The sequence below is a fragment of the Alicyclobacillus fructus genome (assembly GCF_017329605.1).
Taxonomy (GTDB): Bacteria; Bacillota; Bacilli; order Alicyclobacillales; family Alicyclobacillaceae; genus Alicyclobacillus; species Alicyclobacillus fructus.
This window is the reverse complement of record NZ_JAFMTY010000008.1, coordinates 1-57,671: the sequence shown is the minus strand read 5'-3', so window position 1 is coordinate 57,671 and position 57,671 is coordinate 1. Positions and strand designations below refer to the sequence as shown.

The window sequence follows — 57,671 nt, the reverse complement described above, 5'->3', positions numbered from 1 at the left end:
CACCAGCATAAGAACCGACATCACTCGCCCGAGTTTTTCCTCGGGAATGGTACTTTGCAGGAAGGCGAGGAACGGGATATTGACAATGCTCATGAGAATGCCCACCAGGCCGAGGGCCGCCATGCCTGCGGCAGGCGCCTGCCAGTATCCGACGGTGGCCATGCCAAGGCCCATGAGCGCCCCGCACATGCCGATCCAGATGAGCTTGCCCTGAAATCCCTTGAGGAGCGCGACGATCACGCCTCCGACGATCGAGCCGATGCCGAGCGCCGACTGGTACTCACCGAGCACGGCGCCGCTCCATCCCCGGCTGCGGATCATCACAGGCACGCCAATGCTCAAGGGGCCGATGCAGAACAGATTGACGACGAGGCTGAGGCACATGACGATGAGGAGAAGGCGTATGCTCGCCACGAACCGGAGGCCGTCCGCAATATCCTTCAGCACTGCGGATACGCCCTCAACCTGCGCGTCGAGGCCCGCATGCACGCGGAGGCGAAGCCAGAAGATGGTCACCGCGGCAACAGCAAACACAAAAGCGACGACAATGAACATCAGCCGATAGTCGCGCTGCGCCAGGAGGACGGCCGCAAGAATCGGCCCAACGACCGTACTCGCCTGCTGCACGGTCTGCACGATGCTGGATGCTTGAGCCACGTGTTCCTCGGACACGGCCGTCTGCACGATGGACGACGTGGCGGGATAATAAAACGAGTCGATCACGCCGAATAAAACCGCCATCAGGTCGATGGCCCAGAGCGGGGCTCGCGGACCGACAAGGGCGATGCGAGCGGCGAAGGCCACCAGCACCGCGGCCCGAGCGGCGAGGGAAAGGCCCATGATCCATTTGCGGCTGACCCGATCCGCGATAGCGCCGCCGACCAACATGAAGATGACGCGCGGAACGGAAGCAAGGGTCATGGTGGTGCCCAGCGCGAGCTGCGATCCGGTGATGGTCAGCGTGTACCAGCTCAGGATCGTGAAATAGGCGTTATCGCCGCCGACGGAAAACAGAGATCCCAACACCAAAATCCACAGGTTTCGCTCGCGCAGCAGGCGCCTGTCGAAATGCAGCAATCTCTTCGCACCACCTTGACCGCTGGATCGCTCTCCCTTCTCTAAATATACACATCCGCCCCGATGCATCCAACCACTTTTTGGTCATGCACGATGGGCACGCTGACCGTGATGCATCGCCTGCGGCTCTGGGCGGAGATGTACGGCTCGGATATGGACGGGTGGCCCGCGAGCGCCGCGCGGAACCAGGGCCTTTGCGACGCGTTCACGAGGCCCGCTGGTGGATCCGAAAAGAGGAACGATCCATCCGCGCGATTTGCCCAAATGGCATCCAATCCGCGCCTGCGCTTGACCTCAAGCAACTTCTGCTTCAGCGCCTCGCCTTCGGTCTCCAAATCGCGCGTATCGTCGCTGATGGATTGGAGCTCGCGCTTCAAGTCGTCCAGGTCGTCCTGAACGGGCGCCGCGGTTGAATTGGGCAGGAATGCTCCGAACTCTGCGATCTCGGCCGACAGTTCCTCAGCGGTGGCCTGCAGGTGGGACGAAATCTCCTTCAGTCGCTCGACCTGCTCGCGGCTGGCGGCGTTTTCGGCCATCAGGGCGACGAGATCGTCCGCGGCTTCGCGCATTGAAGCCTGTGCCTGCCTGACGCCGCGCTCCGCGTCGGTCAGGTGCCCGAAGGCATGCGTAGCCTCCGCGTGCGTCGTCCCGGCATCCGACGCCATATCCGCGATCTCGGTGCGCATCGTGGAGAAGAATTGTTCGAGGTCGCCCAGGGCGGCGTCTCCGAGCCGAGAGACGGCCCCGGCTTCCGTCCCGATGGCGGCGAGCGCGTCCACCTGGGCGCGGATCTCGGCAAAGTGGCTCGAGCTGTGGCGAAGCGCTTGCTTGGCCTGGTCCGCGAGCCGGCGAATCTCGTCCGCGATTACGGCAAAGCCTCGGCCGTGATCGCCCGCGTGCGCGGCCTCGATGGTCGCGTTGAGCGCGATGAGCGACGTCTGTTCGCTGATCTCGCGGATGGCTTCGTGTACGGCGCGAATGTGATCCACGCTAGTGAGCATATCGGACACGCGCCGGTTGTTTTCCTCGATCACGGCCGACAGTTGGCGAATGGTTCGCAAGGCTTGCGTGACGCGATCCACCAACTCCGGCACGCGCGACTCCAGCCTTTGGGCGCGGCCCAATATGCGCTGCATGGAGGTTTGGGCTCCGGTGAAGGTCTGGAGTGCGGAGCGCACATGAGACGCGGAGGCATCGAGTTCCGCGACGGCGAGCGTCGCCCGTTCGCATGTGCGCGTTTCCGTCCACTCGGTCCGCTCCGCGAGCGAGGCGAGCTCGCGAAGGGCATGGGAGACGGCGGCGGTGGTGGCGTCCAGTCGGTCGGCCGTCACGCGGATGGCCGCAAGCAGTTCCTGGACGAGCGGGAGAGGGGCACCCGTGTCGCCCTCCACCTCTCGATGTCGGCGCATCAGCGTCCACAAGGCGACCATCCCCTGCCTGTACGTTATGTTGGATTCCATTATGCGGCCAACGACGGAGAAGTATCAAGTATTTATGTTAGATAAAATGACAAATCGACCAGCGCGGCCTGTGCCGGGCTGGTCGATGAGCCGTCGATCAGCCGTCAAACGGGAAGCTGAATGCCCAGTTGGCGCAAAAGGTCGCGATCGACTTCCATCCGCGCCGTCTTTAGGGGGTCGACCACCTGACAGATGCGAAGCCGACCGGCCGCGCTGAGCAGCATGCATGCGTCAGCCAGGCTGACGTGGCCGGCCTTCGCGATCCACGTCGCCGCGCGCGTCGTCGCCGCCTCGGCCGCCTCGTCGAGCGTGGGCGCGGATGCGATGATACTCACATCGCGCGCGGACACGACCATCGGCGCCGGACAGTCCGCGCCTCGCACCGTTTGCAGGCGGACGGTGACCCGGCCCGCGATCTCGACGCCGGACACGCCCACTTCGCCGTCGCCCATCGCCGCGTGAAGATCGCCGAGCGCGAACAGCGCGCCCGGCGCGGAGACCGGGAGCAGCAGGACGGCGCCGGTGGTGATGCGCGTACAATCCATGTTGCCGCCGTGATCGCCCGGCGTTCCGCAGGGCACGGGGGCGGACGCCGGAGCCACGCCGATGACGCCGATCATCGGCCGCAGAGCTGTGCGCACGCCACCGGGCAGGACGACCTGGTCGTGGTCGATCTCGACGAAGCGGATGGCGTTTTGGGCAAGATGCGCGCCGAGCACGCCGAGGCCCGGCCCGGTGGTCATGATGCCGCGCTTGGCGAGCTCGATGTCCAGGATGTGCACCGCGAGGAGATCGCCCGGCATGGCCCCTTCCACGTAGATGGGGCCGGTGGCTGGGTTGATGCGGTTCCAGTCGAGGGTGCCGAAATCCTGATCCTCGCGCTGGATTTGGTTCTCGAAGCAATCACACGTCTCGACGCGCACGGTGGCGCCGTCCGGAACGGCGAGTGCGGGAGGGTGAGCTGGCGAGAGCGAATACACGATGTGGTTCGATTCAAGCGTGTACACCGCGGTGGACATCAACACGGCCTCCTTCAGGACGAAGAGTCTTTTGCGAAAGCTTCACTCATGAGTTTGACATTCGGGTGTGCATCCCTGCGACGTTCTGCAAATGCGAGCCATACTAACGCCGAAGGAGGGATGAACATGTCCAACAGCAGGCACGAGTCGAAGCCGCTGCACAACGACGCGAACAAAACGCTGCCGACAGAGGAGCGCGAGGAGCGGATTCCGGGCGAGAAGCTGCGGGTGAAGCTCGGCAAGAAGAAATGAGCGCTGGCGCGCGAGGGTGACGACAGGCCGCCCCGCGCGCCTCGCCGTCTCGAGGATCCGCCGTGCGGCCGGGCAGGGATTGACTCGCTGGCTGGCGAAATGATGCATGACCCAACCGTGTCTCTCAAAGCATGGCAGAGCGAAGGATGAGCGGGCGTGATCGCGAGGAAGCGAATTGCAGTTCTCGCCGTGGCCATGTATTTGGCCCTTGTGGGCTTTGTGGCTGCCTTTGTGTACCGCTGGAACGCGCCGAAGCCCGTGGAACGGGATCGCGTCGTCCGCGTCGCGAGCCCTGCGCGTCCCGCTCCGCGCCTGGACGCGCCCGTCTTTGGCGCGCCGCTGTACAAGCCGCAGTCGCCGCCATCGGGCATCCGCCTCTCGGTCATCCACGAGCCGAACTTCACGGCGTACGTGCTCTGGGTGCGCGATCCGCGCCGTGTCGAGATCGTCGAGACCCGTTTTCCGGGCGAAGTGGGTGAGACGGTCGAGCAGTTTGTGAACGACTGGCACGCCGTCGCCGGCGTGAACGGCGGGTCGTTCACGGATACCAACTGGCAGGGGACCGGGGGGCTCGTCCAAGGCATTGTCATCAGCAACGGGCGCGTGCTGAGGCGCGCGAGCGGGCCGGAGAGTATCATCGGCTTGACCGCGTCGGGGCGGCTCATCTCCGGGACGTACACGCTCGCCCAGTTGCAGGCAATGCACGTCACGCAAGCGCTCATGTTCGGGCCGACGCTTGTCGACCATGGCGTGGATCAGATCCAGGGCGCGGGGGACTGGGGGTATGCGCCGCGGACGGCCATCGGTCAGACGGCGGATGGCACCGTCATCCTGATGGTGACGGACGGCCGGGAACTCACGGGGCCCGCCGACATCGGCGCGAGCCTCGGCGATATCGCGCGGCTCATGATCTCACTCGGCGCGGTCACCGCGGCGAATCTGGACGGCGGCTCGTCCGCGACGCTTGTGTACGACGGCCGCCTGATCAATCAGCCCACGGACATTCTGGGCGAGCGGTATATTGGGACGGCCGTGATCGTCAAATAGCGCGAAAGAGGTAGGCGTGTGAAGCTCAAACGGCTTGGCATCTGCGGGATATTCATCTTCGGCACGGCGGCTGTGCTGTGGGGAGCGCAGGCGGCGGCGCGCGCACAGCATCCGCCGATTCAATGGCGAACCGTGGTGGTCCGGGAGCCGGCACCCGAACCGGTCGCGCGCGTCTCCCTACGAGGGAGCGGCATCGAGTGGACGCGTGTGCGGGCGTGGGCGCCGAGTCCGTCCCGCCTTGCGGCCTTTGCACTCGAGCCGAGCGGGGAGATCCGCGTTTTCGACCTGCGGACGGGGCGGGCGATCGCCGACTTGTCCTTTTCCTCGGGCGTTTCGGCCGCGGCATGGGCGAGCGACAGGCTGCTTCTCATCCTGACCGGCGGCGGCGTGCTCGAGACGTACGACGTGTGGAACCATGTGCCGAGATACGTGGCATCGCTCGATCCGCCCGCCGGCATGACCTGTCGTGCCTTGGCCTGGAGCGGCTACACGAACGATCTCTACGTCATCTTTTCCGGATCGCAGGGGAACGAGGTGTACTACTTCGACACCAACGAACACATGTACGCGGAGTCGTTGGGTACCTTGTCCATCCGCCAAGCGTACGACGGGGCGACCAATCTCACGTTGTACGTCGTCGACGCGCATCAGGAGCTCTGGACCTACCGCGGCGGGCTGCTTCATCTTGCAGCATCCCGGGTAGCCCTCATTCGCGGGGCTGGCAACACGGTCTATTGCGCGGCGCTCAATGCCGCGGGCGAGGCGGTCGCCGTCCGCGCGTTTGACGGCCATTCGTGGTCGACGATATGCAGACTGCCCGCGCCCGTTCCCGCTTCACGTCTGGTGGTCGATCACGCCGGCCGCGTCTACGAGGTGAGCCGCTTGGAACTGGAGGACGATGCGGGCCGAATCGCGCGGGCGCCGCGAGGAACGAGTTTCGTGCCTTCACAGAGCGCGGACGCGGTGATTGCCGCCGACGGAAGCGCATACGGCGTGGTGCTCGATTGAGGTTCTCGATGTGAAGCCCATGTGGATATCGTATAATGTTGGTCGACTGCCGAGGCGGGCTTCCGCGCAGCTTCGGACATGACAGAGCAGGGAAGTGGCAGTGTGGAACAGCGACAACCGATGGAAGAAAGGCCGAAGCGCAATTGGTTTTCGGGCCTGTTTTTGCCGATTCTCATCGGCGTGGCCATTGCGATGGCGCTTCGGCTGTGGGTGGTGAGCCCCGCTCGGGTGCCGTCCGCTTCAATGTACCCCACCATCCCTGCGACGAGCTCCCGGAACTTCGCGTACGTGATTGTCAACAAGTTGGCCACGGAGCTTGGTCCCATTCATCGCGGGGAAGTCGTCGTGTTTCATTGGCCGGACAATCCGAGCGAGCTGTTTGTGAAGCGCGTGATTGGCCTGCCGGGGGACACGGTGACCGTGACGTCCAATGCCGTGTACATCAACGGCAAGAAGTTGATTGAGAACAATCCGGATATTTCAAAGTACAACGGAACGGTCGTCGGAACCTGGAAGGTGCCGTCCGGGTGCTACTTCATGCTGGGCGACAACCGGCCCATCTCCGACGACAGCAGGCTCTGGGTGCATAAGTTCGTGCCGCGCTCCATGATTGTCGGCGAAGCGCAATTTGTGGTCTATCCGTTCAACAAGATGAGCGTCATCTCTCAACACGTGTGAGAGGAGTGGGCGACGTGCAATACGTGCGTCTGGGAAAAACCGGGCTCGAAGTCTCCCGCATCTGCCTCGGATGTATGAGCTATGGCGATCCGCAGCGAGGCACGCATCCCTGGGTGCTGCGCGAAGAGGAGGCCCGGCCGTTTATCCGCAAGGCCTTGGATCTCGGCATCAACTTTTTTGACACGGCGAACGTGTACTCGCTGGGCGCCAGCGAGGAGATCCTCGGCCGTGCGCTTCGCGATTTTGTCAGGCGCGATGAGGTCGTGATCGCCACGAAGGTACACGGCAGGATGCGGCCGGGTCCGAACGGCGGCGGACTTTCGCGCAAGCATATCCTCGAAGAGATCGACAACAGCCTGCGTCGGCTGGGGACGGACTACGTGGATCTGTACCAGATCCACCGGTTTGATCCGAATACGCCGATCGAGGAGACGATGGAGGCCCTTCACGACGTCGTCAAAGCCGGAAAGGCGCGGTACATAGGCGCGTCGTCCATGTACGCGTGGCAGTTCCTGAAGCTGCAACATGCGGCCGAACTGCACGGCTGGACGAAGTTTGTGTCGATGCAGAATTACTACAATCTGCTGTATCGCGAGGAAGAGCGGGAGATGATGCCGCTCTGCCAGGCGGACGGCATTGGCGTCATCCCATGGAGCCCGCTCGCCCGCGGCCGTTTGACCCGGGACTGGGATACGCGCACCGCGAGATCGGAGACCGATGAGTTCGGCAGGAAGCTGTACGCGCTGACCGAGGAGAGCGATCGCCGGATTGTCGAGCGCGTGAAGGCGGTGGCGGAGCGGCGCGGCGTTCCGATGGCGCAGGTCGCGCTCGCGTGGGTGCTGTCGAAGCCGTACGTCACGGCGCCCATCATCGGGGCGACGAAGCTTCATCACCTGGAGGACGCGGTCGCGGCGCTGGAGCTTCGGTTGACGCCGGACGAGATCGCCGAACTGGAGGAGAACTACGTGCCCCATCCGGTCTTGGGTCATCAGTGATACAGCGGGTTTGACATTTCGGACGAAACGGGGCGCGATACACATGGCGGTGGAAGTGGAAAGGCAGGAGGCTGTCCGCGAAGAGGGCCGGGCCTATGCGAACCGTCGAACGTTCGCCATCATCTCGCACCCTGACGCGGGGAAGACGACGTTGACGGAGAAGTTGCTGTTGTTCGGCGGGGCCATCCGCGAGGCGGGCGCCGTGAAGGGGCGGAAGGCGCGGCGGCATGCGACGAGCGACTGGATGGAGATTGAGAAACAGCGCGGCATCTCGGTGACCTCGACGGTTCTGCAGTTCGACTACATGGGCTGTCGCCTGAACCTGCTCGATACGCCGGGCCATGAGGACTTCAGCGAGGACACATACCGGACGCTGGCCGCCGCGGACAGTGCGGTCATGCTCATCGACGCGGCGAAAGGCGTCGAGCCCCAGACCATCAAGCTGTTTGAGGTATGCCGCATGCGCGGCATCCCCATCTTCACGTTCATCAACAAGCTCGATCGCCACGGCAAAGACCCCTTCGAGCTGATGGAGGAGATCGAGCGCGTGCTCGGCATCCGCTCTTGTCCGGTGACGTGGCCCATCGGGATGGGGCCCGACTTTCAGGGCATCTATCACCGCATGGAAGGGCGGTTCGAGCGGTTCACGAGCCGGACGGAGGAGATGACGTCCGTCGACGTGCCGGATTTGGACGATCCGGCCCTCGCCGAAATCCTCGGCGAACCGCTTTGGCAAAAGCTCAAGGAAGACATCGAGCTGCTCGACGTCGCGGGCGATGCGTTCGACGCCGATCTCGTGCGCCAGGGCAAGCTCACGCCCATGTACTTCGGCAGCGCCATTGCCAACTTCGGCGTGGCCGCGTTCCTGCAGTCGTTCATCCAGTTCGCGCCCGCGCCAGGGCCGCGCGAGACGAGCGCAGGCACCCTTCACCCGGGCGATCCCGTCTTCACCGGATTCGTCTTCAAGATCCAGGCCAACATGAACCCTGCGCACCGCGATCGCATCGCGTTTGTCCGCATCTGCTCCGGCAAGTTCGAGCGCGGCATGACCGTGACCCACGTGCGAACCGGAAAGCGCATCGCGCTGACGCAGCCGCAGCAGTTCTTCGGCCAAGAGCGCGAGACGGTGGACGAGGCCTATGCGGGCGACATCATCGGCATTCACGATCCGGGCATCTTTCGCATCGGCGATACGCTCGCCGAGCGCGGCGCTATCGAATTTCCGCCTTTGCCGTCGTTTTCGCCCGAACATTTCGCGCGGGTGTCCGTGCCGAATGCGATGAAGTACAAGCAATTTCACAAGGGCATTGCCGAGCTTTCGGAAGAGGGCGCCGTGCAGGTCTTTCGCCAGGCCAACCGTACGGAGGACCTGATTCTCGGGGCGGTGGGTCAGCTTCAATTCGACGTGTTCGTCTACCGCATGAAGCACGAGTACGGCGTCGACGTCGAGCTGGTGCGGTTGCCGTACCAGTTCGCCCGGTGGCTGGACTCGGAGCAACCTGTGGAAAGCCTGCAGTTCGACCGCTACGCGACGCTCGTCGTGCGCGATCGCGACGGACGCACCGTGCTCTTGTTCCAGACCGAATTCGCCATGCAGTGGTTGCTCGACAAAAATCCCAACGTGCGCCTGCACAAGACGTCATTCGAGCTTGACGCGGCGCAGGGTCGCTCGAAGGAGTGAGGCGTGTGCCGACGGCGAGCGTCTCGCTCCCGTGATGCGTGGGAGGACGCCTCTTCCTTAGGAATCTATCCCTCAGACTTACCATGCGCGGCGGAGCGGAGAGGTTTGCGGCGGCGAGCCCCTCCGCTTCGCCTTTCTAGTGGATATTTCCTATGGATTCTGATAAGATGGAGAAAGAGGTAGGGAGAAGACCGGTGCGCGGTTCGGCCCTGCCGACAGAGTGGAGTGGGCAATGCAGGAAGCGCGCGGTGGCGTTGCCGTGCGCGCTGGTGGCGGAGCATTGCAAGCGACGGGAGGTGGGATTGGCGTTGCGAGAAACACGCGTCGGCATTACAATATTAGCAGCCGACTTCAACGAGTGCTAACAGGGTGTTGCCCTCTCGCACACCATGACGTTCCACCGCGGTGTGTCCGTGATCTGCTCTCCCTGCGCTTCCTCAACGTATATCAGCCGCAGGTACTCGCGCACAGTGACATTGTCGGAACGAGTCGCGAAATGGAGCCAGACAGCACACAGGAGGTGGTGCGTGCATGACGTTGGAAATCGGATATGTCAGCACTTATGTCCCCCGGAAATGTGGACTTGCCACATACACCCATCATTTGCGCCAGAGCGTTCGCCGGGCGGCGGGATCGTCCGCGGCCGACCAAGTGATTGCGATGTTGGCCCCGGACGAGGACTTGAAGAACTACAATCGCTCGTACTGGTTCCTGCGCCGCGATGAGCGCCGGGATTACGCGCGCATCGCGCGGCGGGTGAACGACAGCCGCATAGGCGTCGTATCCCTGCAGCACGAATTCGGCATCTTTGGCGGCGAAGCAGGGGCGTATATCCTCGACTTCATCGACGCACTCAACAAACCACTTGTGACGACGTTTCACACCGTCTTTCAAAAGCCCATGTCGCCGTATCGCGAAGTGCAGAAGGAAATCGCCGAGCGAAGCGATCGCATCATCGTGATGAATCGCCAGGCGATTGAGTATCTCGTGGACGCGTTTGGCATCTCGCCGTCGAAAATCCACTATCTCCCACATGGTACGCCAATGCGCTCGGTCACGCCGCGCTCCGATTTGCGGAAGCGGTTTGGCTGGCAGGACCGGGCCGTCATCGTCACCTTCGGGCTCCTCGGCCCGAGCAAGGGCATTGAGTTCATGCTCGACGCGATGCCGGATATCGTCCGCGAGGTTCCGAACGCGCTGTACGTGATCGCCGGTCAGACGCACCCCGAAATTGTCAAGCGCGAGGGCGAGGCGTACCGCGAGTCGCTCATGAAGCGCATCCGGGATCTCCATTTGGACGATCACGTCGTGATGCTGAACCAGTACATGTCGGAGTCGGACATCGTCGATCTCATCACGGCGGCCGATCTGTACGTCACGCCGTACCCGAACATGGAACAGATCACGAGCGGGACGCTGGCCTACGCGGTCGGCATGGGACAGGTTGTGCTGACGACGCCGTACGCGTACGCGCGCGACCTTCTGAAGGACGTGCCGGAACTGCTCGTGCCCTACGGCGACACGCGCGCGCTGGCGGATCGGGCCGTTGAAATCCTGACGAACGACGAGGTGCGCGCGAAATTCGCCGAGCGGATTTCGGCAGTTGGCGAAGACATGACGTGGCCGCGCGTGGGCGAGCGCCATTGGCAGTTGTTCCAGGATGTCGCGCTGCGGGCTCGTCATCGCGCATCGGGGGTGAAGGGGTTTGCGGTCATCGCACACTGATCGCCTGCCGGTTTCGCTGGACCACCTGCGCCGGATGACGGACGACACCGGGCTCATCGAGCATGCGATAGGCCGCATTCCTCGCCGCCAGGAGGGCTATTCCACCGACGACAACGCGCGGGCGCTCTGGCTTGCGTACGAGTGGCTCCGCTACGCTCGCGAGCGGGGGCTGGAGGAGGACGCGGCCGATCTCGCGCGGCTCATCGACATCTACTTCGCGTTCTTGGCTTGGGTTCAGAAGCCCGACGGCTGGTTCCACAACAACGTCTCCTACGACCGGCGTTTTGAGCTTGAAGTTCCGTCGGACGATTGCCAGGGGCGGTCGGTGTACGCGCTGGCGGTGGGCATGTGCGAGGAGCGCGATCCGGCCCGGTTGACGGCCTACGCGGAAGTTCTGCGGCGAGGTCTGGAGGCGGCCTTCAGCCTCACGCACGTGCGCGGGGTCGCCCATGTCGTCGCCGCGGCCGCGAGGCTCCTGCGCTGCGCCGACGAACCCGGCGTCGCGGACGACGCCGTCCCCGAGTTCTGGTCGTTCGTGCGCCAGCGCCTGCCGGGCGTCGTGGAGCGGGGCGCGCGCGATTTGGTGTCTCGCTATGAGGCGCACGCGCGGGAAGATTGGCCTTGGTTTGAGGACCGCATGACCTATGACAACGCGGTGATGCCGTGGGCGCTCTTCGAGGCCTACGCGCTGTTGGGCGAGACGCGCTGGAGGGAAGTGGCGGAAGCTTCTCTCGAGGGTCTCCTCGCTCGCATGCGGGCGCCTGAAGGGTGGCTTCGACCCATCGGCAATCGCGGCTTTGCGTCGCCCGGCTACACCGCCGTGTGGGATCAGCAGCCGCTGGAGATTGCGCAACTCGCCATCGCGTGCGAATCGGCGTGGCGCGCCACGCGCGATGAATCGTACCGCCGGCTGGTGGCGCAATGTCAACGCTGGTTCTACGGCGAGAACGACAAAGGCGTCCCCATGGCCGATCCGGCCGACGGCTCCTGTTGCGACGGCCTGACGCCGCAAGGCCCGAATGTCAACCGCGGCGCCGAATCCACGTGGTCGTATCTCATCACCGAGGTTCACGTGGAACGGGCGTTTGCCGGCGACGCAGAGGCCGCGCAGTCGCTCGGCGCTTGGGTGGGCGTTTGGCGCGCGTCCGTCGCCGCAGGAGGTCACAAATGGGCATTGGGCGGCGTCCATCGCTGAGGGTTCGCCGGCCCGCCTCACGAAGGGGCGAGGCCGGCGTTTCCGTTTTCTTTCATCCGTTGATACCAACCCAGAAAGGCATTCTCGATGGCGGCGCGCATCTTCGGCTCGGAGAACTCCCCCTGATACAGCTTTTCTTCGTCCCGCCAATCCGCCCACAGGCCATTCTGATCCGGCGCCTGTGTCCAAAAGCCGTCCTTCGCCCGGATGTCAAACACTCCGTTCTGGTATTTGGCCATCACTTGAAAGCGCGGACTGTAGAAATGCGAGTTCAGAAAGGCCACGACGAGTTCCACGGACTCCGTGGTCACAACCTTGGCGTCGAGCGCAGAATCTCCTTCGTGAATGGATTTTGCGATCTCGTTGAACAGCCGGACGGCCTCTTCCTTGCACTCCGTTTCGCTCAGGACGACATGCGTCTTGACGTTCATCGCGTCTCCATGCTCGCGGATGTGCGTCATCTCCCGCTGGAACGTGTCCATGGAATCGCATCCCCTCCGCACGCTCTGAACACAGCGTCTCCTGCGTGCGGCAATTCATGCGCCTCCTCGCAGCCGCCGTTGGTGTACAATGAAGGCGTTGTCATCCGCTTGGAACCAAGCTCATCCACTTTGTCGCGATAGGAGGCACCGGAACATGCGCGTGGTCATCACGGGAGGCAGCGGCCTGTTGGGCCCATGGGTCATTCGCGAATTCGTTCATGCGGGGTACGACGTGCTGAACGTCGATACGCGCCCGCCCGCCGAGGAGTTGTGTCCTACCATCGTCGCGGATCTTACAGATCTGGGCGATTGTTATCAGGTGCTTCAGGGCGCCGACGCGCTCGTGCACCTTGCTGCGCTGCCGCGCGTCGGGATTCGGACGGACGCGGCGACCTTCGAACTGAACACCGTGTCCACGTACAACGTGCTTGAAGCGGCCGGATCGCTCGGGATTCGGAAGGCCGTGATCACGTCGAGCGAATCTTCCTATGGCCTCGTGTTCGCCAAACATCCGTTTGCGCCGAAATACGTGCCGGTGGACGAAGATCACCCGCAGCTGCCGCAGGACGCCTACGGCCTGTCGAAAGTGGTGAACGAACTGACCGCGGAGACGATGCACCGCCGCTATGGCATGCAGATCGCCGCATTCCGGCTGGGGAACGTGATCACGCCCGCCATGTACAGAAACTTTCCGGACTTCATCAAAAAACCGGAGGTTCGCAAGAACATCCTCTGGTCCTACATCGACGCGCGCGACGCCGCGGTGGCCTACCGATTGGCCGTGGAGAAGGACGGACTGGGTTGCGTGAAGCTGAACATCGCCGCGGACTGGACGAGTATGGACATGACAAACGGGGAGCTTCTCGCGGCGTGCTACCCCGAGGTCACCGATGTCCGCGTCGATCCGAACGGCTACGAGACGCTGCTCGCCAACCGCAGGGCCAAGGAGACGCTCGGCTGGCAGCCGATTTACCACTGGCGGGATGAAGTCGCCAAGCTCTGAGTTTGGTGTGGGGGCCGCTCGTTCCAGGCGGCGCCGGCAAACGGGTTCGCCAGCAGAAAGGAGCCTGCGGCGAACGGGAAAGGACGATCTTCGATGCCCATCATCGTTCACGCGGATGAGCGCCTGTTTCACCTGATGACGCCGGGATCGAGCTACGCGTTTCGCGTCCGCGAAGACGGCCTTCTGGAACACCTGTACTGGGGGGCTCGGATGGAGGACGCGCTGGATCTGTTGCGCGTCGCGCGCGCAGCGCGGCGGCTCGATCCGAGGCCGGATCACCTGCGCGCCACCGACGTCGGTTCACTTCGCCTCGAGTATCCGTCGTACGGCACGGGCGACCACCGCGATCCCGCCTACGACGTGTTGCAACCCTCGGGCAGCCACGCGTCCCAACTCGTGTACGCCTCTCACCGGATCCAGCCGGGGAAGCCCCGCCTTCCTGGCCTGCCCGCGTTTTACGTCGAATCCGATTTCGAAGCGGATACGCTCGAGATCACGCTGGTCGATCCGGTCCTTTCGCTCCAGGTGGTTCTCTCTTACACCGTCTACCGGGACTTCGATCTTCTGTGCCGGCACGCGCGCTTCGAGAACGCTGGCACCGGCACACTCGTTCTGCGCCGGGCGCTGAGCGCCTCGGTCGATCTCGACCTGCGCGAGGCGGACTTCATCCAACTGTCCGGCGCGTGGATCCGCGAGCGGTTCATTGAGCGGGTGCCGCTCGGGCCGGGCAGGCACGAGATCATGAGCCGCGCGGGCATCAGCGGGCACAAGCACAGCCCGTTCTTTGCGCTGGCGGCGCCGAACGCGACCGAAGACCGCGGCGAGGTGCGCGCCTTCGCCCTCGTATACAGCGGCAACTTCGTCGGCGCCTGTGAGATGGAGCCCATGCGACAAAACGTGCGCGCGCAGATCGGCATCCATCCCGCGGACTTTTCCTGGAGGCTCGGACCGGGGGAAACGTTCGTCACGCCGGAGGCCGCACTCGTGTACTCGGACGAGGGATGGGGCGGCATGTCGCGCACGTTTCATCGGGCCATCCGCCGGCGGTTGTGCCAGGGGCCCTATCGCGATCGCGTCCGCCCTGTGCTCATCAACAATTGGGAGGCCACGTATTTCGACTTTCACGAGGACGATCTCGTCGAGATCGCTCGGCAGGCCCGCGATCTCGGCGTGGAGTTGTTTGTCCTCGACGACGGTTGGTTCGGCCAGCGCGACGACGACAGCACGTCGCTCGGCGACTGGCGGCCGCACCCGCGCAAGCTGCCGCACGGGCTTCGGCACCTCGCCGACCAGATTCACGGGCTTGGCATGCAGTTTGGCATCTGGATGGAACCGGAGATGGTCTCGCCGAAGAGCAAACTGTATGAGGAGCATCCGGACTGGTGTCTGCACGTGCCGGATCGGCCGAGATCGGAGCGAAGGCACCAACTCATGCTCGATCTCACGCGCGAAGACGTGCGCGCCTTTGTGGTCGATGCGGTGTCGCGCGTCATTGAGGAAGGAGCCGTCGATTACGTCAAATGGGACATGAACCGGCCGATGACGGAGGTCGGATCGGCCGCGCTGCCGCCCGAGCGCCAGCGTGAGACCGCGCATCGCTACGTGCTCGGCCTGTACGAGATACTGGAGACGCTCACCAGCCGGTTTCCGCACGTGCTGTTCGAAAACTGCGCGTCGGGCGGCGGCAGGTTCGATCTCGGCATGCTTCACTACATGCCGCAGACCTGGACGAGCGACAACACGGATGCCGTCGCAAGGCTCAAAATTCAACACGGCACGAGCCTCGTCTTTCCGCCCGTCACGATGGGCGCCCACGTGTCGGCGGTGCCGAACCACCAGATGGGGCGCGTGACGCCGTTCGCGCTTCGCGCGGGCGTCGCCATGTGCGGCAACTTCGGGTTTGAGCTCGATGTGCGCCGTTTTTCGGACGAGGAGCGGCGCGAAGCGCGTCAGGCGGTGGAGAGGTACAAGGCGGTGCGTGAACTTGTGCAGTTCGGCGACTTCTACCGCCTCCTGTCTCCCTTTGAGGGCCACGAAGCGGCCTGGATGTTCGTCGCGGCGGATCGGAGCGAGGCGCTCGTCGCCTACTTCTGCACGTATCCGGACCCCATGGAGCCGCCCAGGCGCCTCGCGCTGCGCGGCCTAGCGCCCGACGGTCGGTATGTCGCGGAGCCCTTTGCGGAATGCTTCCGCGGCGACACGCTCATGCGTTCGGGGCTCGTCATCCCGCGCCAGACGGGAGACGGGCAGGCCGTGTTCATTCATCTCAAGCAAATCCGCGAGGAAGGTGATGGCCCGTGATTCGGGTGGGTGTCATTGGCTGTGGCGTGATCAGCGAGGTTTACCTCAACAATCTGCGGGCGTTCGGGATTCCGGTAGCCGCGGTGGCGGATCTCGATCCAGAGCGGGCCGCTTCGCGCGGCGCGCAGTTTCAGGTCCCCGCCCTGCCGACCGACGAACTGCTCGCGGACCCCGAAATCGATCTCGTCCTCAATCTCACGGTGCCGAAGGCGCACGCCGAGATCGCCCGTGAGGCGCTTGTGCGGGGCAAACATGTGCACACGGAAAAACCGCTCGCGCTCACGGCTGCGGAAGCGAAGGAACTGGTCCATCTCGCGAATGCCAGCGGACTCCGCCTCGGCTCTGCGCCGGACACCTTCCTCGGAAGCCACCTTCAGACCGCGCGCAAGGTCCTCGACGACGGCTGGATTGGGGAGCCCATTGGCGCGACGGCGTTCATGATGAGCCACGGTCCAGAGCGGTGGCATCCCCAGCCGGACTTTTTCTATCAGGCGGGGGGAGGGCCGCTCTTCGACATGGGACCGTACTATCTCACGGCGCTCGTCCATCTCTTGGGGCCCGTGCGCCGAGTCGCGGGCTCCGCGCAGACGACCTTTTCCACACGCGTGATCGGCTCGCCAAATCGATTCGGGGAGTGCATCCCGGTGGAGGTCCCGACCCACGTCCAGGGCCTGCTCGAGTTCGATGGCGGCGCCACGGGCGTCCTCATCACGTCGTTTGACGTGTGGCACTCCGAACTGCCGCGCATCGAGATCTACGGCACTGAGGGGACGCTCGCCGTGCCGGATCCCAACTTCTTCGGGGGCTCTGTGCGCGTTCGCCGGCGCGGCGCCGACGCGTGGAGCGACGTCCCTCCTCTGTTCGGTTTCTCGGAGAACCGCCGCGGGCTCGCGGTCGCGGACATGTCGCTCGCCATCCGCGACGGGCGCTCTCACCGCGCGACGGGCGATCTTGCCCTGCACGTGGTCGAGGTGATGGAAGCCATCCACATCTCGGCCCGCGAAGGACGGCATGTCGAGATCGCGTCGAGGCCCTCCCGTCCCGAGCCGTGGCCCATGGGCTACGACGAGGCGGCGCTTATCCTCGACCTTCGCGGCGAAAGCGGGCGGGATCGGGCATGAAAGCTCTAGGCATCGACCTCGGCACGACGTCCGTGGCGGTCGTGGTGTACGATACGAGCCTCGCGCGCCCTGTTTGGTGTCGATCGCGGCCTCACGGGGCCGTCCTCCCCGTTGACGATCCGTTGGCGGCGGCGCAGGACGCGAGTCGCATGCTGGAACTCAGCGAGACCTTTCTGCGGGAGGCGCTGGCAGAGCATCCCGACGTGGCCGCCATCGGTGTCACGGGTCAGATGCACGGCGTCGTGTACCTGGACGACGAGCTCTTGCCGGTGAGTCCGCTTTTCACTTGGCAGGACAGGCGCGGAGGACTCGACATCGCGCCCGGCGAGACGTTTGCTGAACGGCTCTCCCGCCTGACCGGCGTTCACGTGCCTGTTGGATACGGGCTCGCGACCCACGCCAGCCTCGCGCATCACGGCCTGGTGCCTGGCGGAGCCGCTTGGCTCGCGACACTGCCGGACGCTTTTGCGGCGCGACTCGCCGGGCTGTCGCGGCCGCGCGCGCACGCGTCGCTCGCGCACAGCATGGGCGGATTCGTCGTCCAACAAGGCGCGTTTGCCGCAGACGGGCTGCGGGAGGCCGGGATCGACCTTCGGCTTTTGCCCGAGGTGGTCCCGGATGTGCAGATCCTCGGCGCATATCGCGGCATTCCCGTGGCGGTTGCGCTGGGGGATCACCAGGCGAGTTTCCTCGGGGCGGTGGGCGTCGAAGAGGGAGGCGTGCTCGTGAACATCGGCACGGGCGCTCAGGTGTCCATCTGCGTGCGCGGGGAACCGAAGCTGGGAAGCGGGGCGGAACTGCGCCCGTTCGTCCGGGATCTCCGGCTCGCAGTCGCCGCGACGCTCGCGGGAGGGGCGGCCTACCAGCTTGTGACCGCGTTTTTCGATCGCGTTGTCCGCTTGTACGGCTGCGAGCCGACCCGGTCCGGTTATGAAGTGCTGGACGCGGCGATCGCGGCCTGGCGCAAGGCGGGCGGCGGCCCGTTCCCGCGGGTGCGCCCGACCTTTTATGGATCGCGATGGAGCGACGATAACGGCGCGCGCGTCGAGGGCTGGACGGCGGCCGCCATGACGCCGGAGGCCTTTGCCTGGGGGGTACTGTCAGGCGTGGCCGAAGAGCTGCACGAGGGGTTTCTGCGCCTGTGCTCTGGCGGGCAGAAGGGCTCACGAACCTTCGCAGGCGCGGGCAATGCACTGCGCGTCAACCGTCACCTGCGGGACGCGGTGGAGGCGGCCTTCGGTCGTCCCGTATCCCTCGCCCCCTATCCGGAAGAGGCGGCGCAAGGGGCGGCCCGCTGGGCCGCCATGGCGCTTTTGTCCTGAGGCCTGGGCGCCGCGCCTGCGGGCGAAGGGCGCGAATGCGTTCACGGGCCTGTCAGCGCGAGAACGCGCGGGCCACAACCTCCTCCGCCGGTTTGCCGTAGATGCAGTAGCTTCCGTCCTCGTGCGCCTCTTCCCGCGGATAAAGCTTCCACGGCCATTCCCACAGCATGTAACCTTTGAACCAGCGTTCGGAGGGCATGGCCGCGAACATGGCTTCGTAAAACCGCGCTTGCTCGTCGAGATCGACCGCACCTGGGTGTCGGTAATCCCACGGGCAGGCGCCGGAACCCGCGCGGCTTGGACAACCCACCTCCATGAAGAAGAGCGGTCTTTTCCAAGCCTCCGCGACTTCACGAAGCACGGGCACGCGTTCTTGCCATCGGTCGATGGGATAGTAGGCGCTCGACGAAATGAGATCGACGGCGTCCCAGAACCGGACGTGCTCTTCGCGCCCATGATTGCAGTTGTACGTCACAAGGCCGCCGTACACTTGGCGGACGCTGTCGATCAGCGCGCGCCAATGTGCTTCGTGCGGTTCGGCCGTCGTCATCTCGCAGCCGACGCAGAACATCTCGCACCTCGTGCGTTCGGCGAGCCGCGCGTAGTGAGCCATCATCTCGGCGTATGCCTCGAACCACGCCTCCCACGACGCGAGATCCTCGCCTTTCTCGTCTTCGAATCGAATTTCGCCTCGCCACGTCCCGTCTCGACAGTTGACGGTCGGCTTGAGGCACACCTTGAGCCCGAGTTCGTGGGCGAGATCGACCATGGCCGCAATCTCGGCATCGCTCACGGTGACCGGCGGTCCGTAGGCGATGGCGGGATGGCCCGCGTGTTCCATGAGGCCGGCAAAAGCGAGCGTCACCCAGTTGAACGGCTGTTCGGCGAGGGCGCGCATGGATGTTCGAGCCTCCTCATTCGCCCACGTGCCGTGCTGGCCCACAAAGCCGAACGTCATGCCGCGGATCAAGTCGAGATCGAATGCGCTTTCGGACGTTCGCATCGCGGTCTGTCTCCCTTCGTCTCATCAGCGGTCCTGTTGCAAGAGCTCGATCACGGCCCGCGCGGAAGCCAAGCCGTCGAAGTAGGCGTATCGCCCGCCCGTGTATTCGCCCCGCTGTTCGAGCGCAAGTCCGGCTTCGTTGAGCGCCAGGCTTCGCTTCTTCATGTCGTCCACTTCAAACGCGATGTGGTGTACGCCTTCGCCGTGTTCCTCAAGCCAAGCGCGCCAGGTGCTCGGGTGCTCATCGGGCTCGATGAGTTCAATTGCCAAGTTGTCCAGCTGGAAGAACGCCAGCTTGGCCCGGGCGGGCGTGGGTTGTCCCAGATACTCCGTCCGTGACTCTTCGTAGGCTTCAGTCCAGTGCCACTTCGGCACCTCACAGCCCAGGAGCTTGGCCAAGGCGGCGCTTGCCGCCTCGATATCCCGCACGATGATCCCGATCTGCGCGACGCGCCTTGTCCCCAATGGATACGCTTCCATACGCCTTCCTCCCAAAACGTTTTGACACCATCTTACCACGCCGCGCTCGACCATGGCAGCGCGAACCGATTTATAATCCAGACTTCAATCGGGAATGTTTACATATGCTGCCGTTTTATCTTTCGCATGGGGATGGGCGATCCGACACTCACAGCGGCACGAGGAGGACCTATGGCGTTCGACACAGAGCTCGAGAGGCGCGCGCACGACTTCGCGCTGACGCAAGACATCAGTTCGACGCGCGGCGGAGGATCCGACCTGTGGCCAACCTTGCGCCGAAAAGCGGCGCGGGTCAGGGCCCTGGCCGCCAGGCTCGAGCGGGAGCCTTCGGCGTGTTCCGAGCCCGCGCACGAGTGGCTGATCGATCACGCCGCCTACATCGAATTGCAGGCGATGCTCGCGGAGCGCCTGTGGCCGAATGCCGTGGTGCGGAAACTGCCGAGGATGGCCGAGTCCGGGGAACCTCGCGTGGTGGCGCTCGCCGCCGCTTACCTCGACGCGACCCGCGGCCACATGGAAGCGGAGACGCTGGTGCGGTTTGTCGAGGCGTACCAGGACGTGCAGGTGCTGACGACCCATGAATGTCATCAGCTCGCCAACGGCCTGCGTGTCGCGCTGCTCGTCAAGTTGTCGGAAGCGAGCGAGGAGATCGAGCATCGATACGAGACCTGTCGCGCGGTGGGCCGCCTGCTCGCCGAGATCGAGCGCGGCGGCGCGGAAGCCGTGCGCCGGGCCATCGATCGGTTTTCCAGGGGGCGGGCGCTCGGCGCGGTGGAGGTGGTGCACCTCGTGCACCACCTGTCGGAGTGGGAACCGGACAGCGACGAACTCCGGGAGTGGCTTGCGGCGCATGTCGCGAATTCCAGCGAGAGCATCGAGCGCCTGACGACCTACGAGGCGGAGTGGCACGCCGAAATTCAGGTGCTGATCGGCAACCTGGTGCAGAGCCTTCACGCCTTGGAACGCTTGGCCTGGCAACCCATCGTCTCGCGGATTTCGCGCGTCGAGGCCTGCCTGCGCCAAGAGCCGACGGGGGACTACCTGCGCCTTGAGCCGACGAGCCAGAACGTGCTCACCCACCAGGTCAGTTGGCTGAGCGAGGCGTTTCGCCTGCCTGAGACCTTGGTAGCGGAGACCGCCGTCTCATTGGCCCGGGAGGCGTGGGAGAAGGCGGGATCGAGTGCGGCGCCGGACGTTCCCCGCGAGGCGTTCGTCGCGTATTACTTGTGCGATCCCGTCGGGATGGACGCGCTTCATCGCGCGCTGAAACAGCGCGCCAAGCCGAGGGCGGTTCCGCAGATTGCGCTTCGGCGCCGTCCCCTACGCTCGTACCTGCTCGGCATGGCGTTTCTGTTCGCGGCCATCCTCTTCGCACTGCTCGAGGCGTTCACGCGGGGGTTCAGGGCGTCCGCGGCCGCGATCGCCGCACTCGCCATCCTGCTCGCGCTTCCAGTCAGCGAATGGGTGATTTCGCTGGTGCACGAGGCCATTCGCCGCGCTGTGCGGCCGGTGCCTCTTCTGCGCCTCGACTTCAGCGAAGGACTGCCGGAGGACGCCCGCACCATGGTGGTACTACCCGTGATTTGGGCGAGCGAGGCGGACGTCGACGAGGCGTTCGACAAAATCGAACTTCATCATTTGACGCAGCGGGGCGACCATCTCTATTTCGCCGTGCTTTCGGATCTCCGGGACGCGGAGGCGCAGGAACTGCCCGAAGACGAACCTTTGCTCGCCCGGGCTCGCGCCCGCCTGCAGGATCTGCGCCGCAAGTACGGGGCGGCGCGCTTCTTTTGGTTTCACCGGGCTCGCGTCCTCAATCGCGCGGACGGCGTATACATGGGCTGGGAGCGGAAGCGAGGCAAGCTGGTGGAGTTTGTCGAGCTTCTTCGCGGCAAGAAAGACACGAGCTTCCGCGTGCAGGACGGCGATCTCGCGGTGTTGCCCACGATTCGCTACCTCTTCACGGCCGATCTCGACACGGAACTGCCGTTTGGCACCGTCCAGCGCCTCGTCGGCACCATGCACCTGCCCTACAACCGGCCGCGGCTCAATGAACGTGGGACGCGCGTGGAGCAGGGTTACGGCGTGCTTCAGCCCGCCGTCGCGGTCAGTCCGCGATCGACCCAGGTCTCGCGCTTCGCGCGCCTCTGGTCGGGCGAGACGGGCGTGGACCCCTACGCGTTTGCCATCTCCAACCCGTATCAGGATTGGTTCGGGCGCGGCCTGTTCGTCGGCAAGGGGCTCATCGACGTCGACGCGTTTCACGCGATTCTGGCCGACCGCATTCCCGACAACCAGGTTCTCAGCCACGACATACTGGAGGGCGGGTTTTTGCGCGCCGGGCTTGCCGCGGACGTGGAGGTGGTCGAGAGCCAGCCCGCGTCCCTTCGCGCCTACATGCGCCGGGCGCACCGGTGGGTGCGCGGTGACTGGCAGTTGACGTACTGGCTCCGCCGGGCATGCCGAGATCGACGTGGCGAGGCGAGGCCCGTCGACCTGTGCGGCTTCACGCGCTGGAATATCGTCGATCACGTCCGCCACAGCCTGGTCGGACCCGGGCTCATCATCCTGTACGGCCTTGGCACTGCGGGCGTGCTGCCCGGCCCCGCGTACGCCTACGGCATCGTGCTCGTGGCGACTGTGTTTCTTCCATTTTGGCGCGCGCTGGAATCCATTCGGCCCAGCGAATGGAACCTGCGGGGCGTCGCGACGGCGTTCGGGCAGAGCCTCGTCCGGCTCGTGACACTGCCTTTTATGGCGGTGATCGAGGCAGATGCCGCTGTTCGCGCCCTGTATCGCATGACGGTGAGCCGCAGGCGGTTGCTCGAATGGATCCCGTCGTCTCACGCGGATCGATCGGACGGATCGTCCTCGCCTCTTCTCTACGAGCCGGTGGGTTACGCCGTCGCGCTGTTGTCCGCGGTGCCTGGGTTTTTTGGCAACTGGGATCAGGTGGCGTCGAGCGTCTTCGGGCTCTTGGTGTGGCTTCCCGCGCACGCCGTGGCTCGCTTTTTGGCCGCGCCCGCGAGCCCGCGGCGCGTGTCGCCTGATCCGGGGCTCGCCGCACACCTGCGCGAGGTAGCCTCAACCATGTGGCAATTTTACGAGCGGTACGTGGGCGAGGAGGATCACCACCTGCCGCCGGACAACGTGCAGTTTGAGCCCGTCGAGCGCGTCGCGCACCGCACGTCGCCGACCAACATCGGGCTCTACCTTCTGTGCGTGGCCGCGGCGGCCGATCTCGGCTTCGTCTCCCGAGAGGGCGCGCTCACCCGCCTCGAGCGGACGATGGAGACGCTGGCGGGGCTTCCTCGCTGGCACGGCCACCTGTTCAATTGGTACGACACAAGGACCCTTCAGCCGCTCGCGCCGCGGTACGTCTCGACGGTCGACTCGGGCAATCTCGTCTGCGCCATGCTTGCGCTCGGCCAGGCGCTGCGCGAATGGGCGGCCTCACAGCCCGATATCGCCCAGCGCGCGGAGCGCCTCGCGGAGACCATGGACGCCTGGGTGCGCGAAACCGACTTTCGACCGCTGTACCGCCCGGACCTGCGCCTGTTTTCACTGGGCTACCACGCCGATCGCAACCAGCTCGAAAACATCGTCTACGATCTATTGGCTTCCGAGGCCCGGCAGGCGAGCTTCATCGCCATCGCGAGCGGCCAGGTGCCCGCCTCGCACTGGTTTGCGCTCTCGCGCACCATGACGCGCGCGGGACGGCATCAGCCGCTTTTGTCGTGGTCCGGCACCATGTTCGAGTACCTCATGCCGGCGCTTTTGATGCGTCACCTGCCGGACACCCTGTGGCACGAGACGTATCAAGGCGTCGTATGGAGGCAGATTTCCTACGCCCGGGGCCGCGGCGTGCCGTTTGGCATCTCCGAGAGCGGCTTTTACGCCTTCGATCGCGACCTGAACTACCAGTACCGCGCGTTCGGCGTGCCCGGATTGGGGCTCGATCGCGGCCTCGATCGCCACTTGGTGGTGGCTCCGTACGCGACGATGCTGGCGCTCCCGTTCGCGCCCCGTGAGGTGGCGAGTGCGCTCGAGGACTTGCAGCAGCTTGGCGCGCTCGGACCCTACGGGTATTACGAGGCGGTGGACTTCACCGCCGATCGCCTGCCGCACGGCAGCCGACACAAGGTCGTGCAGAGCTTCATGGCGCACCATCAGGGGATGGCCTTCATCGCCATCGCGAACTATCTGGAGCGAGACATTTGGGTGGAGCGGTTCCACCGCCTTCCGCTGGTGCGCGCCGCCGAGTACATGCTCTACGAGCGCATGCCGAAGCGGCCGGCGCTTTTGCTGAAGCCCGTCCACGCCGCGCACGCGCCCAATTTCGACAGGCCCGTCTACGCGCGCCAGGCGAGCGGGGAAGATGCGGTCTGGAACGCGGTCACGAACGGCAGCCTGACGACGTTTGCCAACGCGCGCGGAGAGGGCGGAATCATCTGGCGCGGCCTTTCGGTGACCAGGTACCGGCCGGATCCTCATCTCCCGTACCGGGGACCGGTGATGTACATCCGGGACGTCGATCGCGACGGCATCCTGCGCACCACGCTCCACGCCTGCGATGGCCACGTGCAGGCGGAGTTTCGCCCGGACAAGTCCAGCTGGCGCCGCGTGGTGGACGGGATCGACAGCGAGTGGTCGGTGATGGTGGCGCCGGACGCGGACGTGGAACTGCGCAGGCTCGTGCTCCAAAACCTTGGCGGCGACGTCCGACGGCTCGAGCTCACGTACTTCGCCGAGATCGCGCTCGCCAAGCCCGCCGCCGACACCGCGCATCCGTCCTTTCAGCGCCTGTTTGTGGAAACGGGGTGGGATGAAACCCACAAGGTCCTATGGGCGCGCAGGCGACCCGAGACGGACGATGACCCGGATGTGTACGCGGCATTCGCGCTCATCCACGGCGACGAAGAGGACCCATCGCCGGTGGAGTGGGATTCTCACAGGGCGCGCTTCGTGGGCCGCGGTCATACCCTTGCCGCGCCGGCGGGGCTGTGGCGGCGGCTCAAGGGGGAAGCCGGTTCGGTGGCCGATCCGGCCGCGATTCTCCGCACCAACGTCACGCTCGAACCGGGCGCGAAACACGAGCTCTTTGTCGCGACGGCGCTCGGCGAGACCTTGGAGGCGGTCGTGCAACTGGCCTCCCGCATGCGGCAGGCTGCCGCGCGCGCCCGCGTTTCGCAGCTCGCCTGGATGCGCGCACAGATCGATTTGCGCCAACTCCACCTGTCGCCCGAGGATGTGGCGGATGCCATGGAGCTTCTGTCCCGCTTTGTGTCCCGGCACGCGTTTTCGCCGGCGCGCCGGGCGGCCGTGTTGCAGAACGAGCTCGGTCCGTCTGGGCTGTGGGCGCACGGGATCTCGGGGGACAGGCCCATCGTGGCCGTTGCGCTCGCGTCTCAGGCCGAGGTCCCGTTTGTCGCAAAGCTCGCGCGGCTCACCCAGTACCTCGCGCACATGGGCTTTGCGAGCGATCTCGTCGTGATCGACGAGACGGCGTCCAGCTACCGCGACGAGATGAGCGATCGGATCCGCGCCGAGATGGCGCGGCGTGGTGTCCACGACGCGTCGCGGCTCGCGGTGATCAAGGCGGATCAGCTCTCGGGCGCGGAGCGCGCGCTCATCGAGGCGGTGGCGGCCGCGACGCTGCGGGCGAGCGGGCCGAGCGTCGGTGCGCAACTCATGGGCGGGCGTCCGGAACCGAAGCCCCAGGCAGAGCTCGCGTCGGACACGCTCGAACCAGCGCCGAAGCGCGGAATCCGCGACGTTCCACCCGTCGAGGGCGAGTTCGCGAACGGGTACGGCGCCTTCGTCGAGGACGGTCGCGCGTACCGGATGCGCGTGACGGGCGCCAGGCGGCCACCGAGGCCGTGGTCGAACGTCCTAGCGAACCCTTCCTTCGGCGCGCTCGTGACCGAACTCGGCACGGGCTACACGTGGTGGCGGAACAGCCGCGAATTCAAGCTCACGCCCTGGCACAACGATGCGGCGTTCGATCCGCCGGGAGAGGCCGTGTACATCGTCGACCGGGATCGCGGGACGGTCGTCAGTGCCACCCCGTCCCCCGCCGGCGGCGAATTCGCGTACGAGGTGACGCACCGGCCCGGTGTCACCACGTTCGAGAGCGAGTTCGACGATCTGCGCGTTTCGCTCGCCGTGTTTGTCGATCGCGTCGAGCCCATCAAGTGGATGCGGCTTCGGCTGCAAAACCGAGGCGTCGCCGCGCGCAGCATTCGCGTGGTGCCCTACGCCGAATGGGTGCTTGGCGTCGAACCGTTCTCCCACACGCCTCTCGTCGTGGTGAGCAAGGCGGAAGCGGGCGACGTGATCGCCGCGGAAAACCGCTATCAGGAGGCGTTTCGCGGTTGTCTCGGCTGGATGGCCATCGGGGGCGATGGGCGCACCGCTGGCTGGACGGGCGACAAGACGCGTTTCCTCGGCCGCGGCTCCTATGCGCGGCCAGACATGCTCCTTGAGGGCGACTGGCGCGCAGAAGCGGGGCCCACGCCCACGCCCTGCGCCGCCGTCGCGCGCGATCTCGACCTTGCGCCCGGTGAGCCCGCCGAGGTGGTCATTCTGCTCGGGGCGGCCTCGAGTGAGGCCGAGATCGCGCGGCTCGCGAAGTTGGCGTCGCCCCAGGCGGCCGAGGAGGCCCTGCAAAGCGTCGCGGCGTTTTGGTCGGATCTGCTCGGGCGCGTGCAAGTGCGCACGCCGGATCGCGCGTTCGACGTGCTGATGAACGGCTGGCTCTTGTATCAGGCGCTCGCCTGCCGGCTGTGGGCCAGGACGGCCTTCTACCAGGCCGGAGGCGCGTTCGGCTTCCGGGATCAACTGCAGGACGCCCTGGCGCTCGTCCACGCTTGGCCGGAGGTGCTGCGCGATCAGATTCTGCGCGCGGCGCGGCACCAGTACCTGGAGGGCGACGTGCAGCACTGGTGGCACGAGGAACTCGGCAAGGGCATCCGCACCCGCTTTTCGGACGATCTTCTCTGGCTTCCGTACGCGATCGCGCGCTACGTCGAGGCGACTGGCGATTCCCGCATCCTCGACGAGCGCGTCCCGTACCTCGTCAGCGCGCCGCTTCAGGAGGGCGAACTCGAGCGGTACGAGGACAGCATCTGGAGCCAGGAAGAGGCGAGCATCGCGGAACACGCCGCGCGGGCCATCGAGCGCGCGCTGCACTTCGGCGATCACGGCCTGCCGCTCATCGGCATCGGCGACTGGAACGACGGCCTGAGCCGAGTGGGTGCGAAGGGCCGCGGGGAGAGCGTGTGGCTCGCGTGGTTTCTGGCCGACGTTCTCAGGCGTGTGGCCGAGATCGACCACCCCGAATTTGCGCGGTACCGCGCGCGCTGGCTGGCGATGCGCGAGCGGGTGGTAGCCGCGGCCAACGAGGCGGCGTGGGACGGACAGTGGTATCGGCGCGCGGTGACCGACGGTGGCCTCTGGCTGGGATCGGCGACGTCGCCCGCCTGCCGGATCGACGCCATCGCGCAGTCTTGGGCGGTGATCTCCGGCGGCGCCCCGGTGGACCGAGCGATGCGAGCCATGGCGTCGTTCGATCGCGAGCTCGTCGATCGGCGCTTGGGCGTGGCCCATCTGCTTCAGCCGGCGTTTCGCGATCTGCGCCCGAGTCCGGGCTACATCCAGGGCTATCCACCGGGACTCCGGGAAAACGGGGGCCAGTACACGCACGGGATCATCTGGGGCATCGTCGCTTGGACGATGCTCGGGCGCGGCGATGAGGCGCACGAGCTGTTCGCCATGCTCAATCCCATTCATCACACCGACACGCCGCGCGAAGTGGAGCGATATGGCAACGAGCCATACGTGATGTCAGCAGATATCTACACGGCCGAGCCGAACGTGGGACAGGGCGGCTGGTCGTGGTACACAGGTGCGGCGTCGTGGATGTACCAGGCGGGGTTGGAGGCCATTCTCGGAATCCGGCGTAGAGGTGCGAAGCTCGAGGTGGCGCCGTGCGTGCCCGCACATTGGCCTGGCTTTGAGGTGATGTACCGCTACGGTTCCGCTCTGTACCGGATTCGGGTGGAGCGGGCCGTTGGCCGGAGTGAATCCTTTCCGACGGTGCGGTTCGAGGAGCAGGCCGAGGTCGTGATCGATCTCGTCGACGACGGTCAGGAGCATGAGGTGACGGTGCGGCTCTCAAAGGAGCAGGGCGAGGCCGGGCGGGCTCTCGAGAAGGTGGTGGGCCAGTCGCGTGAAGCGGCACATCGCTACCGGAAGTGAAGCGGCGCTTCGCTTTCGGCGAGCGCTCGGCGCCCGATGTGTGATCCATGGCCGCGAACGAGGCGCGAGGGGCGTCCCTCGCGCCTTTGCGCCAAATCACATGCCGATGTTCGGACCTTGCTCCTGGACGATGACGCGCTCGTTCACTTCTTCGAGCGACCTTCCGGTCGTCTTCGGGCCGAGCGCCGCGACATCGATCATCAGAAGCACCATGGCGCCGGCCACGACGGAGAACATGGCCGTGGCGCCGTGGGCGTGCAGCACGGGCAGGAGGATGAAGGGCATGAGCCCGCTCATCAGCCGGCTCAGGCTGTAAGCCGTTCCGACGGCCGTCGCGCGGACAGAGGTGGGATAAATCTCCGCTTGGAAGATGTGATAGCCGTTCGAGAAGATGTTGCTCGAGAGCGTGTACAGGAACCCGAACAGCATGATGAGTGCGGGCTGCGATGCCATGCCGAACAGGATGCCAAACGCGGCCATGCAGAACGCGCTGCCCACCACAATCCATTTGCGCTCGATCCGCTCCACAATCGGGACGGACAGCAGGGAACCGATCGGATAGCCGATGAAACTCACCGCGGCGTAGGTCAAGGAGGTCGTGATGGTCAGGCCCTTGCTCGCCAGGACCAACGGCACCAGAGTGCCAAAGCCGTAGTACCCGAAGGTCTGCAGAATTTGAAAGATCCAAAGCATGACCGTGCGTTTCGCGTACGTCGGCGTGAACAGCGTTCCCAATGGCACCCGCTTCGGTTCGACGGCCTCGGATCCCGCGCGTTCGACGCGGGGCTCTTGCGGCGCTTCCTCCAGGAAGCGCGCGAGAATGCGCTCGGCTTCCTGACGCCTGCCTACGGACTCGAGCCAACGCGGCGATTCTGGGAGCTGCCGCTGCAGAGACCAGACAATGATAGCGCCGATGGAACCGATGACAAACATCCACCGCCATCCGGCCATGAGAAAGTGCGTATTCACGAGCGCGCGGGCGAGAAATCCTTCAACGGGCGTCGCGCAGAATTCGAGTGTGTAGGTCCACGCCATGATTCGCCCGCGGTTATGCGCGGGAAAGATCTCGCTCAGATACGTGTCGCACAGCGGCAGCAACGCGCCAATGCCGAGACCTGCGAGGAACCGGAAGACGATGAGAAAGGCCGCGTTGGGGCTGAAGGCCGCGATGAACGTGAAGACGGAATAGGTGGATAAGATGCCGAGAAAGGCGGCCTTGCGCCCGACGCGATCGGCCAGGGCATTGAATCCGATGCTGCCAATGAACATGCCGAGAAATGCGGATGAGAGCAGGAGCGCCTGTTCCGACTTGGGGATATGGAACGCTCCCGTGAGCACAGTGCCCAACACGCCGGACAGGTAGATGTCGAAGAGATCAAAGAACAGGCTGATGCCGACAATGACGGCGATGCGCTTGTGCCACCGCGTGAGCGGCATTTGGTTCAATCTCGCTGCCACTGGTTGCGAAGCCATGTGGATCCCTCACCTTCTTTTCATGACCTGCCGAATCGGCTCACCTCCTTAGGCAGGGCGTGATAGCGATTACACGCTTTCATTATACAACCGTCGAACTTCTCTGAACACACTGTCTACCTGCCTTGCCGACCTAGTTCTTGTATAATGAGGCTATGTAACCGCTATCGAAACGGGGTGCCATGGCCGCTCCGGCCGCTCCTCACGGCGCCCGACGAGGAGGCTAACGCATGACCGAAGCGTACAGACCCGGGTTGGAAAACGTGATCGCCTGCGAGACCGAGATTTCGTTTTTGGACGTCGACCACGAAGAGATTGTGTTGCGCGGATACGACCTGATCGATCTGGCCAAAAAAGTGTCGTATATTGATATCATTGGCCTGCTGATTGACAAGCGCTTGCCTAATGAGGAAGAGCGCAAGGACATCGAGCGCGCCCTGAAGGCGCACCAACAGGTGCCGTTGAACATCTGGACCATCTTGAAGCAACTCCCTTCCACGACCCATCCGATGGACATGCTGCGCACCGGCGTTTCCGCGCTGTCGGGCTTTGACCCCGACCTCGGAGATCAGTCGCCTGAAGCCAACCGCAATCGCGCGATTCGGCTCCTGGCGCAGGTGCCGCAGATTGTGGCCGCGAGCCATCACATCGCGCAGGGCCGTGAGCCGTTTGCGCCGCGGGAGGATCTCTCGTTTGTGGCCAACGGCCTGTACATGATCACGGGGCGCGAGCCGAGCGCAGACGAAGTCAGGTATTTCGATCAGGTGCTCATGGTCTACTGCGAGCACGAGTTGCCGAATTCCACCTTTGCGGCGCGCGTCATCACCTCGACGCTGTCGGACATGTACGGCGCGCTCACAGGGGCGGTGGCGTCCCTGAAGGGACCGCTGCACGGCGGGGCGAACGAGGCGGTCATGGAGATGTTGCTCGAAGCGAAGACCGTCGAGGGTTTCGAACAGCTCATTCGCGCCAAACTCGCCAACAAAGAGAAGATCATGGGCTTTGGGCATCGCGTGTACATGCGCAAGATGGATCCTCGCGCTCAGATGATGAAGGAAGCTCTGCAGGAGATGGCCGGATCGAACGCGGAGGCGAAGAAGTGGCTCGACATGTGCGTGGCGGGCGAGACCATCATGCGCGAAGAAAAGGGTCTGTACCCGAACCTCGACTACTATGCGGCGCCGGTCATGTACATGCTCGGGATTCCAGTGCCGCTGTTTACGCCGGTGTTTTTCGCGGCGCGCGTGGTGGGGCTGTCCGCGCACGTCATGGAGCAGTTGGCGAACAACCGCATCTTCCGCCCACGCGTGTTGTACAAGGGCCCGCGCGGCCTGAAGGCCTGACGCCGGATTCCCGGAAGTGCCGAAGACGACGTGGTGTGATCATCGGGCGGCATCGCCGCCCGTCATTTTGCTGTGTGCAGGGGGAATGAAGAATGAGTGCGACAGTGGATCGCCAGGGCGGTCGCCCGTTTGACGATGTGATGGTCCAGATGACGGACTACGTGCTGAAGCCCGAGGTGGCGAGCGAGGAGGCGCTTCACATCGCGCGCCACGTGCTGATGGACACGCTCGGGGTCGGGATCTTGGCGCTGTCATTTCCGGAGTGCGCAAAGCACATCGGCCCCTACGTACCGGGAGCTTCGATGCCGGGCGGTGTTCGGGTGCCGGGCACCAAGTACGAGCTCGATCCCGTCCAGGCCGCGTTCAACATCGGCGCGATGATCCGCTGGCTGGACTACAACGACACCTGGCTCGCGATGGAGTGGGGACATCCGTCGGACAACCTGGGCGGCATCCTCGCGGTGGCGGACTACGTGAGCCGCGAGGCGCGCAGGCGGGGGAAGCGGCCGATGACCATCCGCGAAGTGCTGGAGCGGATGGTGCAGGCGCACGAGATCCAAGGCGTGCTCGCGCTGGAGAACAGCCTGAATCGCCGCGGGCTCGATCACGTCCTGTTCGTCAAGGTGGCTTCGACCGCGGTGACCACCGCCATGCTCGGCGGCTCGCGTGAACAAATTCAGAATGCCATTTCGAACGCGTGGATCGACAATGCGCCGCTTCGCACCTATCGCCACGCGCCCAACACCGGATCGCGCAAGTCGTGGGCGGCGGGCGACGCGACGAGCCGCGCCGTGTGGCTCGCCTTCATGGCCCTGCGCGACGAGATGGGCTACCCCAGCGCGCTCACCGCGCCGCAGTGGGGCTTCAACGATGTGGTCATGGGCGGCAAGCCCATTGTGCTCGCGCGGCCGCTCGGCTCGTACGTCATGGAAAACGTGCTCCTGAAGATCTCCTTCCCGGCCGAGTTCCACGCGCAGACGGCGGTGGAGTGCGCGTTCCAGCTTCACCCACAGGTGAAGGACCGGCTGGACGAGATCGAGCGTATCGTGATCACCACGCACGAGTCGGCCATTCGCATCATCGACAAGAAGGGGCCGCTCCACAACCCGGCGGATCGGGATCACTGCATCCAGTACATGGTCGCGGTGGGGCTCATCTACGGCGATCTGCGGGCGGAACACTACGAGGACGAGACGGCGAGCGATCCGCGGATCGACGCGCTGCGCGAAAAGATGGAGGTCGTCGAGGATCCGCGCTACAGCAAGGATTACCTCGATCCCGACAAGCGGTCCATCGCAAACGCGGTTCAGATCTTCTTCCGCGACGGATCGCACACGGAAAAGGTGGAAGTGGAGTATCCCATCGGCCATCGCCGGCGCCGCGCGGAAGGGCTGCCGAAAGTCATCGAAAAGTTCCGCGCCAACCTGTTGACGCGCTTTCCGGAGAAGCGCACCGAGCGCATTCTCGATCTGTGCCTGGATGCGGAGCGGCTGCACGAGACGCCGGTGGACGAGTTCATGGAGTTGTTCGTGATCTGAGAGGGGGCGTGAGCGTTGGCGTGGCTGGTGGAAGAACAACCGAGCCAAGAGCAACTGGCCAAGCGGTTTCTTGAACGGATCCAAGAACCGCGGATCCTGAAGATCCCCGGGGCGCACGACGGGCTCACGGCCCGCATTGCCAAACAGGCCGGATTTGAGGCCCTCTACCTCTCCGGCGCTGCGTATACCGCAAGCCGAGGGCTACCCGATTTGGGCATCGTTTATTCGAACGAAGTCGCCGAGCGCGCGGCCGATCTCGTCCGCGCCTCGGGGCTCCCCGTTCTCGTCGACATCGACACGGGGTACGGCGGCGTGTTGAACGTCGCCCGCACGGCCAAGGAGATGGTCGAGGCGCGCGTGGCGGCTGTGCAGATTGAGGATCAGGTGATGCCGAAGAAGTGCGGCCACCTGAATGGCAAGAAGCTCGTCGAGCCGTCGGAGATGGTCGAGAAAATCCGCATGTTGAAGACCGTGGCGCCCACGCTCGTGGTGGTGGCGCGCTCGGACGCGAAGAGCGTGGAGGGCCTCGATGCGCTCGTGGAACGCGCCAATCGGTACGTGGAGGCGGGGGCCGACGCCGTGTTCCCGGAAGCCTTGACGACCGAGGAGGAATTTCGCTATGTTGCGGAGCGGGTTCATGTTCCGCTGCTCGCCAACATGACGGAATTCGGGCGAACGCCCTATTACACGGCGGATCAATTCGAGTCGTGGGGCTACCGGATGGTGATTTACCCCGTGACCAGCGTGCGGGTGGCCGCCAAAGCGATTGAACGCGTGTTCGAGGCCATTCAGCGCGAGGGAACGCAAAAGTCCTTTCTATCCGAGATGCAGTCGCGCGAAGAGCTGTACAAGACCATTCGCTACTTCGACTACGAAGCGCTCGACGAGCACATCGCCAAGACGGTGCTCGAGGACTCCATGAAGCGGGCGGATGGCTAAAGAGACAGGGCGGGCCGCTGTGGCCCGCCCGCTTTAGGGAGGAAGAGTCGTTTGCAGGAACGGTCGCTGCCCACGCTGCAAGATATCGAGCGGGCGCGCGAGCGAATTCGCGGAAGCGCGCTGTACACACCGCTTGACTACTCCGAGACGTTCTCGCGTCTGTCGGACAACGAGATCTATCTCAAGCTGGAAAACCTGCAGAAGACGGGATCGTTCAAACTTCGCGGCGCCCTGAACAAGATCACGTCGCTCGCGGAAGAGGGGGCGCTCGAGGGCGTCATTGCCGCGTCCGCGGGCAACCACGCGCAGGGCGTGGCGTACGCGGCGAGAGGGCGCGGCGTGCCGTGCACCATCGTGATGCCGGAAGGGGCGAGTTTGGCCAAGATCATGGCGACGCAGCGGTACGGCGCTCGCGTGGTGCTCCACGGCGACGACTACGACGCGGCATACGGCCACGCGAGCGAGATCGCGATGCGCGAAGGGCTCACTTACATCCACGCCTTCGACGATCCCGACATCATCGCCGGCCAGGGAACCATTGGCCTTGAGATCGCGGAGCAACTGCCGGACGTGGGCGCGGTGGTCGTGCCCATGGGCGGGGGCGGGCTCGCGGCGGGAATCGCCATCGCTTTGAAATCGCTCCGCCCTGACGTCAAAATCTACGGCGTCCAGGCAAAGGCTGTGCCGGCGTTTCGGCGCGCGCTCGATCTCGGCGCCGTGGAGACGGTGACGGCGGAGCCGACCATCGCGGACGGCATCGCCGTGCGGCGGCCCGGCGTCCTCACGTTTGAGGCGGCCCGGCGGTACATCGACGATGTGGTCGTGGTGGAGGAGGACGAGATCGCACGGGCGATGATCCTGCTTATGGAGCGGTCGAAATTGGTCGTCGAGGGCGCGGCGGCGACCACCATCGCGGCCGTGTTGGGGAAAAAGGTGCCAGGCGGTCTCGGCAAGGTGGTGGCCGTGCTGTCGGGAGGAAATGTCGACGTGGTGGTCCTGTCGAGGATCATCGAGCACGGATTGGTCGAATCGGGCCGATACCTGCGGCTCGCGGTTACCATTCAGGATCGGGTCGGCGCGCTGCGGGATCTGCTCGACATCGTCGCCCGGCTTCGTGCGAACGTGCTCACGGTGCACCACCAGCGCGTGGGCTCGCACATTCACCTCGGGCAGACGGAGGTCGAGATCGACCTGGAAACGCGCGATCACGCCCACATCCAGCTCATCTGCGACACCCTGCGGCAGGCGGGCTACGATCCGGTCATCCGGGACTGATGGCCGAGTGCAACGCCCCCGGTTCCGCATCCAAAGAGGGCCGGGTTTACACCCAGCCCCCGCCATTGTTGTTGGAGTCGTCAAATGGCCCGTTGTCAAACGGCCCGTTCTGAAAGCCGTCGTCGCGGAAGTCCACCTGGTTGTCCCAGGGCTCTGCCGATCCCCAGTCCTGGAACTGCCCCGGATCCACCGGGTTGCCATTCGGATCGTACACGTCGCCGTGGTCCATCATGATCTGCTGCTGCAGTTGCTCAATCTCGTCCTGCTGAATGATGTTCTGCTGCAGAAGCGCGTCGATCATCTGCTGATCTTCCATCTGGCGGAACATCTCGTACTGCATGGCGTCGATCCGGCCCTGCTCAAAGAGCCACGACAGCAGCGCGCCTGCCGCCATGCCGCCGAGGAACGAACCGGCGCCGCCGAAACCTGGGCGATAGCCTCCGTAAGGCGGTGTCACGTCGTACGTCGGGCCGTAATTCGGGCCGTAACTGGACTGGAACGGGCCCTGGCTGTACGGACCGCCCTGGTACGACTGGAACGGGCCGCGGCGGTACACGGGGCCGCTCTGGTTTCGGCGAGCAAACAGGAGCACCAGCAGAATGACGATCACGACGAGCAGAAGAATCACCAACAAAGGGCTCACCTCGCCTTTGGAGTATCCTTATGATAGCGCGATTTCTCGTGTATGAACCACCGCATGGGCGAAAAAAGTGTTGCAACCGGCGGACAACGTGCTATAATTGGTCAAGGAAAGACAAAGTCAACTTGCGCGGTGCCAAAAGGTCAAAGTTAGTCAATATCAACGCGTTGCGCGCTTTGCTTCTCTCAGCCGCGCGGTGTCGCGTTTCAGCCTGACGATGTTGCAAGCGAGGAGGTGGCCACAATGCCATTCATCCATCCTGAATTCATTTTGGGCGGTCCTTTCCCGTTCGATGATGTGCTTCGTCAGATGAGCGGCCAGCCCATGGGGCAGCCCGTGCAGACGCTGCCTGGCGGCGGGAGACACGGTGGCGTGCTCGAGCAGTTTGGCCGCAATCTGACGGAGCTCGCGAAGGCCGGGAAAATCGATCCCCTGATCGGCCGCGAGGACGAGATCGAGCGCACGCTGGAGATCCTGAATCGGCGCAACAAGAACAATCCGGTACTCATCGGTGAGCCGGGCGTGGGGAAGACGGCCATTGTCGAAGGCATCGCCCTGCGCATCGCCGAAGGGCGTGTTCCCAAAAAGCTCTTGGGAAAGACGATATACGCGCTCGACGTGGCTTCGCTGGTGGCGGATACGGGGATCCGGGGCCAATTCGAGAGCCGCATGAAGCAACTCATCGCCGAGCTTGAGTCTCGCAAGGACGTCATTGCGTTTATCGACGAAATCCATCTGTTGGTCGGGGCCGGCGCATCGCAGGGAGGGCTCGACGCCGGGAACATCCTCAAGCCCGCCTTGGCGCGGGGCGACATCCAGGTCATTGGGGCCACGACGCTCGACGAATATCGCCAGATCGAGAAAGATCCGGCGCTTGAGCGCAGGTTCCAGCCCGTCATGGTGGACGAGCCGTCCGTCGAGGAGGCCGTGCGCATTCTCGAAGGGCTACGGCCGAGGTACGAGGCGTATCACGGCGTGCGCTACACGGACGCCGCGATTCGCGCGTGCGTGACGCTGTCTCACCGGTACATTGGCGATCGTTTCCTGCCCGACAAGGCCATCGACCTCATGGACGAGGCCGGATCGAAGGCCAACTTGCACAGCGCAGGGGATCGCGCGAGCATCGAGGAGCGCCTCGCCGCCATCGCGAAGGAGAAGGAGGCGGCGATTCGTCGCGAGGCGTATGAACGAGCGGCGGAGTTGAAGGCTGAAGAAGAGAGACTTCGCGCAGAACTTGTCCACGCGGCAGATGCGCCGGATGTGCCCATCGTCGACGAGGAGCAGATCGCAGCGATTGTCGAGGCGAAGACGGGCATCCCGGTGACGCGGATGCAGGCGGACGAACTGGCGAAGTTGAAAAACCTGGAGTCCGATCTCGCCGCCGTCGTGATCGGCCAGGACGAGGCCGTGCGCCAGGTGGCTCGAGCCATTCGCCGCAGCCGGGTTGGGCTTCGCAAGGGCGATCGGCCTATCGGGAGCTTCCTGTTCGTCGGCCCGACCGGCGTCGGGAAAACCGAGATGGCGCGGCGGCTCGCGGAAATCCTCTTCGGATCGAAGGACGCGATGATCCGTCTCGACATGAGCGAGTACATGGAGAAACACTCGGTGTCGAAGCTCATCGGCGCGCCGCCCGGGTACGTGGGATACGAGCAGGCGGGCCAGTTGACGGAGCAGGTTCGCCGCCACCCGTACAGCCTGATTCTGGTGGACGAGATCGAAAAGGCGCACCCGGACGTGCAGCACATCTTCCTCCAGATCATGGAGGACGGGCGCCTGACCGACAGCCAGGGTCGAACGGTGAGCTTCAAGGACACACTCATCATCATGACGTCGAACGCCGGCGAGGTGGAGCGGAAGAGCCACGTCGGCTTCACCACGAAGCCCGACGAGGAAGAGCGCACCGATGTCGATCTCGGCGATCTCTCCGCGTACTTCAAGCCGGAGTTTCTGAACCGGTTTGACGCGATCGTGCGATTCCGTCCGTTGGGCCAAGCCGAGGTGCGTCGCATCGTCGAGCTGATGCTCGGAGAGGTGCGCGAGCTTCTCGCGGAGCGGGGCGTGACGCTTTCTTGGAGCGAGGAGGCCGTGCATTGGCTCGCGAAGCGCGGTTATCACCCGGCCTTCGGGGCGCGGCCGCTTCGCCGCACGGTGCAGACGTACGTCGAGGATCCGATTGCGGATCGGCTGATGGACGCTGAGGTACACGAGGTGCGCCTGGAAGTGGAAGGAGACGCTCTCGTGGTGCGGACGCCAGAGCCTGTTCTGGCCGAGTGACAAAGATGAGCGCGGGGTGCTCCCTGTCAGGGGCCCCCGCGCTTTGTGTTGCTCATCACCAGAAGAAAAGCCCGAACAGCGCGTAAATGATGAGAAACGGCACAGCCCATCGCACCCACGCGCCTCCATAGCCGTATCCCGGGCCAGGGACGCCATAGGGGGGCATGCCGTAGCCGGGGGCGCCCATGGGACGAGGGCCAAAGCCGCCGTACGCGAGGACGGGATCGACACCCTTCGCATCGCCATCCGTCAGAATCAGAGACGGCACGGCGTGGGATGGTGGAGACAGCACGACCACGCGGCCATCGTCCGTCACTCGCTCGATCAGGCCCTGGTGCTGCCCGTATGGGGTGCGAAACGTGACCCAACGCCCGACGAGGCGTTCACAATCCGCTCGATTACACATCGTTTCACCCCCTAACTGATCTCCACCTTATGTCGTGACCGACTTCGCCGTCGCGGTCTCTGTCCGGGGGCGATGCGCCCAGCCGGAGGGGGCAGCTACCGCACTTGCGCCCGTCGTCAAGGAAGAGGGGAAGCACCCGCCAAGAAGAAGTGAACTTTTTTCAAACCTTTCAGAAAGCCTTTACATGCGCGTCGATTCGATCGAAAATAACGTTAAAGGCGCATCCCTTGCTTGCGCAGCGATGGGATGCGTCGTATAATGAATGTAAACAAGCAAGCGCTTGCTTTTCTGTTCTGCAGGAGGGGAGACGAGGATGCCGAGGCCGAGTCAGAAAGACCAAATTCTCGCCGCGGCGAGAAGATTGTTCAGCGAAAAGGGGTATCACGGAACGACGATTCGCGAAATCGCGGTCGAGGCCGGGGTGCTCTCCGGCAGCCTGTACGCGCACATTGAATCCAAAGAAGACTTATTATTCGAAATTGCGGATGAAGGGGCAGAGGCGTTTCTGCTCGCTGCTCGCTCTGTTGAGTCGAAATGGAGGAATCCGGTCGATCGTCTGCGCGAGGGACTTCGCGCACACATCCGCGTGGTGGCTGACAAGCAGGAGTCCGCGAAGGTGTTCTTTCACGAGTGGCGAGCTCTCTCCGATGATCGCCGAGCGGTGATTCAGGCGAAGCGGGATCGGTACGAGGCGCACTGGCGGAAGTGGATTGACGAGGGCATGGCGCAAGGGGCAGTTCGGAAAGCGGACTCGAAGTTCGTTCGCTTGTGCCTGCTGTCGGTCGCAAACTGGGTGTATCAGTGGTATCGGCCTGGCGGTGAACTGACGCCGGAGGACATCGCGGAACACTTCTGGGCTCTGCTCTTCAACGGCATTGGCGCCGAACAGAACGCGGCATGTGAGTTGCTGGGCGAGGCCTGAAGAGCCGTTGGCCGCCGTGAAGTCGGAACCATGTCGCCATGTTGCCATCGGTAGGGGAGGCGAACGCGAGATGCCAGATGCTCGCATGGAAGAGTTCATGGCGCGAATTGAGCGCGGAGACAAGATTGAGGCACACGATTGGATGCCCGAGGATTATCGACTCCTGTTGTTGCGTCTTATCCATATGCATGCGGTCAGCGAAATCATGGGCGCCTATCCGGAGAAGGAGTGGGTTCCCAAGGCGCCGACTCTGCGCCGGAAGATGTCGCTCGCGGCCAAGGTTCAGGACGAGATCGGCCATGGCCAGCTGCTTCTGCGGGTGGCCGAAGACTTGGCGGCGCCGCTGGGTCGCCATCGCGTCGATCTCATGGATGACGTCATCACGGGTCGGGTCAAGTTCCACAACGTGTTTCACATGGAGGCGCCGACGTGGGCGGACGCCGGGATCATCGGGTGGCTGGTGGACGGTGCCGCCATCATCACGCAGACGGCGCTGCTCGACTGCTCGTACGCGCCGTACGCGCGGGTGCTGAAGCGCATCTGCGCGGAAGAGAGCTTCCACATGCAACACGGGGAGTCCATCATTCTGTCGCTGGCCGAGGGTGAACCGTGGCAGCGCGAGATGTTGCAGGAAGCGTTGAATCGTTGGTGGGAGGCCATCCTCTTCTTCTTCGGGCCGCCTGTGGTCACCGACGCGGCGCGGCGCATGATGGAGTATCGCATCCGCTCTCGCACCAATGAGGAATTGCGCCAGAAATTCCTGACGAGGTACGTGCCGCGCATTCGGGCCGTGGGCCTTGAAATTCCCGATTCGGCGCTCCGATACGACGATGAGGCGGGACTGTGGCGATACACGGAACCCGATTGGGAGCGGTTGTCGCGCATGGTCCGGGACAACACGGGGCCGAAGTCGCAGGAGCGGATTTCGCTGCGCCGCAGAGCCCACCAAGATCAGGCGTGGGTTCGCGAAGCGCTCCTCAGGGCGCGCGCGGCAGCAGCGGTGTGAGAGGTGAGCCAGATGGCGATGACACAGATGGAGAAAGAACCTGCGCAGGAGCTCAATGCGAACACGAGCTACGATGTCTACGAAATCTTTGTCCAGGCGTCCGATCTCGACCCCCACGTCCACGTGGGAAGTCTCCTCGCGCCTTCGCCCGAATGGGCTCTGCAACTCGCTCGCGAGAACTTCCTGCGGCGCGCGCAGGCGGTGAGCGTGTGGGCCGTGCGCCGCGGCGACGTTCACGGGACGCCTGACGATCCCGACTGGTTTGCGCGCGAGTTCGATCGCAAGTACCGGGACGTGTCCGGCTACGCCGACAACGCTCGCCGATGGAAGCGGTTTAAGGCGCAGGCCATGCATATCGACGACGTGATCGCGGACGTGCGAAAGGAGTGAGCGTGGTGGCGCGAGACAGTGGCATGCTGGACAGAGGCCGCATCCTTGGCGATCTCGCCCTGCAGCTCGGCGATGAGGAGTTGTTCCTCGGCCACCGGGACTCCGAGTGGCTCGGCCTTGCTCCCGAGATCGAGGAAGACGTGGCGTTTGCGTCCATGGCGCAGGACGAGGTGCGTCATGCGGCGTTCTGGTACGAATTGGCGGAGACGGCCGGGATGGGGCAGGCGGACGCCCTCGCTTTCGATCGCCCGGCGACAGACCGTCGACACGCGGCCCTCTGCGCCAGGCCCAACGGCGATTGGGCGCATACGGTGCTCCGCCATTACCTGTACGACGCCTGGGATGCGGTTCGGCTCATGGCGCTGGCTGAGGCCGGAGAGGAGACCGTTGCGCAGGGCGCTCGGCGCATGTTGCGGGAAGAACACTACCATCACCTGCATATGGAGAAGTGGGTGGTGGATCTCGGCCGCGCGGGCGGCGAAGCAGGGCAACGGCTTCTAAAGGCGTTCCAAGCGCTGCTTCCGGATCTTCCCCATCTCGCCGCATTCGCCGTGGATCCGCAGGCGCTGGTCGATCTCGGCATCCTCGCGCGACCTCTGCCGGACTTGCGACGCGAGTTTGTGGCGCGAATCTCGCCGACTTTGGCCAAGGCGGGCTTGCCCGTTCATCCCGTCGAGGCGGCTCTGGCCGCGCAGCCGGAGGACCGAGCGCGCTCTGTTGCGCCGCTTGCGGATGCGGAGGAGCTTCTTTCCACGATGAACGGCGTTCGCAGCTTGGGCGCGGCCGCGTGGTGAGGGGGGATCTCCGTGTCGACACGTCCGTTGTCCGAAGAGGCCGTGTGGCAGGCGCTCGCGCGCGTGCCGGATCCGGAATTGCCCGTGGTGAGTGTGATCGATCTCGGCATGGTCAAGTCGGTCGCGGTGGACGAACGGGGGGCGCGTGTGGAGCTCATCCCCACGTTTCTCGGCTGTCCGGCGCTGGGCTGGATTGCGGAGAAGGTGCGGGCCGCCTTGGCGGAGGAGGGGCTGCACGCGGAGGTGGACTTCGCGCTCGACGTGGTCTGGGAACCGAGCCGCATCACGCCCGAGGGGATCGCGAAGTTGCGTCAGATGGGCGTGGCCGTTCCGGCCCGGCGTGATCGCGCGCCTGTCGCATGTCCCTACTGCGGCGCGCACGACACCGAGATCGAGAGCCTGTTTGGCCCGACGCCGTGCCGAGCCGTGTACTACTGCCGAGCTTGCCGCCAGCCGTTTGAGGCGATGAAACCGTAAGCGCCGCAGCGAGACGAGAAGCTGTTCAAACTTGGATGGAAGCGCTTGCACAGCGTCGGCCGCGTGCGTGCCGACGAGACGGGAGGCGAATGCAGGTGGCCATGATGTACCAGCCGGAGTTAGAGACGATGCCCCGCGCGGCCCTGGAGGCGCTGCAGCTTGAGCGACTCCGCCTCGTGCTGGAGCGGGTGTACGCGCGGGTGCCGTTGTATCGCGCTCGGTTCGACGAAGCGGGCGTCAAGCCCTCAGATTTGCGCACGCTGGCCGATCTCGCCCGCTTTCCCTTCACGCGCAAGCAGGACTTGCGCGATCACTACCCGCTTGGCCTTCTGGCCGTGGATAAGCGCTCGGTGGCGCGCATCCACGGCTCGTCCGGCACGAAGGGCAAGCCGACGCTCGTCTCCTACACCAAGGGCGATCTCGACCGATGGAGCGAGATCGTCGCGAGGTCCATTGTGACGGCGGGCGGCAGACCTGGAGACGTGTTTCACGTCATCTACGGGTACGGCCTGTTCACAGGCGGGCTCGGCTTTCACTACGGCGCTGAGCGGCTGGGCATGACCGTGGTGCCGGTCTCGGGCGGACAGACGGCTCGCCAGGCGACGCTGATGGAGGATCTGCGGCCGCGCGGGATCGCGGGCACGCCGTCGTACTGCCTGACCATCGCCGAACACATGAAGGCCGAGGGCAAGGACCCGCGCGCGGTCGGGATCGAGTATGGGATCTTCGGGGCGGAGCCCTGGACGGAAGAGATGCGGCAGAAACTCGAGGACGCCTATGGGCTCAAGGCGATGGACGTGTACGGGCTCTCGGAGGTGATTGGGCCTGGCGTCGGGATCGAGTGCGTGGATGCACAGGAAGGGCTTCACATCGCGGAAGATCACTTTCTCGTCGAGGTCATTGATCCAGAGACGCTCGAACCTGTGCCCCCGGGGACGTACGGCGAGCTGGTGTTCACCACGCTCACGAAGGAAGCCATGCCTGTGGTGCGCTATCGCACGGGGGATGTCGCGGCTCTTATCCCCGAGCCGTGTCGCTGCGGCCGGACGCACGTGCGCATGACGCGCATCAAGGGCCGGATCGACGACATGCTCATCGTGCGCGGCGTGAACGTGTTCCCCTCGGAAATTGAGGCGGTGCTGTTCGCGACCGAGGGACTTGCACCTCACTATCAGATTGTGGTGGAGCGCGAGAGCGGCCTGGATCGGCTGACGGTGCTCGTCGAGCTGGACGTGGTGGGGGCGAGCCAAGCGGGAGGTTGTGCCGATTCGGGCGCCGAACAGGCCTTGTGCGCCCGCGTTGCATCGCGGCTGCGCGACGTGCTTGGCCTCAGCACGGACGTCCGGGCCGTGCCGGCCGGAAGCCTGCCGCGCAGCGAGGGCAAGGCTCAGCGCGTCGTGGATCGGCGACACGTGTACGCCTGACGCCGTCGCCGCGCCGGACATTCATTTCCTATGCCAGAAAGGACGAGATGAGGTATGATCAAACTGATTGCTCTGTACAAGAAACCTGCGGACGTGGAGGCATTCGAGGCACATTATCGCGAGGTCCACTTGCCGCTTGTTGCGAAAGTGCCGGGGCTCGTTCGCGCCGAGGTGACGCGCATCCAGTCCGACGCCATGGGCGGCGAGGCGCCCTACTATCTGATGGCGGAGATGTACTTCGAGAACGAGGAGACGTTCAAACAGGCCATGAAGTCGCCGGAGAACAAGGCTGCGGCCAAGGACGTCATGAGCTTCGCGGGCGAGATCGTCACCATGATGGTCGGGCGCGTCGACGAGGGGTGACGTGTTGGCGGAGGTGGAGACCATGCGGGAAGGACTGGCCCCGGGCCAGGTCAAGACCTGGGAGATCACGGTGACGGAGGACATGTGCCCATCGTTCCTCGGAAAGCGCGTACATCCCGTTCTGTCGACGGCGACCATGATTTCATACATGGAATGGGTGGCCCGGCGGACCATCCTCGATTATCTCGAAGAGGACGAGGAAGGCATCGGTCACAGCGTTTCGGTTCGGCACCTGGCGCCCGCGCCTGTCGGCAAGCGCGTGTCGTTTTACGCCGAGGTGACGCGCGTCGAGGGGCCGAGAGTGGATTGCCGCGTCTGGGCGGAGCACGACAAGGCCCGGATCGGCGAGGGCGAGGTCGTGCAGTACATCTTGCCGAAGGAGAAGATCGCGGCGCGGATTCGCGCCATGGCGTGACGGCGCGGGCCGAGAAGAGAAGGGAGATCGACATGACGGACATCAAGAAGATGTACATCGGCGGGGAATGGGTGGATTCGATTTCGGGCGAATCGCTGGAGGTGAAAAATCCTGCCACCGGCGAGGTGGTGGGGCGCGCGGCGTTTGGCGACGATCGCGACGCGCTTCGCGCCATCGACGCGGCGCACGCGGCGTTTCCGGAATGGAGCCGGCTTCTGGCCAGGGAGCGGTCGCGTTATCTGTACCGGCTGTACGAACTGGTATTTCAACACCGAAACGAGCTCGCGGAACTCGTATCAGCGGAAATGGGCAAGCCCATCCGCGAGGCGAAGGGCGAGGTCGTCGGTTCGGCCGATTACTTCCTGTGGTACGCGGAAGAGGCGAAGCGGGTCTACGGCGAGACCATTCCGTCGAGCTTCCCCAACAAGCGGATCCTCGTGCATCGGCAACCGGTGGGCGTCGTCGCGGCCATCACGCCGTGGAACTTCCCGGTGAACATGGTCGCCCGCAAAATCGCCCCGGCGCTCGCGGCGGGCTGCACCGTGGTGCTGAAGCCGGCCGAGGCGACGCCGCTGTCCGCCATCCGGCTGTTCGAGCTCATCCACGAGGCGGGCTTTCCGCCTGGCGTGGTCAATCTCGTCGTTGGACAACCCGAGAAGGTGGGTCAGGCGTTCCTGCAGAGCCCGAAGGTGGCCAAAATCGCCTTTACAGGCAGCACGCGCGTCGGCAAGCTGCTCATGGCCGGCGCGGCGGAGCACGTCAAGCGCGTGAGCCTCGAGCTCGGCGGTCACGCGCCGACGCTGGTGTTTGCCGACGCTGACCTCGATCTCGCCGTCAAGGGCGTGTTCGAGAGCAAGTTCCGAAACACGGGTCAGATGTGCATCTGCACGAACCGCCTGTATGTCGAGCGGTCCATCGCGGACGCGTTCGTCGAGCGGCTCGTGGAACGCGTGCGGAAGGCCAAGGTGGGAGATGGCAGGAATCCAGAGGTCGAAGTGGGCCCCATCATTAACGAGCGCGGCCTCGAGAAGGTGATGAGCCACATCGAGGACGCGAAGGCGAAGGGGGCCTCCGTCGCCTGCGGCGGCCGGCGATTGGCGGAGGGAGACTACGCCAAGGGCTACTTCGTCGAGCCAACGGTTCTCACCGACGTTCGGCCGGGCATGCGGGTCTTGGAGGAAGAGACCTTCGGCCCAGTGCTCCCCGTGGCGGTCTTCGACACCGAGGACGAGGCCATCCGCCTCGCGAACGACTCGCCTTACGGGCTTGCGGCATATGTGTATACGCGCGATCTCGGCCGCGCCGTTCGAGTGGCCGAAGCGCTGGAGTTCGGCATCGTGGGCGTGAACGACGGGGCGCCGGTGCAGACGCAGGCTCCCTTCGGCGGCTTCAAGGAAAGCGGCCTTGGGCGCGAGGGCGGCCATCACGCGATGGACGAGTTCCTCGAAATCAAACACATTTCGCTCGCGTGGTGAGTTGCAGAGGGCGGGGAAGCTGCACGGGGCGCCGTGCAGCTTCTAGCCGCTCGTGTGCCTTTGCGCTATGATGAAACGAAAGAGAGAAGGGAGCATCGGCGCATGCATGAAAGCGTTCGCGTGGAAAAGCAGGGGGCAGTGATGATCGTCACCCTGAATCGCCCCGAAAAGGTGAACGCCCTGACTCGGCAGACGCTGTTCGCGCTGCGGGAGGCGTTTCAGGTTGCGGGAGAAGACGACGGCGTTCGCTCGGTCCTCCTCACCGGCGCGGGCCGCGGCTTCTGCGCGGGTCAGGATCTCGATCTCGGCGGCGGAGATGACGACTACGCCAAGGTCATCCGCGAGACGTACAATCCGCTCATTTTGACCATGAACCATCTCGAGAAACCCATCCTCTGCGCCATCAACGGTGTCGCCGCCGGCGCCGGCGTCAGTCTCGCGCTCGCCTGCGATCTCCGCATCGCCTCCGAGTCCGCCACGTTCATTCAGGCTTTTGTGAATATTGGCCTCATCCCTGATTCCGGCGGAACCTGGTTCCTCCCGCGCATCGTCGGGCTCGGCCGCGCGATGGAACTCGCGATGTTGGGCGATCGCGTCGATGCCTCGCGCGCCTACGACATGGGCCTTGTGAACCGGGTCGTCCCGGCCGACAAGCTGATGGAAGAAGCCATGGCCTTCGCCGAGCGGTTGGCGTCGCTGCCGACCCGCGCCATTGGCCTCATCAAGCGCGCGCATTACGAGGGCATGGAGCAGAGCCTGGCTCAGTCGCTGGAACTCGAGGCGGTGCTGCAGAAGGAGGCCGGCCAGACGGAAGACCATCGCGAGGGCGTGCGGGCGTTTTTGGAGAAGCGGCCGCCGCGCTTTCAGGGCCGTTAAGCCCTGGCCTCGCCGTATTTCCTAGATGAAAGGGGATTTCGCATGCGAAACGTATGGATCGTGGAGTACGTGCGCACGCCCATCGGCAAGCAGGGCGGCGCGCTGAAGCGCGTTCGTCCGGACGATCTCGCCGCTCACGTGTTGAAGCACGTCTGTGAGCGCGCCGAGATCGAACCCGGAGATGTCGAGGAGGTGTTCATGGGCTGCGCCAATCAGGCGGGCGAGGACAACCGGAATGTCGCGCGCATGGCGGTTCTCATCGCGGGCTTTCCGGAGCACGTTCCGGGTGTCACCGTCAACCGACTGTGCGCCTCCGGCCTCGAGGCGGTGAACCAGGCCGCCAAGGCGATTGCGCTCGGCGAGATCGACATCGCGATTGCGGGCGGCGTCGAGAGCATGACCCGCGCGCCGCTCGTGTTCCCGAAGCCGGAGATGGAGTACGTGCGCGGCAATCAGATCATGTGGGACACGACGCTCGGCTGGCGCATGCCCAATCCGCGCTTTCCCTATCCGCTGGACAGCATGGGGGAGACGGCGGAGAACGTGGCCGAACAATTCGGCATCTCCCGCGAGGAGCAGGACGCCTTCGCGCTCGCGAGCCAGCAGAAGGCGGCGAAGGCACAGGCGGAAGGGATCTTCGCCGAAGAAATTGTGCCCGTGGTGGTCGCGGATCGGAAGCACGAGACCGTCGTGGATCGCGACGAGCATCTGCGTCCCGACACCACGATGGAGGCACTCGCGAAGCTGAAGCCCGCCTTCCGAGAGGGCGGCACCGTGACCGCCGGCAACTCGTCGGGCATCAACGATGGCGCGGCGGCGCTTTTGCTTGTGTCGGAGGAGAAGGGGCGTGAGCTCGGCCTCAGGCCGCTCGCGCGCTGGGTGGCGAGCGCCACGGCGGGGGTCAACCCGCGCATCATGGGAATTGGGCCCGTCTATGCGGTTCGGAAGTTGCTTGCGCGGACGGGGGTGAGCGTCGACGAGATCGACTGGGTGGAACTGAACGAGGCGTTTGCGGCGCAGTCGGTGGCCTGTATCCGGGAACTGGGGCTCGATCCGGCAAAGGTCAATCCCCACGGCGGCGCCATCGCGCTTGGCCATCCGCTGGGTTGCTCAGGCGCGCGCCTCGCGGGAACCTTGGCGAAGCATCTTTCGCGCACGGGGGCGAGGTATGGAATCGCAACGCTGTGCGTCGGCGTGGGCCAAGGGGTGGCCACGCTCCTTGAGCGAGTGGACGACTGAACGAGGCCACAGGCACCTCACCCGACCGCTTCTCGACACATGGCGATGTCGCAGCCGCTTGAAGCGCGAGCTACAATAGGCGAAGACCCGAAAACGGCCTCCGGCCGGGAGGGACCTGTCTCCCGCGCGACGCGAGGCCGTTTCGGATCAGGAGAAGGAGGCGGGGCGCTTGAACGCGTGGGTATTGGTGTTCACGGGGCTCAATTTCGTGGCCCTCGTGTGGCTCATCGCGCGCTTTGAGAGGATGGCCAGATCTTCGCGTCACCACGACGAGTCGGAGACGTGGGCGCGCCTCGAGGCCCATGAGCGGGCGCTGAGAGACCTGCGGATGGAGGTTTCCCACGCCCTGCAGGCGCAGAGCCAAGCCTTGATGAGCGCGCAGGCGGAAGCGGCGCGCAGCCTTGCACAGACGCTGTCTCTGCAACATCAGAATCTGATTCATGCGCTTCGGGAGTGGAACGAGAAGGACTGGGCGCAGCTCGAGTCGTTCAGTCAGCGATTCAGCGAATGGGCGCAGCACACGGCGAAGCAACTCGAGGCCATGCGGGAGACGGTCGAGCGCAGGCTTCAGTATCTGCAGGAGGAGAACCGCAAAGAGCTGGAGCGCATGCGCGCGACGGTGGACGAAAAACTGCATCAGACCCTCGAGCGGCGCCTCGGCGAGTCGTTCCAGCTTGTGAGTCAGCGCCTGGAGCAGGTGCATCAGGGGCTCGGCGAGATGCAGTCGCTCGCCGCCGGTGTCGGCGACTTGAAGCGCGTGCTATCTAATGTGAAGGCGCGAGGCATTCTCGGCGAAGTGCAGTTGGATGCGCTGCTTGAGCAGATCTTGAGTCCTGAACAGTATGCGCGAAACGTGGCCGTCAAACCGGGCTCGGACGAGCGGGTGGATTTCGCCATTCGCCTGCCCGGGCGCGAGGGGGACGATCCCGTCTGGCTGCCCATCGACGCGAAGTTTCCGCTGGAGGACTACCAGCGGCTCGTCGAAGCGCAGGACTCGGGCGATCAGGCCCGGTTCCTCGAAGCGGCGAAGGCGCTCGAAGCGCGCATTCGCGACGAGGCAAAGTCCATCCGCCAGAAGTACATCGCGCCGCCTCACACCACGGAATTCGCCCTTTTGTTTCTCCCGATGGAGGGGCTCTTTGCCGAGGTTTTGCGCAGAAGCGGCCTGTGGGAGGCGCTGTCCCGCGAGTACCGCGTGCTTGTGACAGGGCCGACAACCCTTGCCGCGCTTCTCAACAGCCTGCAGATGGGGTTTCGCACGCTCGCGATTCAGAAGCGCTCGAGCGAGGTGTGGCAGTTGCTGGGCGCCATTCGAACGGAATTCGGCAAGTTCGGCGAACTGCTCGCGCGCACGCGCAAGAAGCTCGAAGAGGCGTCCAACGCCATCGACCGCGCCGCGACGCGATCGCGCCAAATTGAGCGCAAGCTTGTGGCGGTCGAGGCGCAACCCGAACTTCCGGACGCGTCCTGGGAAGAAGAGGTTTGACAAAGACAGCACAGGCCAGGGAGCCTGTGCTGTTTCGATCAGTGCTTGTGACTCGTCTTGATGCGGCGCCACTTGCGGTCGTCGTTGGTCGTCTCAGGGAACCGCTCGCCCTTGTGGAGGTATACGCGCTTCGGATGATGCAGATCCTCGCTGTCGGGATGCGCGCCCACCTCGATGTAGACGCCGTTGTTCGGGGCCTTGTACCCCGGCGTGAATTCGGATCGCTCGCCCACGGCCATCACCTCAGGCGATAGCATGCCCGCGCCGGGTGGAGCGATGCGCGGGGTCTTTTTCCTCCGCCGTCGTCAACCGAGCGCGTTGACAAGCGGCGGGGCGAGCGCGAGCGTGATGAAGGCGGCGACGATCATCGCGAGGCTGGAACAGGTGCCTTCCATCGCGCCGTATTCGAATGCTCGCGCCGTGCCAATGCCGTGCGATCCCATGCCGAAAAGCGCGCCGCGCGCCACGGGGGATTGCAGGCGCAGCAGGCGCAGAAGCCACGGCCCGACGATCACGCCCGTGATCCCGGTCAGAATGACGAATACGGCGGTCAGCGTGGGGATGCCGCCAATGGCCTGCGAGATGTCCATGGCGATGGGCGTGGTGACCGATCTCGGCGCGACGCTCGTCACCACGATGTGATTCAGGCGCAACAGCCTGGCCAGAAGAACCGAACCGGTGATCCCCGTCGCGGATCCAAACGTCAGACTGAGCAGAAACTCAGGCCAGTGCGCTTTAAGGACCGGAAAGTGCCGGTACAGCGGCACCGCGAAGGCCACGGTCGCAGGTCCGAGGAACGCCGTCAGCCAGCGAGCGGACATGTCGTACGCCGCGTAGGAGATGTGCGCGATTCGCAATAAGGCCACGATCGCGACGAGCGACGTGATCATCGGGTTGAGCCACACCACGTGCACCCGACGATAGAGCCACTTGCACGCCGCGTAGCAGGCGAGTGTCAGAAGGATACCCAGCACCCTCACGACGCATTCACCTCGTTCGGTTCGGTCCGCGCGTCATTCGCCTGGCGGTTGCGCACGCGCCACACCAGTTCGGCCACGCTTCCGGTGACGGTCATCACGAGCGCGGTGCCTACCACCACGACGGCCATGACCTTCAGACCATCCTGCTTCATGAGATGCGCATACGCCATGACGCCTACGGACGAAGGAATAAAGAACAGGAGCAGTTCGCGAATCAGAAAATCCGCTCCGCGCTCAAGCCAGGACAGCTTCACCACCCCCGACTTGAGCAGCAAGAAGACGAGCAGAACACCCACGATGCTTCCGGGGACAGAAAGGTGTAACCATCGCACCGCGGCGTTGCACAGCGCTGTCATTCCGTACAGTACCGCGATTTGCACGGCGGTGAACCCAGCTTGCTTCAGCCTCGATGCTTCTAGGACGGATCGCACACGCATCCCTCCTACATTTCCATTCTTTCCTGCGTTCAGCATACGCCATGGCCATTGAGACGTCTAATATATAATTGTTTTGAAATTGATACGAGTGATGAATCAAAAACGGAGGAGTGAAGATCGACGGAACTTCGTCAGCTCGAGTACTTTGTGGCGGTAGCGGAAGAACTTCATTTTGGGAGGGCAGCCAAGCGCCTGGGCATGACGCAGCCTCCCCTCAGTCAGCAAATTCAAAAGCTTGAAGACGAAATCGGCGTGACCCTGTTGGAAAGGACCAACCGGCGCGTGCAGCTGACGCACGCCGGGCGCGTGCTGCTTGAGGAAGCGCGGAAGGTCATCGGGCAGGTGGAGATGGCGGTGCGGGCGGCGAGAAGTGCGGCACAGGGAAGGATCGGCCGATTGTCCGTGGCTTTTGTGGGATCGGCGACCTACGGATGGCTGCCGGAGGTCATCCGGGCTTATCAGGAACGTCACCCCGACGTCGAACTCGTGCTGCGGGAGATGTCCACGCCGATGCAGGTGGAGGCGCTGATCGCGGGCGAAGTGGACATTGGCGTCCTCCGCCTGCCGGCGCAACATCCCGATTTGCACGTCCGCCTTGTGGAGCGCGACGCCTGTGTGGCCGTGGTGCCAAGCGCTCACCCGCTCGCGGCGCGATCGTCCCTCTTCCTCGTGGAACTGGCGGATGAGCCGTTTGTGTTGGTCTCGCGCGCGATTTGGCCGGGGCTGTACGACGGGTTCATCACGCTTGCGCGCACGCTGGGCTTTGAGCCAAGGGTGCGCCTTGAAGTTACCGAGGTGCAGACGGCCGTCGGATTGGTCGCGGCCGGCCTTGGCGTGAGCATTGTGCCGAGCGCCACGGAGCGCGTGCACCGCCGGGAAGTCCGTTACCTTCACATGGATGGGCAATCGCCGACGGTCGAACTGGGCGTGGCGTGGCGCAGGGGCGATACGTCGCCTTTGGTGGCCTCGTTTCTCGAACTGGCCGAAGCCCTGCACCCCTGGTGAGGATGCCGCAATCCGCGGCGAAGAGGCTTCATCCCACGTCAGGATCGCATGGTGTCGGGAACCATCACCACCACCGCCCGCGCCTCGACGCACAGGGTATCGCCCGCATAGACCTGAGTCTCGATCACGGCCTTGCGGGTTGTCACCTCAGCCACGCGGCCCACAGCGCGCAAGGTGCAACCCATGGGCGTCGGCTTGCGGTATTCCACGTGGAGGGATGCGGTCACGCAGCGCGGCACGGGCGTCCCATCCCCCAATTCGCCCCCTCGGGCTCGGAGTAGGGCGAGCGCGCCGGAACCGGTGCTGTGGCAATCCACCAGGCAGGCCAGGTAGCCGCCGTAGACAAAGCCGGGAATGGCCGTGTGGACGGTCTCCGGCGCGGCCTCAGTCACCGTGAGGTCGCCATCCCAGCGCGTGCGAAAGTGGTGCCCGCGTTCGTTCAGACGACCGCACCCGTAACACCAGGCGAAGTCGTCGGGATAGTGGTCCTGAACGTAAGGAGATACGCACATCTTCAGCCAGCCCCTTTCGGTGTGGTGTCTGTCTCGCGGCCGGGATCGCCCGCGAGGCTCAGGCGGCGCATCCAAGCGGCGACGCGGCGGGCCTCAGCGTCACCCAGCGATTCAAGCGCTTCCACGACACGCGCCCGCGCCTCGATGGGTTTGTTCTGGCTCAGCTTCGCCGCCGCCTCGATGCGCTCGATGTCGATGCGAAACGCCACGATTCCGCGCATCAGGCTGCGATAGTAGGGGCGGTCGCGATCGGCGGGCAGAGCCGACTGGGGATCATAGGCCAGAATGAGCCGTTGCAGGAGGTCGGCGACGGCTTCCTCGTCCTCGATGACTTGCGCGCGGCCGTACACGTGGACGGCGATGTAGTTCCACGTCGGCACCTGATTCGGCAGTCCGTACCAGGCAGGCGAGACATACGCGTGCGGACCTTGGAAGACAGCGAGGCACTCGCCGTTGTCGAGATGCTCAGCCTGGGGATTGGCCCGAGCCAAGTGACCATACAGCGCGGATTCGGCCGGATAGTAGACGAGCGGCACGTGGGTCGCCAGCAGGTCGCCGTCTTTTGCGGTGACGAGCATCGCAAAACTGTGTTCGCGAAGCAGGGTTTCGATGATCCGTGCGTCGTTCAGTCGAAAAGATCCCGGGATGTACATGAGCCACCTCCGAGCAGACGGGCCGATGAAAGGTCCCGCGATCTTCAGAATAACACAGAATGGAAGACTCGCCTCCATTCTCTCTTGACATTCTCGGCGGGTCTGGTATGCTTACGATAGTCAAGCAAGCGCTTGTTTTGGTCAAACCGGAGGTGTCGTCGGTGGGGACGGGATGGATCGCGGCGCGCGGCTCGCTTGCCCAGGTCGGCCGCTACGTGCCGGGCAAGCCGATGGAGGAGGTCCAACGGGAACTCGGGCTGTCGCATGTGATCAAGCTGGCTTCCAATGAAAACGCTTACGGATGTTCGCCGAAGGCTGTGTCGGCCGTGGCCGAGGAGATGGCGCGGGCAGCGCTGTACCCGGAGTCGAGCCCACCTGCGCTCGCCGAGAAGCTCTCGGCGAAACTCGGCGTGCGTGAAGATCGGCTGATCTTTGGCAACGGATCTGACGAGATCATCGGCCTCTTGACGCGCGCATACCTCGAGCCGGGCGACGAAGTGGTGATGGCCGATCCGACCTTCACGCGCTATGAGCAAAACGTCGCGATCGAAGGCGGCGTGTCTGTCAAAGTCCCGTGTCGAGACGGCGTGCACGATCTCGACGCGATGCTTGGCGCCGTGACGACGCGCACCAAGCTCGTGTTTGTGTGCAATCCGAACAATCCCACGGGCACGATGGTCGGCGCGGAAGCGCTACGCCGATTCATCGAGCGGGTTCCGACCAACGTGATGGTCGTGGTCGACGAAGCGTATTACGAGTACGTGACGTCGGAGGACTATTTGCAGACGATTCCCATGCTCGACGCGCACCCGAACCTCGTCGTGCTTCGCACGTTCAGCAAAATCTACGGTCTCGCGGGCCTGCGCATCGGGTACGCCGTGGTGCACCCGGACGTGGCATCGGTACTACACAAGGTAAGAGGGCCCTTCAACACCAATCGGCTGGCGCAGGTGGCTGCGCTCGCGTCCCTCGACGACACGGAGTTCGTCGCGATGTGCCGCGAACAGAACGCCAGAGAACGAGATCGCGTGTCGCAGGCGCTGGCCGACCTCGGCCTTCGCGTGTATCCGTCGCAGACGAACTTCCTTCTGTTTGAAGTCCCCGGATCCGGCGCGGCCATCGCCGAACGGCTTCTCCGCCAGGGCGTGATCGTGCGCGCCGGCGAAGGTCTCGGCGCTCCCGGCACGGTGCGGGTATCGCTGGGAAGGCCGGAGGAGAACGACGCGTTTCTTCGCGCATTGACACATTCGCTCCAATGAGGAGGTCTTGGCATGTTGGCAGAACATGATCGAGCCGAACGGCTCATGGAGATCGCCAAGGCGGAAGGCTTGTACGAGGAAATTCATCTCCTGAGGGAGGACGGGACGCTGGCCGGGCCGGTGGACGACATCCCGCCCGAGATCATGGTGGCGATGTACCGGCACATGGTATTCGCTCGCGCGTTCGATCGCAAGGCCATCGCGCTTCAGCGGCAGGGCCGGATCGGCACCTATGCGCCGTTTGAAGGGCAGGAGGCGGCGCAGGTCGCGAGCGCCATGGCACTCGCGCCGGAGGACTTTGTGTTTCCGTCGTATCGCGATCACGCCGCGACGATGGTGCTTGGGCAATCGCCCGCGAACGTGCTCCTCTACTGGTCCGGGCGCGTGGAGGGCATCAAAAGCCCGGCAGGCCGTCACATCCTTCCTCCGAGCGTCCCGATTGCCACGCACGTGCTGCACGCCGTCGGCGCGGCTTGGGCGAGCCGGCACCGGAAGGAGCAGGCCGTCAGCATCGCGTACTTCGGCGACGGGGCGACGAGCGAGGGCGACTTCCACGAGGCGCTCAACTTCGCGGGCGTCTTCCACCTGCCGGTCATCTTCTTCTGCCAGAACAACGGTTATGCCATCAGTGTGCCGTTCTCTCGCCAATCCGCATCTCGCACCATCGCGCAGCGCGCGATTGCGTACGACATCTTGGGCGTGCGCGTGGACGGCAACGACGCGTTCGCCGTGTACCGCGCGGTGAAGGAGGCCCGATCGCGCGCGCTGCACGGTCTGGGGCCGACGCTCATTGAGGCGGTGACCTTCCGCATGGGCGCGCACACGACGGCGGACGATCCGACGCGCTACCGCGATCAGAAGGCGGTCGTCGAGGCGTGGCAAAAGCGGGATCCGATTGTGCGCCTGCGCCTCTATCTGGAGGCACAGCGGCTTTGGTCGGAATCGGACGAGGCGAAGCTGCAGGACGAGGTGAAGGCGCGCGTCGAGGCCGCGGTGGAGGAGGCGCTCTCCATCTCGCCGCCCGATATGGAGATGATGTTCGATCACGTCTACGCGCAGGAGCCGTGGCATCTCGCCGCCCAGCGCGAGGAGTATCGCAGGACCCGCGAGGGGGTGTCGATATGAGCAGAATGCTGAACCTAGTCCAGGCCATCAACGAGGCGTTGGACCTCAAACTTGCGGACGATCCTCGCGTTGTGCTCCTCGGCGAGGACATCGGCAAAAACGGCGGGGTGTTTCGCGCGACGGACGGGCTTCTCGAGAAGTACGGGGAAGAGCGCGTGATCGACACGCCGCTCGCGGAGTCGGCCATCCTCGGCACCTCGGTCGGAATGGCGGTGAACGGGCTCATTCCGGTGCCGGAAATTCAGTTTTTGGCCTTCATCTTCCCTGCGCTGGACCAACTGTTGTCGCACGTGGCGCGGATGCGCTACCGCTCGCAGGGGCAGTTCCCGGTGCCCATGACCATTCGCACGCCGTACGGCGCGGGCATTCACGGGCCAGAGTTGCACGCGGAAAGCGTGGAGACCTTCTTCGCGCACACCCCGGGACTCAAGGTCGTGGTCCCGAGCGGTCCGTACGACGCCAAGGGGCTGCTCATCTCGGCCATCGAGGATCCGGACCCGGTCGTGTTTTTGGAGCCCACGAAGCTGTACCGCGCGTTTCGCGAGGAGGTTCCCGAAGGGCTCTACCGGGTGCCCATCGGCAAGGCCAAGCGGGTGCGGGAAGGCGAGGACGTGTCCATCTTCGCGTGGGGGTCCATGCTGCGCACGGCGCTCAAGGTGGCGGAGGCCATCGAGCGCGAACGGGGATGGACGTGCGACGTGATCGACCTGCGCACGCTGTATCCGCTCGATCGCGACGCCATTGTGGAATCGGTGCAGAAGACGGGGCGCGCGGTGGTGGTGCACGAGGCGCACAAGACCGCGGGGCTCGGCGCGGAAATTGTGTCGCTCATCAACGAAGAGGCGCTTCTCTACCTGCGGGCTCCGGTGAAGCGCGTGGCCGGATTTGACGTTCCGGTTCCGTTCTTTGCGCTGGAAGACGAGTACATGCCGACGGAAGCGCGGATCCGCGCGGGAATTGAAGAGACCATCACGTTCTGAGGCGGGATACGGATATGGAATTCAAACTGGCGGACATCAGTGAGGGCATTCACGAGGGCGAGATCCTGCGCTGGCTGGTGAAAGAGGGCGATCCGGTGGAGCAGGATGCGCCGCTCGTGGAGGTGCAGACGGACAAGGTGGCGGCGGAGCTTCCGTCTCCGGTTGCGGGCGTGATCGAGCGAATTCTCGCGCGCGAGGGCCAGGTGGTGCCCGTGGGCACGGTGCTCGCCGTCATCCGAGAGGCTGGCGCGGAAGGCGCGGGCCGGTACGCCGCGGGAGCCGATCCAGGCGAGCGGACGGCACGGCCGGCGAAGCCCGCGACAGACTCGCAGCGCGAGGAGCAGGCGATCCGCGAGGAAGCGGCACCCAAGGCGAGCGAATCTGCACATGCGAGCGGCAAGCGGCGGGCGCTCGCGACGCCGCACGTGCGCGCCCTGGCTCGCAAGCTCGGCGTGGACATCGACGAGATCGCAGGGACGGGCCCTGTGGGCAGGGTGACGGAAGAGGACGTGCGGCGGTTTGCGGAAGGCGGACGCAAGCCTATGGCGCAAACGCAGGCGCACGAGGAAGTCGCCTCCGAGCGACCGCAAGCCGGATCGCGCACCCCTGAGACCGCGGCGTCCGGCGAGCCTGTGGAGCAGGTTCCGCTGCGCGGGTTGCGGCGGCGGATCGCGGAACACATGGTGCAGGCCAAGCGAGTCATCCCACACGCCACGCACATCGACGAGGTGGAGATGGATGGCATCGAGGCGCTGCGGGAGCGGTTGCGGCCGTATGCCGAGGCCCGCGGCGTGAAGTTGACGTCGCTCGCGTTCTTCGTGAAGGCGGTGTCGATCGCGCTCAAGGAGTTTCCGTACGTCAACGCTTCCGTGGATGAGGCCCAGGAGCACGTGCTCCTCAGGCGCTATTACCACATCGGGATTGCCGTCGACACGGAGCAGGGCCTCATCGTGCCGGTCGTCAAACACGCCGATCAGAAGTCGGTGTTCGAGATTGCCAAAGAGGTGTCCGATCTCGCTCGGCGCGCGCGTGAAAATCGCCTGTCGTTGGACGAGATCACCGGCAGCACCTTTACGATTTCGAACGCCGGCGCGGTTGGCGGGCTTTACGCCACGCCCATCATCAACTATCCCGAGTCGGCGATTCTTGGCATTCACAAAATGGAACCCAGGCCCGTGGTGCGCAACAACGAGATTGTCATCCGCAACATCGCGCACGTCTCGCTTTCGTTCGATCACCGCATTATCGACGGCGGCATGGCCATCCGGTTCACGAACCGCGTGCGCGAGCTCCTGGAGGATCCGGATCGGCTGTGGGCAGAACTGCGCTGAGGAGGTGGCCTCGTGGCGTATCTGTCGATTCACGACGATGGCCCCGTGCGCGTGGTGCGCATCGATCGCGACGAACGGCTGAACGCGCTCAATCTCGCCCTTGTGGATGAACTCGTGGCGGCGCTGGAGGCGGCGGATGCAAAGCCGCAGGTGCGCGCCATCGTGCTCACCGGCGGCGAGAAGGCTTTTGCGGCGGGCGCGGACATCGCGGAGATGGCGGATGCCACCGCCATCGACATGAAGCTTCGCGATCAGTTTCGCGTGTGGGACCGAATCCGGGGCGTGCACAAGCCCGTGATCGCTGCCGTGCGGGGCTTTGCCCTGGGCGGCGGGTGTGAGCTCGCCCTGGCCTGCGATCTCGTCATTGCGGGAGAGAGCGCCAAGTTTGGCCAGCCCGAGGTGAAGCTGGGCCTCATGCCCGGCGCGGGCTGTTTTGCGCAAGTCAAAAGTGCAGAATAGCGACGCGGATTTGTGCATAGGCATGGTTCGCAGGAATCTTATGACGACGTCGCTTCCGAAAGCGCGT

The 57,671-nt window shown here is 64.6% G+C and carries 49 protein-coding genes and 2 pseudogenes (1 of these 51 running past the window's edge); 37 read left to right on the top strand and 14 right to left on the bottom strand.

The window, feature by feature from the left end:
* The 3 genes from J3481_RS05730 to J3481_RS05720 form a co-directional block, all read right to left on the bottom strand.
* Positions 1–1,077 carry the 5' portion of an MFS transporter gene (locus tag J3481_RS05730; protein WP_236011262.1) on the bottom strand. It extends 207 nt beyond the left edge of the window, so 1,077 of the gene's 1,284 nt are visible here — the first part of the coding sequence; it begins with the start codon at positions 1,075–1,077; the stop codon falls past the left edge of the window.
* Between the two features lie 41 nt (positions 1,078–1,118).
* The gene (locus J3481_RS05725) at positions 1,119–2,498 is read right to left on the bottom strand and encodes a methyl-accepting chemotaxis protein (RefSeq protein ID WP_206830309.1); all 1,380 of its coding nucleotides are present in this window, start codon (positions 2,496–2,498) and stop codon (positions 1,119–1,121) included.
* 143 nt (positions 2,499–2,641) lie between these two features.
* Entirely contained in the window at positions 2,642–3,544 is a 903-nt protein-coding gene (locus J3481_RS05720) for an acetamidase/formamidase family protein (RefSeq protein ID WP_206830375.1), read from the bottom strand.
* Between the two features lie 138 nt (positions 3,545–3,682).
* Between J3481_RS05720 and J3481_RS14825 the strand changes: the two genes are divergently transcribed.
* From J3481_RS14825 to J3481_RS05685, 8 genes are all read left to right on the top strand, one after another.
* Complete coding sequence (locus J3481_RS14825; protein ID WP_008336890.1) at positions 3,683–3,808, top strand: hypothetical protein; 126 nt, start codon at positions 3,683–3,685, stop codon at positions 3,806–3,808.
* A 156-nt stretch (positions 3,809–3,964) separates the two neighbouring features.
* The gene (locus J3481_RS05715) at positions 3,965–4,855 is read left to right on the top strand and encodes a phosphodiester glycosidase family protein (RefSeq protein WP_206830310.1); all 891 of its coding nucleotides are present in this window, start codon (positions 3,965–3,967) and stop codon (positions 4,853–4,855) included.
* An 18-nt stretch (positions 4,856–4,873) separates the two neighbouring features.
* A complete protein-coding gene (locus J3481_RS05710) occupies positions 4,874–5,863 on the top strand; it encodes a WD40 repeat domain-containing protein (RefSeq protein ID WP_206830311.1) in 990 nt (329 codons plus the stop codon).
* A 102-nt stretch (positions 5,864–5,965) separates the two neighbouring features.
* Positions 5,966–6,541 carry a signal peptidase I gene (gene lepB / locus J3481_RS05705; protein ID WP_328702012.1) on the top strand — a complete coding sequence of 192 codons (576 nt, stop codon included), beginning with the start codon at positions 5,966–5,968 and terminating at the stop codon, positions 6,539–6,541.
* Positions 6,542–6,555: 14 nt separating this feature from the next.
* Positions 6,556–7,536: an aldo/keto reductase gene (locus tag J3481_RS05700; protein ID WP_206830313.1), complete on the top strand. Its 981-nt coding sequence runs from the start codon at positions 6,556–6,558 to the stop codon at positions 7,534–7,536.
* A 43-nt stretch (positions 7,537–7,579) separates the two neighbouring features.
* Entirely contained in the window at positions 7,580–9,217 is a 1,638-nt protein-coding gene (locus J3481_RS05695; RefSeq protein ID WP_206830314.1) for a peptide chain release factor 3, read from the top strand.
* Between the two features lie 531 nt (positions 9,218–9,748).
* Positions 9,749–10,942 (top strand): glycosyltransferase family 4 protein, encoded by a 1,194-nt coding sequence (locus J3481_RS05690; protein WP_206830315.1) that lies wholly within the window; start codon positions 9,749–9,751, stop codon positions 10,940–10,942.
* Positions 10,923–12,137 carry a glycosyl transferase gene (locus J3481_RS05685; RefSeq protein WP_206830316.1) on the top strand — a complete coding sequence of 405 codons (1,215 nt, stop codon included), beginning with the start codon at positions 10,923–10,925 and terminating at the stop codon, positions 12,135–12,137. Before J3481_RS05690 ends, J3481_RS05685 begins: the two co-directional genes overlap by 20 nt.
* A 17-nt stretch (positions 12,138–12,154) precedes the next feature.
* Here J3481_RS05685 and J3481_RS05680 read toward each other — a convergent pair whose 3' ends face one another.
* Positions 12,155–12,619: a hypothetical protein gene (locus J3481_RS05680; protein ID WP_206830317.1), complete on the bottom strand. Its 465-nt coding sequence runs from the start codon at positions 12,617–12,619 to the stop codon at positions 12,155–12,157.
* A gap of 154 nt (positions 12,620–12,773) precedes the next feature.
* Here J3481_RS05680 and J3481_RS05675 point away from each other — a divergent pair, with 154 nt between their 5' ends.
* The 4 genes from J3481_RS05675 (at position 12,774) to J3481_RS05660 (ending at position 18,366) form a co-directional block, all read left to right on the top strand.
* Entirely contained in the window at positions 12,774–13,622 is an 849-nt protein-coding gene (locus J3481_RS05675) for an NAD-dependent epimerase/dehydratase family protein (RefSeq protein WP_206830318.1), read from the top strand.
* A gap of 93 nt (positions 13,623–13,715) precedes the next feature.
* Positions 13,716–15,923 carry an alpha-galactosidase gene (locus tag J3481_RS05670; protein WP_206830319.1) on the top strand — a complete coding sequence of 736 codons (2,208 nt, stop codon included), beginning with the start codon at positions 13,716–13,718 and terminating at the stop codon, positions 15,921–15,923.
* Positions 15,920–17,044, top strand: a complete 1,125-nt coding sequence (locus J3481_RS05665) for a Gfo/Idh/MocA family protein (RefSeq protein WP_206830320.1) — start codon at positions 15,920–15,922, stop codon at positions 17,042–17,044. Before J3481_RS05670 ends, J3481_RS05665 begins: the two co-directional genes overlap by 4 nt.
* Positions 17,041–18,366, top strand: a complete 1,326-nt coding sequence (locus J3481_RS05660) for a sedoheptulokinase (protein WP_206830321.1) — start codon at positions 17,041–17,043, stop codon at positions 18,364–18,366. Before J3481_RS05665 ends, J3481_RS05660 begins: the two co-directional genes overlap by 4 nt.
* Before the next feature lie 52 nt (positions 18,367–18,418).
* Here J3481_RS05660 and J3481_RS05655 read toward each other — a convergent pair whose 3' ends face one another.
* Complete coding sequence (locus J3481_RS05655; protein ID WP_206830322.1) at positions 18,419–19,369, bottom strand: glycoside hydrolase family 113; 951 nt, start codon at positions 19,367–19,369, stop codon at positions 18,419–18,421.
* A gap of 24 nt (positions 19,370–19,393) precedes the next feature.
* On the bottom strand, positions 19,394–19,849 hold the full coding sequence (locus tag J3481_RS05650) for a VOC family protein (protein WP_206830323.1): 456 nt from the start codon (positions 19,847–19,849) through the stop codon (positions 19,394–19,396).
* 171 nt (positions 19,850–20,020) lie between these two features.
* Between J3481_RS05650 and J3481_RS05645 the strand changes: the two genes are divergently transcribed.
* Complete coding sequence (locus tag J3481_RS05645) at positions 20,021–28,108, top strand: GH36-type glycosyl hydrolase domain-containing protein (RefSeq protein WP_206830324.1); 8,088 nt, start codon at positions 20,021–20,023, stop codon at positions 28,106–28,108.
* A gap of 96 nt (positions 28,109–28,204) precedes the next feature.
* Here the strand turns inward: J3481_RS05645 and J3481_RS05640 are convergent, their stop codons facing one another.
* Entirely contained in the window at positions 28,205–29,581 is a 1,377-nt protein-coding gene (locus tag J3481_RS05640) for an MFS transporter (protein WP_206830325.1), read from the bottom strand.
* 230 nt (positions 29,582–29,811) lie between these two features.
* Between J3481_RS05640 and mmgD the strand changes: the two genes are divergently transcribed.
* From mmgD to ilvA, 4 genes are all read left to right on the top strand, one after another.
* The gene (gene mmgD, locus J3481_RS05635; RefSeq protein ID WP_206830326.1) at positions 29,812–30,924 is read left to right on the top strand and encodes a citrate synthase; all 1,113 of its coding nucleotides are present in this window, start codon (positions 29,812–29,814) and stop codon (positions 30,922–30,924) included.
* A gap of 92 nt (positions 30,925–31,016) precedes the next feature.
* Complete coding sequence (locus tag J3481_RS05630; protein ID WP_206830327.1) at positions 31,017–32,462, top strand: bifunctional 2-methylcitrate dehydratase/aconitate hydratase; 1,446 nt, start codon at positions 31,017–31,019, stop codon at positions 32,460–32,462.
* 15 nt (positions 32,463–32,477) lie between these two features.
* A complete protein-coding gene (gene prpB, locus J3481_RS05625) occupies positions 32,478–33,401 on the top strand; it encodes a methylisocitrate lyase (protein ID WP_206830328.1) in 924 nt (307 codons plus the stop codon).
* A 51-nt stretch (positions 33,402–33,452) separates the two neighbouring features.
* Positions 33,453–34,676 carry a threonine ammonia-lyase gene (gene ilvA / locus J3481_RS05620; RefSeq protein ID WP_206830329.1) on the top strand — a complete coding sequence of 408 codons (1,224 nt, stop codon included), beginning with the start codon at positions 33,453–33,455 and terminating at the stop codon, positions 34,674–34,676.
* Positions 34,677–34,722: 46 nt separating this feature from the next.
* Here ilvA and J3481_RS05615 read toward each other — a convergent pair whose 3' ends face one another.
* Positions 34,723–35,304 (bottom strand): hypothetical protein, encoded by a 582-nt coding sequence (locus J3481_RS05615; protein WP_328702018.1) that lies wholly within the window; start codon positions 35,302–35,304, stop codon positions 34,723–34,725.
* 255 nt (positions 35,305–35,559) lie between these two features.
* Between J3481_RS05615 and J3481_RS05610 the strand changes: the two genes are divergently transcribed.
* Positions 35,560–37,590, top strand: coding sequence for an ATP-dependent Clp protease ATP-binding subunit (locus J3481_RS05610; protein WP_206830331.1), 2,031 nt, complete (start codon positions 35,560–35,562; stop codon positions 37,588–37,590).
* Positions 37,591–37,645: 55 nt separating this feature from the next.
* Here the strand turns inward: J3481_RS05610 and J3481_RS05605 are convergent, their stop codons facing one another.
* Complete coding sequence (locus J3481_RS05605; RefSeq protein ID WP_206830332.1) at positions 37,646–37,996, bottom strand: hypothetical protein; 351 nt, start codon at positions 37,994–37,996, stop codon at positions 37,646–37,648.
* Between the two features lie 313 nt (positions 37,997–38,309).
* Between J3481_RS05605 and J3481_RS05600 the strand changes: the two genes are divergently transcribed.
* From J3481_RS05600 to J3481_RS05545, 12 genes are all read left to right on the top strand, one after another.
* A complete protein-coding gene (locus J3481_RS05600) occupies positions 38,310–38,918 on the top strand; it encodes a TetR/AcrR family transcriptional regulator (protein WP_206830333.1) in 609 nt (202 codons plus the stop codon).
* Positions 38,919–38,988: 70 nt separating this feature from the next.
* Positions 38,989–39,924, top strand: coding sequence for a 1,2-phenylacetyl-CoA epoxidase subunit PaaA (gene paaA / locus J3481_RS05595; protein WP_206830334.1), 936 nt, complete (start codon positions 38,989–38,991; stop codon positions 39,922–39,924).
* Positions 39,925–39,936: 12 nt separating this feature from the next.
* Complete coding sequence (locus J3481_RS05590; RefSeq protein ID WP_206830335.1) at positions 39,937–40,314, top strand: phenylacetic acid degradation protein; 378 nt, start codon at positions 39,937–39,939, stop codon at positions 40,312–40,314.
* A gap of 5 nt (positions 40,315–40,319) precedes the next feature.
* Complete coding sequence (paaC, locus tag J3481_RS05585) at positions 40,320–41,108, top strand: 1,2-phenylacetyl-CoA epoxidase subunit PaaC (protein WP_328702013.1); 789 nt, start codon at positions 40,320–40,322, stop codon at positions 41,106–41,108.
* 12 nt (positions 41,109–41,120) lie between these two features.
* Complete coding sequence (paaD, locus tag J3481_RS05580; RefSeq protein WP_206830336.1) at positions 41,121–41,585, top strand: 1,2-phenylacetyl-CoA epoxidase subunit PaaD; 465 nt, start codon at positions 41,121–41,123, stop codon at positions 41,583–41,585.
* A gap of 101 nt (positions 41,586–41,686) precedes the next feature.
* A complete protein-coding gene (locus tag J3481_RS05575; protein WP_206830377.1) occupies positions 41,687–43,009 on the top strand; it encodes a phenylacetate--CoA ligase family protein in 1,323 nt (440 codons plus the stop codon).
* 54 nt (positions 43,010–43,063) lie between these two features.
* Positions 43,064–43,372, top strand: a complete 309-nt coding sequence (locus J3481_RS05570) for an EthD family reductase (RefSeq protein ID WP_206830337.1) — start codon at positions 43,064–43,066, stop codon at positions 43,370–43,372.
* A gap of 1 nt (position 43,373) precedes the next feature.
* On the top strand, positions 43,374–43,787 hold the full coding sequence (locus J3481_RS05565; RefSeq protein WP_328702014.1) for a thioesterase family protein: 414 nt from the start codon (positions 43,374–43,376) through the stop codon (positions 43,785–43,787).
* A 32-nt stretch (positions 43,788–43,819) separates the two neighbouring features.
* Entirely contained in the window at positions 43,820–45,262 is a 1,443-nt protein-coding gene (locus J3481_RS05560; protein ID WP_206830338.1) for an NAD-dependent succinate-semialdehyde dehydrogenase, read from the top strand.
* A 102-nt stretch (positions 45,263–45,364) separates the two neighbouring features.
* Positions 45,365–46,138: an enoyl-CoA hydratase-related protein gene (locus J3481_RS05555; protein WP_206830339.1), complete on the top strand. Its 774-nt coding sequence runs from the start codon at positions 45,365–45,367 to the stop codon at positions 46,136–46,138.
* A 42-nt stretch (positions 46,139–46,180) separates the two neighbouring features.
* On the top strand, positions 46,181–47,377 hold the full coding sequence (locus J3481_RS05550; protein ID WP_206830340.1) for a thiolase family protein: 1,197 nt from the start codon (positions 46,181–46,183) through the stop codon (positions 47,375–47,377).
* A 169-nt stretch (positions 47,378–47,546) separates the two neighbouring features.
* The gene (locus J3481_RS05545) at positions 47,547–48,863 is read left to right on the top strand and encodes a DNA recombination protein RmuC (protein WP_206830341.1); all 1,317 of its coding nucleotides are present in this window, start codon (positions 47,547–47,549) and stop codon (positions 48,861–48,863) included.
* Between the two features lie 38 nt (positions 48,864–48,901).
* Here J3481_RS05545 and J3481_RS05540 read toward each other — a convergent pair whose 3' ends face one another.
* The 3 genes from J3481_RS05540 to J3481_RS05530 form a co-directional block, all read right to left on the bottom strand.
* A complete protein-coding gene (locus J3481_RS05540; protein WP_083515940.1) occupies positions 48,902–49,102 on the bottom strand; it encodes a YjzC family protein in 201 nt (66 codons plus the stop codon).
* 66 nt (positions 49,103–49,168) lie between these two features.
* Entirely contained in the window at positions 49,169–49,843 is a 675-nt protein-coding gene (locus J3481_RS05535; RefSeq protein ID WP_206830343.1) for an LrgB family protein, read from the bottom strand.
* Positions 49,840–50,280, bottom strand: coding sequence for a CidA/LrgA family protein (locus tag J3481_RS05530; RefSeq protein WP_206830344.1), 441 nt, complete (start codon positions 50,278–50,280; stop codon positions 49,840–49,842). The genes J3481_RS05535 and J3481_RS05530 overlap by 4 nt, the downstream gene beginning before the upstream one ends.
* A gap of 138 nt (positions 50,281–50,418) precedes the next feature.
* Between J3481_RS05530 and J3481_RS14820 the strand changes: the two are divergent.
* A pseudogene (locus J3481_RS14820) lies at positions 50,419–50,574 on the top strand (LysR family transcriptional regulator); the annotation flags it as partial.
* Between the two features lie 54 nt (positions 50,575–50,628).
* Complete coding sequence (locus J3481_RS05525; protein ID WP_236011273.1) at positions 50,629–51,285, top strand: LysR family substrate-binding domain-containing protein; 657 nt, start codon at positions 50,629–50,631, stop codon at positions 51,283–51,285.
* 38 nt (positions 51,286–51,323) lie between these two features.
* Here the strand turns inward: J3481_RS05525 and J3481_RS05520 are convergent, their stop codons facing one another.
* Together J3481_RS05520 and J3481_RS05515 are read right to left on the bottom strand one after the other, a co-directional pair.
* On the bottom strand, positions 51,324–51,797 hold the full coding sequence (locus J3481_RS05520) for a PaaI family thioesterase (RefSeq protein WP_206830346.1): 474 nt from the start codon (positions 51,795–51,797) through the stop codon (positions 51,324–51,326).
* 2 nt (positions 51,798–51,799) lie between these two features.
* Positions 51,800–52,450, bottom strand: coding sequence for an FMN-binding negative transcriptional regulator (locus J3481_RS05515; RefSeq protein WP_206830347.1), 651 nt, complete (start codon positions 52,448–52,450; stop codon positions 51,800–51,802).
* Between the two features lie 107 nt (positions 52,451–52,557).
* Here J3481_RS05515 and hisC point away from each other — a divergent pair, with 107 nt between their 5' ends.
* The 5 genes and pseudogenes from hisC to J3481_RS05490 all read left to right on the top strand — a co-directional run.
* Entirely contained in the window at positions 52,558–53,709 is a 1,152-nt protein-coding gene (gene hisC / locus J3481_RS05510; protein WP_206830348.1) for a histidinol-phosphate transaminase, read from the top strand.
* A 12-nt stretch (positions 53,710–53,721) separates the two neighbouring features.
* On the top strand, positions 53,722–54,834 hold the full coding sequence (gene pdhA / locus J3481_RS05505) for a pyruvate dehydrogenase (acetyl-transferring) E1 component subunit alpha (protein ID WP_206830349.1): 1,113 nt from the start codon (positions 53,722–53,724) through the stop codon (positions 54,832–54,834).
* Entirely contained in the window at positions 54,831–55,814 is a 984-nt protein-coding gene (locus J3481_RS05500) for an alpha-ketoacid dehydrogenase subunit beta (RefSeq protein ID WP_206830350.1), read from the top strand. The genes pdhA and J3481_RS05500 overlap by 4 nt, the downstream gene beginning before the upstream one ends.
* 14 nt (positions 55,815–55,828) lie before the next feature.
* Positions 55,829–57,145 carry a dihydrolipoamide acetyltransferase family protein gene (locus tag J3481_RS05495; protein WP_206830351.1) on the top strand — a complete coding sequence of 439 codons (1,317 nt, stop codon included), beginning with the start codon at positions 55,829–55,831 and terminating at the stop codon, positions 57,143–57,145.
* 12 nt (positions 57,146–57,157) lie between these two features.
* Positions 57,158–57,574 (top strand): annotated as a pseudogene (locus J3481_RS05490) (enoyl-CoA hydratase-related protein); the annotation flags it as partial.
* Positions 57,575–57,671 lie beyond the last annotated feature (97 nt).

Coding starts and splice junctions, on each gene's coding strand:
- J3481_RS14825 (WP_008336890.1), top strand. CDS start 3,683: ATGTCCAACAGCAGGCACGAGTCGAAGCCGCTGCACAACGACGCGAAC.
- J3481_RS05695 (WP_206830314.1), top strand. CDS start 7,580: ATGGCGGTGGAAGTGGAAAGGCAGGAGGCTGTCCGCGAAGAGGGCCGG.
- J3481_RS05690 (WP_206830315.1), top strand. CDS start 9,749: ATGACGTTGGAAATCGGATATGTCAGCACTTATGTCCCCCGGAAATGT.
- J3481_RS05680 (WP_206830317.1), bottom strand. CDS start 12,619: ATGGACACGTTCCAGCGGGAGATGACGCACATCCGCGAGCATGGAGAC.
- J3481_RS05675 (WP_206830318.1), top strand. CDS start 12,774: ATGCGCGTGGTCATCACGGGAGGCAGCGGCCTGTTGGGCCCATGGGTC.
- J3481_RS05670 (WP_206830319.1), top strand. CDS start 13,716: ATGCCCATCATCGTTCACGCGGATGAGCGCCTGTTTCACCTGATGACG.
- J3481_RS05660 (WP_206830321.1), top strand. CDS start 17,041: ATGAAAGCTCTAGGCATCGACCTCGGCACGACGTCCGTGGCGGTCGTG.
- J3481_RS05655 (WP_206830322.1), bottom strand. CDS start 19,369: ATGCGAACGTCCGAAAGCGCATTCGATCTCGACTTGATCCGCGGCATG.
- J3481_RS05650 (WP_206830323.1), bottom strand. CDS start 19,849: ATGGAAGCGTATCCATTGGGGACAAGGCGCGTCGCGCAGATCGGGATC.
- J3481_RS05645 (WP_206830324.1), top strand. CDS start 20,021: ATGGCGTTCGACACAGAGCTCGAGAGGCGCGCGCACGACTTCGCGCTG.
- J3481_RS05640 (WP_206830325.1), bottom strand. CDS start 29,581: ATGGCTTCGCAACCAGTGGCAGCGAGATTGAACCAAATGCCGCTCACG.
- mmgD (WP_206830326.1), top strand. CDS start 29,812: ATGACCGAAGCGTACAGACCCGGGTTGGAAAACGTGATCGCCTGCGAG.
- J3481_RS05630 (WP_206830327.1), top strand. CDS start 31,017: ATGAGTGCGACAGTGGATCGCCAGGGCGGTCGCCCGTTTGACGATGTG.
- J3481_RS05610 (WP_206830331.1), top strand. CDS start 35,560: ATGCCATTCATCCATCCTGAATTCATTTTGGGCGGTCCTTTCCCGTTC.
- J3481_RS05605 (WP_206830332.1), bottom strand. CDS start 37,996: ATGTGTAATCGAGCGGATTGTGAACGCCTCGTCGGGCGTTGGGTCACG.
- J3481_RS05600 (WP_206830333.1), top strand. CDS start 38,310: ATGCCGAGGCCGAGTCAGAAAGACCAAATTCTCGCCGCGGCGAGAAGA.
- paaA (WP_206830334.1), top strand. CDS start 38,989: ATGCCAGATGCTCGCATGGAAGAGTTCATGGCGCGAATTGAGCGCGGA.
- J3481_RS05590 (WP_206830335.1), top strand. CDS start 39,937: ATGGCGATGACACAGATGGAGAAAGAACCTGCGCAGGAGCTCAATGCG.
- J3481_RS05575 (WP_206830377.1), top strand. CDS start 41,687: ATGATGTACCAGCCGGAGTTAGAGACGATGCCCCGCGCGGCCCTGGAG.
- J3481_RS05570 (WP_206830337.1), top strand. CDS start 43,064: ATGATCAAACTGATTGCTCTGTACAAGAAACCTGCGGACGTGGAGGCA.
- J3481_RS05560 (WP_206830338.1), top strand. CDS start 43,820: ATGACGGACATCAAGAAGATGTACATCGGCGGGGAATGGGTGGATTCG.
- J3481_RS05555 (WP_206830339.1), top strand. CDS start 45,365: ATGCATGAAAGCGTTCGCGTGGAAAAGCAGGGGGCAGTGATGATCGTC.
- J3481_RS05550 (WP_206830340.1), top strand. CDS start 46,181: ATGCGAAACGTATGGATCGTGGAGTACGTGCGCACGCCCATCGGCAAG.
- J3481_RS05540 (WP_083515940.1), bottom strand. CDS start 49,102: ATGGCCGTGGGCGAGCGATCCGAATTCACGCCGGGGTACAAGGCCCCG.
- J3481_RS05530 (WP_206830344.1), bottom strand. CDS start 50,280: ATGCGTGTGCGATCCGTCCTAGAAGCATCGAGGCTGAAGCAAGCTGGG.
- J3481_RS05525 (WP_236011273.1), top strand. CDS start 50,629: ATGGCGGTGCGGGCGGCGAGAAGTGCGGCACAGGGAAGGATCGGCCGA.
- J3481_RS05520 (WP_206830346.1), bottom strand. CDS start 51,797: ATGTGCGTATCTCCTTACGTTCAGGACCACTATCCCGACGACTTCGCC.
- J3481_RS05515 (WP_206830347.1), bottom strand. CDS start 52,450: ATGTACATCCCGGGATCTTTTCGACTGAACGACGCACGGATCATCGAA.
- hisC (WP_206830348.1), top strand. CDS start 52,558: ATGCTTACGATAGTCAAGCAAGCGCTTGTTTTGGTCAAACCGGAGGTG.
- pdhA (WP_206830349.1), top strand. CDS start 53,722: ATGTTGGCAGAACATGATCGAGCCGAACGGCTCATGGAGATCGCCAAG.
- J3481_RS05500 (WP_206830350.1), top strand. CDS start 54,831: ATGAGCAGAATGCTGAACCTAGTCCAGGCCATCAACGAGGCGTTGGAC.
- J3481_RS05495 (WP_206830351.1), top strand. CDS start 55,829: ATGGAATTCAAACTGGCGGACATCAGTGAGGGCATTCACGAGGGCGAG.